The following is a 53,323-nucleotide window of genomic DNA, read 5'->3' as shown; positions in this document are numbered from 1 at the left end:
CTTAACAAGGAATACAACGGAGGAGATCTCATGAAACTAGCCCGGGAGCAAGCGATGAGGCTTAGCAAGAATGAGCTCGTTGAGATGGTTTTTGGCTTACTGGACGGCGGTATGTTTCGGGTTAAACGCAAAACAAGTGGAAAAAAATTCAAACAAAAGGTTAAAGCGATGAAAACATGGATCAAGGCTAATCGTCATATGGAACAGAAGATGTTTCTCAAAACGCTCCGGGCCAAACTGGCAGGGCACTACCGATATTATGGAATTACGGATAATTTCGAGAGGGTACACGCCTATTATGATATAACGACTATAAATGAGCAAAAACGGATACAAAAAATCCCAAAATAGGTCAAGCCAACTTGAACTGTTCACGAACTACGTGAAATGGAATGCCGTTCTTGCCGCAATCGTAGACAAACTGAAGTCGGTCCAGTTGGACTTGCTTCCGAACCGTACGCAATCCTTCGCCAAAAGGGCAGGGTTGCCCTAACCCTGTAGTACAGTACAAATGTGTCCAAGCCAGCAACGCCCATAGGCGGGTAAATGCCGTTGCTGAACGAACCTGGTAGGTATCGAAGCCAAGATTGTTTTTGGACTGGCGGAAAAAAATCTCAATGGGCCAACGCTTGCTGTAATACATGGAAATCGTTTCCGTATCCAAGGAAACATCCGTGCACAAAAAAGCGCGTAGCGCTTTAGGCACACCAAACGCTTGCTCCGGCCAGCACAGCAGAACGGCAGCATTTTCAATATCGTTCAAGGCGCCTTCATATCGGTATGTCCAGTATGAAGTTCCGTTCACGGTCACAAGGCGAACGTCTTCTTTGCGGATATGGGCGGAAAAATCCTTTAGGGAGATACGGATCCCTTGCGGGTAGATAATCCGATTGGTTTTAAGACCACCAATAAGATGGTAGCCAGCAGAGGCGTAGCTGTCGATTACGCGAGAGCAAGTGAACCAAGAATCCACAAGCACGTAACCGCCATGAGGCGGAAGAGGCAGCGTAGCGGCTATATCGCACACATGATCTATTTTTGTATACACCGTGCCGTCGGGATTCGTTTTCGTTTTGTCGTACAAGTCAATGGAATGGATCAAAGAAGTGTCGTTACTTTGGACCACCGTCGCTTGAACTTGATGGCCCCAAACCACTTTTCCTTCCAAGTGAGAATGATGAAACCCGGTCTGCTCCATCGGAGATTGCGCCTGTGACGAAGGCTTTGTCTTCTTGGAGATCGTATCATCATGAATAACAAACAGCGGCTCTGCTGTCTGCTTGGCTATTTGAACCACGTACCGAAGTGATTCGACCTTGACTTTGTTTTGCAACACCGCTTCATCCCACTTGCCTTCGGCCAGAAAATGCCCAAGTGTCGTACGGTGGCAGCTACTATACTCGGCTAGATCCACTACCTTGCCACGAAAATCTTTCGCTGCAGCCGCCGCCATGTAGGTCTCGATATGCGCCACGACCGGCTTAGAAAAATACAGCGGTAACCGGTGTTGTAACAAGTAATTGCGAAGCGCGGCATGATCGGGTAGGATGAAAGTATGAGACATAGCAATTTCTCCTTGGTGAAAATCAGTTGTGGTGACTACTTTTTACCACAAGGAGAACGCTTTGTCTCTCTTCTTTTTTGTTTTACAGTTTACTGGAAGTGAATTTGCTCATTTATAGATAACGATTAACCTGATGCTGAAATGGCTAAATTGCAGAAGCCAGAAAAAGAGTTTCACGAAGGAGAGATTTTTCGAAGTCTTAAAGAACTTCAAGCTGCCCAAACCGCGCGTCTACGTCAATATCTACGACATGCCAAAGCTGTAAGGATGATGTGAAGAGCCGTATGCGTAAAATGCGCCCGTACGGATCTGTGAGGAGTAGGGGTACAATCCGCGACGGAAAGTCCCCGCCTACTCGACCAATAAAAGATCCATTATCTATAATGCTACATAGAAACTAAACATCGAAAAAGGAGTATCTTAGTTGTATGAAATCTACAGGAAGGAAGTTCACTCCCGAGGAAAAAGCACATCTAGTGCTAGAAGTTTTGAAAGAAGAATAGTCATTTTCCCAGCTCGCAGATGACATGGCATTCATGCCAATGTCCTCACCCGATGGAAGGACGGAAGCGATTCAGAACCACTCTCAGTTGTTTGTAGACGATCGAAAAGGCATCACGCCGAAAATGCAACAGGATTACGAACAGCAGATCAGCCCTATATTTGCCGTGAACCTTAAGTTAATCGACAAAAACAACGGTAAATACAGTCCGATTCAGCTCCTAAAAGAGAAGACATCCGTCCAATCGTTGGACGGATGTCTTCATTGCAATTATATGTGCAACCGAAATGTAAAACTGGTGAGTTCTTCAGTGACTTCCAAGTAGCCGGTTTATTTTTTAACTTGTCTACTTAAAGGGGAGCAAATCAACTTTGGTTAGACAATGCCGAAAAATATTTCCATTTTTGAATAATTCAAGAAAAGCAGCAGTCTCTACACTACTAAACGGAGAACCATTTCCATGCCTTAGCTTAAGCACTCTCCGTCATGGGCGGGTTTATTAAAATTAGAATCCAGACTCATATACAGAACCGTAATTATGATCAAAATTGTATAACATGTTGTAATGAGTAGTTTTAGCATTGCTTAGTTGTGAAGCTGCATTCTTGCTTATTTGCAGCCTGGCATTGGTTGCATATGCTGAAGAGGTAAAGCCTGCAAACGTAAGGATCGCATTCGAGTAGAGCGCTACCACCGCTACCCATCCCACGGGTCCAGTTCCAAAGCCTTGTACCAAAAGAATGAATGAAGCAAGCGCCGATGCCCAACCAACAATCTCCCAAAATACTCCTGCCTCAAGATCATCTACGATATATCTCTCATAGGTATTAATTTGTTGTTTAAACGTGGAAAGTCTTGTAGCCTTAGCAGTGTCCGTGCCAATACTACCATGCAATCTCGAATACATGCTATCTTCTCCAGCATGCCCCAAGACTTGCACAGTAAAATCCCCATTTAATATATTATGCCGATAATAATTATCCCATGCCCCACAAGATTCAACACCATTGGTGTTAGATGGACACGTACTTACCATCATTGAACTGCTAGTGGAAAAATTCGACTGATCCGCAACTGACGGAAGAGTGGTATCAACGAACGAGTCACTTGTGGTATTCGACACTGTTCTCTTTGACGTCTGCTCAGCAATTTTTTGTTTTACCTTCTCTAGCTCGTCACGGGATATTCCCTTTACTTCTCGAGATTCGGCATCAGGAAGGAGTTTGACCCGCTCTTCAATCTTTTTGGAAAGTTTTAATTGTTGATCCGTATCTAAAGTGTTCTTCTCAAATGTATCTTTGTTCTTAATAAAAGAAGCAAGTTGAGAATTATCGTTCGCAGGCGAGGATGTAGTAACATTTTGATTTTTAACGAGAGCTTTACCCGTTGAATAATTGTTTGTTGCGTGATCATTTTTGATTACCGTTTTGATATAAGATCCATCATTGCTGTAAAAATCAGAAACGGAACTTGTCTCAGCTTCGATCGTATCATCAGTACCCTCAACGATCTTCGTTGTAGCACTGACAACTTCATATCCAATTTTCTCAAAATAACCTTCAGAATTTTGTGTATCAGAATAAGTTTCAATTATGTATGATTCCACAGTTGTGATCGGCGATTTTTTCTCGATATTACTCACAGATGAGTTTTCAGCCGAAATCGGTTGAAGCACTGTTAAACTTAGTAGTGAACCTAGACTCATTGCCACGACAAGTTTCTTAATTCTGTTCTTTGACATAATTCCTCCTTAAAAACAAGAATTTTCTAATATTTACAAAAATATTTTAACCTGAATTTGGTAAGGGAATATATAGTACTAAGGTCCCTTTTTTCCATTTTAGGTACTACGAGGTTATAATGTGTAGTATCATTTAATTGTTAGGAGGAGATAAAATGAATAAGTATGTGGCATACATGGTGGCGAGCGTTGTAACGATTCTGGTCCCTCTGATTGGATTATTATATGGTTATTGGGATATGAAACAACCCAGAACTGGAGCAGTTGGCGACGGGACAGTACCTGGACCTACTACAGTTCAACTTATTTTAATGATAGGGACGATTCTAGTCGGAATATTAAATCTGATTGTTTCAATATCAACTTACTCTCGACAAAACAAAATAAAATTAACCCAAAATAAGAAAAATGATGAGGAGAATCTGAAGAGCAAATAGACTCCCTCTTTCTGATTCCTTATTTTTATCACGCTTCATGCAATAGAAAAGAGAGCGGTGACCCGCTCTCCCCCATAACGCTTGATTAGAAATTGAATGCGTACAGACCTTCGGTGACGTTGTAGACCTTCTTCGTCTTGATCTCCATCGGCTTTCATTCGACCAAGAGTTCCATTCCCTCCCAACCATTGTCTGTCTGTATAATAGGATGCTCGGCAATAGGCTAACCATTTTGCCTTCAGTTCACAAAGAGACCGCACTTCAGTTCGGAGATATGCTTTTTAAGAATGAAGGATCGCAATCGTAGCATTAAGCTTACGAGAACTCTTAGCTTCGAAAATTAGTGTACACAAACCATCGCGCAATCAACTGTTTAGCTTTATAAAAGCAATGAAAATTCAACTCATGTGACCAGACGCGTGACCAAGAACGCATCTGTAGCCATTCTTGTTCTATATAAAAATCAAAAAGCACCGGGATTTCCCGGTGCTACAAGGTTTTAATTTGGTGGAGCCTAGGGGGATCGAACCCCTGACCTCATCGCTGCCAGCGATGCGCTCTCCCAGCTGAGCTAAGGCCCCGTATAAATGAATGTCGTATGTATTCAATCCATTTTCTTTTTGAAAATGATTACTGCGACAAGAAAGATCATATCATGCTGACCAAAACCATGTCAACATTTTTTTTAAATTAACAACCGCTAAATGAAAGCCAGTGAAAAGAGGAATGCTTCACTTCGTGGAAAATGTATGTTCTTTCTACTTGAAGTGGGAGGTAATATAGGTGAATAAGGTTACCGACGACTCATTAATCAGTGAGCAGTTAAAAAATGATGTAATAGCGGCTAACTACTTTGATTATGAAGAATTGTCAATTTCGCCAGATGACCAGCAAGCTCTGATCGTTTTCGGAAATCATGATATGCCTGAAGAAGAATATGAACAGGGGAGGCGTAATCGTTCAATCCGGCTCCTAAACCTTAATGACGGTGCTTACACTGAGCTTTTGTCCTCTGATGAAGATGCCCATGCTCCAAGCTGGTCTCCTGATGGAAGTAAGATCGCTTATCTATCTTGTATTTCTGGAAAAACGGAAATTTGGGTAATGAATCAAGACGGTTCTGGGAAAAGACAAGTTTCTAGTACTCATTCCTCCGTCCAAAATCCATTTCAATTTACAAAGCTTTGCTGGTCTCCAGACGGGAAATGGATTGCTTACAGGCTTATGCCAAATGGATCCAGAAATTCCCTGATTTATAATTACAAGAAGAAGAAGCCCTCAACAGATATTATGGTTTTTAGAACTAGGAAACAGAATAATAAGGACTACGTTGATTACATTTCTTCTTTATACCGATGCGAGCTGCATATGATCGACATGATTACTGGAGAAAATAGGCGGTTGACCCATTATTCGAATGGAGAAATGGATATAATCGGATGGGGTGACGGAGGTACGATAGTAGTCAAAGAAAATGATGAACTGAAGAAAGTTTTCGTTTCTGGATCCGGGCAAAAACTTTTGTATTCGGGAGATGCAGATCTAATCAAAATGAAAGGTCAGAGCTTATATATCGCTTCCGTGTTGCATTCCTCGGTTGAGATCAATTTTCAGGATAAGGGTAAGCTGCAGCAACTTTGCAGAGTAGAAATTCCAGGATATGAAGTTAAACTCCATGATTTTAGTTTTGATGCCTCACATGTATTTCTTACAGCGCAAAGAGGATTATCTAATTATATGTTCTCAATAGAAACTTCCACAGGAGAGCTGAAGCAGTTGACAGATGAAACAAGGGTTATCTATTCCTATCATCACACTGCTGGGGTGAAGTGTTTTCACAAAGAACATTCCGTGATTTTCCCATACAGCGGTCCAAGCGAACCTATGGAAATCTGGAAGAGATCTGAAACAGGAAATATGGAGAAGTTAAGTCACTTCAGTGATGGGGTAATTACTTACCCAATCCCTGAGGTGAAGGTTATTAAATATGAGAGGGACGGCTGGATTATCGAGTCACTTCTTGTTCTTCCCGTTGCTTATGAATCAGGAAGTCATGTCCCTACACTTGTGTTTTTACACGGCGGACCTGAAGGGACAATTATTGCAGATTTTAAAGAGTTGAACTGCGCGGGAGGACAAAGTGCAGCTTTTTTCCTCGCCAATCAAGGATACGCTGTGTTCATTCCGAATTTTAGGGGGAGCAGCGGTTACGGCTTAGAATTTCAAAAGGAACTTGGAAACCTGCAGATCATGAGAAATCCTTTTAAGGATGTAATGGCAGGTGTGGATTATTTGATAGAACAAGGAATTGCTGATCCTGATGCAGTCGGACTTTATGGGTTCAGTTACGGTGGTGGACTTTCGACATGGATCGTTTCACAGACGGATCGTTTTAAGGGAGCGATTGGGATTTGCGGGATTCACGACTTCCTGCACCAGGATCGTAATTATGGAGTTCCTTTTCATGCTTTTAGGCCCAGCCGATTAGGGGAAGCTAGTCCAAAGGATATGTGGCTCAGGCCTGAAATGTATAAGTAACTATCGTCACTAGAGAATATCGGATCGATTAAAACACCTGTCTTGTTCATTGAAACAGGGGGTGAGATGCAATGGGACGGCGCACATTGGACTAGTGAAGCAAGGACTCTATTCTTGGGTCTAGAGGGTCTCGGAATTGAAACTTATTTAGTATGTTATACTAAAGCCGCTCATGGGGGCGGATGGAATCAAGAGTATCAAAGAGACTATTTAAATAGGGTTGTAGTGTGGTTCGACCATTGTCTAAAAAGAATACTGTTACCAGAATGGTTTGCATCTAATTGAAGTAGAATCTATATTGCTAATGGTAACAATAGCTCTATAAGCATGAAGAACGATAGTCGGTGAATTGGCTGTCGTTCTTCATGCTTATAGAGCTGAATAGCGCTGTGTTTAGGGCTATAACTTTGTATGAAATCGATCTTCGCAACTAAAGATATTTAAAGTTTACGTGAGCACGTTTGCCAAGCCGGCATAGTCACTATTGAATCTCCATAGTCTCCAGCATCTGAATACTTTTTTTACAGGATGTACTAACTACAGCAGCCCCTACGATTGTAAAGAGAACTAAAAAGGGAATGCTGCCATAGTCCATATAAAACGTATAAATTTGATTAAAAACTTTATAGCCCAATTCAGTGTATTTTACTAATGCGATTACCCCTCCAACAACAACCGCAACAATCGCCCCAATCAGGGACATTGCGACTTGTGCTTTTTCGGGACCATTTTTAATTTGATATTGAGTTGTAACGATTAAAATTAATAAAATAGCGAGTCCAACACCATAAACACGAACAAAAATATCCGATAAATTAAGGTTCCAATCCGTTATTTCAGCGAAGATAACAGAGATTATCGTCATAAGGATCACAGAGCATATTATGGTAAACAATAGCAATAAATATTTTTGGATGACGTATTGTTTCTTTTTAAATGGCAGGGTCATTAAATACATGAATCCATGATTTTGCTGATCTAAAGTTAACGAGTTTAAGATGAGGAAGGAGACGGTTACCGAAAATATAGCCATTCCGATCATAATGCCGTTTTGACTAAAAAAAGCCAAACTGAGTATCGCTAAAATCAAGGTTAATATGGCGGCCAACATTTGCTTCCTTAAGAACAATAAATCTTTTACCCATAACCCCTTCATTATTTTTCCTCCTTTATGAGTAGTTCCAACACGTCATCAACAGAAGCTTTTTCTACTGCAAGTTTTGGATTATTCTCTTGGTAGTACCTTCTTTCATTCGTTAAACAAGCATAGCCGTATTTTCTTTTTTTAGTTGCCAGAATAAATTCTTTATCCAACGAGGGATACTCTTCTGCGGGTACCTTTAAAATACCGTAATTATTCAGAAGATGATCGGTTTCTTCCTGTAAAATAATTTTTCCATCATCAATTAAAATAATGAAATCACATATTTGCTCTAAATCACTGGAGATATGAGAGCTTATTAATACACTTCGATTGTGTTTCTGGCCAAGGTAAGCTTGCAGCATAGCTAGAAGCTCTTTTCTTACAATCACGTCTAATCCCGATGTTGGTTGATCTAACAGCAGAAAGTCGGCTTCATGCGACAGAGCCAACAATAATTTTAATTTAGCTTGTATGCCGGTTGAAAAGTGTTTCACTTTTTTATCGACGGGTAATTTTTGCTGCTCACATTTTTGCTCGAATTCAGAAATATTGAATGTAGCTGAATACGTTGCGGACAGAGTTTTTTTAACATCAGTAATTGTAAATCCCTCTGAGATAAAGCTATTCGGAAAGGTAACACCGATACGTCCCTTGTCGTTTGCGGAAAGCTGAGAAACAGGTTTTCCAAACAAATGGACTTCGCCTGAATCAGGACGGAGCAATCCTAAGATCGAACGAAAAATAGTCGTTTTTCCCACACCATTTCGACCAACTAATCCAATAACCTGGTCGTTATCAATATGAAAGGAACAATCCAACTCAAAGTTGCCATACCTCTTTTTTAAGTTTTTTATTTCTAACATTAAGATTCCTCCAGTAATAGTTTAAATAGCCCCAGTAAATCATCGTTGGAAATCCCGTAGTGTCTGGCCTTTTTTACAATGGACTCGATACCAGTTTGAATTTCCTTTTGCTGATGTTCTTTTTCTATTTCCGGATTTAATTTGGCTACAAAGCTGCCTTTTCCATGAACCGTCACGATTAATCCGGATGTTTCAAGAACGTCATAGGCCTTTTTGACAGTTAATGCGCTAACATTGAGTTCTTTGGCTAAACTTCTTACAGAAGGTAAGGGGTCGTTTTCAATTAACTTGTTTTTAATGATTTGTCCTCTAAACTGATCAATAATTTGTTCATAAATTGGAACCATAGATGAATGCTGAATGATTATGTTCACTTCAAATCGCTCCTCCTATCTAATAAACAGTATACAACAGTATATAACAGTGTCAACTGCTTTGCAGTATCAATTCAAATTCCTTGCCGAGCGTTTGTAGCTGTGTAAAAGACTATTCATGGGAGGGAGCACGGCATGTAGCATTCTCACGTTCCAAAAAATGAAGGACCAGCAGTAAGAATGACCTTGGGGGCTTAGCTCAGCTGGGAGAGCGCATCGCTGGCAGCGATGAGGTCAGGGGTTCGATCCCCCTAGGCTCCACCATAATAAACAAATCAACCACGTCCATTGGACGTGGTTTTCTGTTTAGTTAATGGTTAGGCTACAAATCAATTATGGTAGCGTATAATTTCCATCTCAAAAAGTGAATAATTATATTTACATCGTGAATATATTTAGGTAAACTAACTAAAAGTATATCTAACTAATTAGGTTGGCTAACTAGTTTGAAGGATGAATCCATGTAGAATGGAGGGGGAACATGAAACAGGAGCATAGTCAAGGTAAACGGCTGATTGAGGTCATGTCAAAAATAAGACGTGTATCATCAAAACATCAACTAGCAGACATTGTTAAACAGCGCGAATTCCATGTATTGGGGATCATTAGTAGCAGAATGCATTGCGAACATTCCCTCGAACAGGAGCAGCCTGCTACGCCAGGCATTAAAGTGTCCGAACTCAGTGAGCTCTTGCAGATTACGATGCCGTCAGTTTCACAGATGATCAATGGAATGGAAGAGAAAGGTTATGTTAAGCGAGTTACAACCAAAAATGACCGAAGAGTTGTATATATTATGCTCGATGTAGAGGGAGAAGCAGCTTTAAAGAGAGCCAAAAAAGCGTTCTTAACCTTTACAGATGAAATTGTATCAAGACTTGGGAATGAGGAAACAGAACAGCTCATTACCCTATGTGATCAGCTGTACGAGATCATTGATGACATCAAAAAACGCCAGTCCTAGAGAGGAAAGGAACATGTTATGGTAAAACTCGCTAAATATTTAAAACCCTTTACAGTGATGATCATTGGAGCTATAGCCTTATTGTTTGGGCAAGCGATGTCTGATTTAAATCTTCCTAAATATATGTCTAACATCGTTAATACAGGCATTCAGCAGAGCGGTATTGAAAGTGCTGTACCAGAAGCAATCAGTGAGGATGGCTTTGCGCTGATGACCTCCTTAATGAAGGAGCAGGACAAAGCGATCGTTGAGCGGCATTACTCACTTGTCAACGCAGGGGAAGAGAATTTCATCGATAAGTATCCCCTTCTGGAAAGTAACAATGTTTATATTTTGAAGGACATGGATAGCCATGCTATTGAGGAATTAAATCCAATCTTCGGCAGGGCTGCTTCAACCTTCATCCAAGTCTCGAAGCAGTTAGCTTCAACATCAAGTGACGAGGCTGCTCCTTCCAAAGAGATGGATATGTCCAATATTGATCTCAATGAGTTATATGCACTAATTCCAGTATTCCAAGAGCTTCCTGCCGATAAGCTGGATGAAGCAATCGCAGCTGCTAATGGGATGGATTCTGCTATACAGATTCAGACGGGAACAGCTTTTGTTAAGCTGTTGTACGGCGAGCTTGGAATGGATGTAGGCAAGATTCAGAGCACGTTTATTATCAAGACTGGATTAATTATGCTTCTGATTGCTTTAGGCGGAGCCGCTGCTGCGGTTGGTGTCGGTTATCTATCTGCACGAGTTGGATCTGGTGTTGCCAAAAAACTTCGTCGTGATGTGTTCAGTAAAATTGAAAGTTTCTCAAACGATGAGTTTGATAAGTTCTCAACTTCATCATTAATTACACGAACAACAAACGATATTACACAGATTCAGACCCTTATTATTATGGGTATCCGCATCTTGTTCTACGCTCCAATCTTAGGAGTGGGCGGCGTCATCATGGTTATGAGAGAAAATAACTCCATGACTTGGATAATTGGTCTGGCAGTTGCCCTGCTGATTGCGTTAATTGGAGTTGTATTCTATTTGGCGATGCCGAAGTTCAAGATCATCCAGAAGCTTATTGATAAATTAAATCTCGTTTCGAGAGAAAGCCTAAGTGGTCTTACAGTTGTTCGTGCATTCAGCACACAACAATTTGAGAAGAAACGTTTTGATAATGCAAACCAGGATTTGACGAAAACGAATTTATTCGTAAGCCGTGTTATGGTATTTATGTTTCCTGCGATGATGCTCATTATGAACCTCATTACTCTCCTTATTGTATGGGTGGGTGCCAAGCAGATTGCTGAATCGGCTATGCAGGTCGGTGATATGATGGCCTTCATGCAATATGCTATGCAGATTATTATGTCCTTCCTAATGATTTCAATGATGTTCATCATGGTGCCGCGTGCTGCGGTATCTGCTCAGCGTATCGCCGAAGTGCTTTTAACGAAGCTAACTATTGAAGATCCTGCTCAGGTGAAGCCATTTAATTCCGACAAGAGGGGTATAGTCGAATTCCGTAATGTTAGCTTTCATTACCAGGATGCACCGGAAGATGTGCTGACTAATATTTCGTTTACAGCCAAACCTGGTGAAACAACAGCATTTATAGGATCAACAGGTTCAGGGAAATCTACGCTCATTAACTTGATACCACGCTTCTATGATGTTAGTTCGGGTGAGATTATAGTCAACGGAGTTAATGTAAAAGATGTAACACAGTATGATCTTCATGAACAAATCGGTTTTGTGCCTCAGAAGGGTAAACTGATGTCAGGGTCGATTGCAAGCAATCTGCGTTATGGGAAAAAAGAAGCTTCTGATGAGGAAATACATTTAGCTGCCGATATCGCTCAAGCGACAGACTTTATTCTTAAGGATGAGGCCGGCTTTGAGAAAAATATATCAGAAGGCGGCGCCAATGTATCCGGTGGTCAGAAACAGCGTCTATCGATTGCACGCGCTCTTGTGAAGAAGTCACCTATCTATATTTTTGATGACAGTTTCTCCGCGCTGGACTATAAGACCGATATCGCTCTTAGACACGCGTTGAAGAAATATACAGGAGACAGCACCGTTCTTATCGTTGCACAGCGGGTAAATACGATTCGCCATGCAGAGCAAATCATTGTAATGGATGAAGGTAAGATTGTCGGAATCGGTACGCATGAAGAACTGCTTCAGAACAGCCCGACATATTTAGAAATTGCTTTGTCTCAGCTTTCGAAGGAGGAATTGCAATGAGCGATAAAGCCTCCAAGTTTAAAAAACCGAAGAATAAAGGGCCGATGGGCGGAGGACCTGGTGGACCAGGGATGATGATGCCAGGCGAGAAGGCGAAGGATTTTAAAGGGACTTTTAGAAAGCTAATTTCTTACTTGGGCCCATATAAGATTGCAGTAGCCTTTGTCATCCTGTTTGCTATTGGATCTACCATATTTAATATATTGGGTCCCAAAATACTCGGTGAAGCGACAACCAAAGTATTCGAAGGTGTCATGAATGTAATCTCGGGTACTGGTGATGGCATTGACTTTGGTTTTGTAGGCCAAATAATGATCATTCTAGTTTCACTCTATATCATTAGTGCATTGTTTGCTTATATTCAAGGTTATATCATGTCTAATGTTGCGATGAAGGTTACTTATAATTTGAGACGTGATATCTCTGAGAAAATTCATAAGCTGCCTTTGAAATATTTTGATAAAAAAAATTATGGTGAAGTGCTGTCTCATATAACGAATGACGTCGATGCGATCAGCAACAGCTTGAACCAAAGTATGACCCAGATTATTACCTCGGTAACGAGTATTATTGGGATCTTGATTATGATGCTCACGATTAGCTGGCAGATGACGTTAGTGGCGCTCTGCGTTTTGCCACTGTCTTTTATCTTAATTATGCTAGTTGTAAAAAAATCGCAGAAGCACTTCGTTGCACAACAAGAGTCTCTCGGACATGTTAATGGACATATCGAAGAGATGTATGGCAGCCATATGGTGATGAAGGCATTTAATGGTGAGGAACAGTCTCTTCAAAAGTTTGATGAGCATAATGAGGAGCTATACAAATCCGCATGGAAATCACAATTTCTGTCCGGGATGATGATGCCTATAATGAGCTTTATCGGTAATCTTGGGTATGTAGCGATTTGTATTCTCGGCGGATACTTGGCTGTAAATGGCCGAATTTCTGTCGGCGATATCCAAGCTTTTATCCAATATATGCGTCAGTTCACACAGCCAATTGCACAGGTTGCGAATATTTCGAACGTTTTGCAGCAGACAGCTGCAGCCGCTGAGCGCGTATTTGAATTTTTGGCTGAAGAAGAAGAGCCTGCAGATACGACAACACCAGCAAGTGCTTCTCATGTAAAAGGCTCTGTTACGTTTGAAAATGTACACTTTGGATATAATCCAGAGAAATCAGTTATTAACAACTTTACTGCGAGTGTAAAGCCAGGACAAAAAGTCGCTATCGTTGGACCAACAGGTGCTGGTAAGACAACGATCATTAAGTTGTTAATGCGTTTCTATGATATTCAAGATGGTGCAATCATGATCGATGGGACCGACATTCGTGACTTCGCTCGCAACGACTTGCGATCGCTGTTCGGTATGGTGCTGCAGGATACTTGGTTGTATAACAATACGGTTAAGGAAAATATTCGCTATGGCAAGCTCGATGCAACTGATGAAGAGATTTACGCAGCAGCTAAGGCTGCTCAAGTGGATCATTTCATTCGTACACTGCCAGACGGCTATGATATGGTCCTTAACGAGGAAGCAAGCAATATGTCACAAGGCCAGAAGCAGTTGCTTACAATCGCGCGTGCGATCTTATCGAATCCACAAATGCTTATTTTGGACGAAGCGACAAGCTCGGTTGATACGCGCACTGAGATTCTCATTCAGAAAGCGATGGCGAACCTAATGAAAGGACGTACCAGCTTCGTAATTGCTCACCGTCTGTCGACAATTCGCGATGCCGATCTCATTTTTGTTATGAAGGATGGTGATATTATCGAGCAAGGCACACATGATGAGCTGTTAGCTCAAGACGGCTTCTACGAAAGCTTGTACAACAGCCAGTTCTCTGAGGGCGAGGAAGAAGTAGGTTAATACGTGTTTGGTGGAGGTAAGACATCTACGCATTTAATGGGATTGATACTCGTTGATGTAGGTGAATTACACATTAATATAGTCATATATACATTAAAAAGGAGCAACCTGCGAAAGCTAGGGCTGCACATTGATGACAATCATGTAGATAAGTAGGGAGGGGCTTGCAGGCGATTACAGTCGTGCTTGCCCCTTTTTCGCTGACCTACAATCTGATTTATTGGGTGTATAGCTCAGCTGGGAGAGCGCATCGCTGGCAGCGATGAGGTCAGGGGTTCGATCCACCTAGGCTCCACCAAATTAAAACCTTACTGCACCGGGATTTCCCGGTGCTTTTTGATTTTTATATAGAACAAAAATGGCTATAAAAGTGTTCCTGGTCACCCACAATGATAAGACGAATCTGATCTCAGTCGAATCCTTAATTGGGAAAAAATGTCGTTTAACATTGTTTTCCAACGATCTTCTTAGTTCCGCTTAAATCCCAACTGAAGCCTCTTCAACTTTAAGAATAACAGAAGCCTTAAACAAATCCCCATCGGTCTCCAGAATCAAGCGGCCTTCATGAAGGTCAACGATAGTTTTGGCAATCGCTAGTCCGAGGCCTGATCCCTCGGTGTGACGAGACGTATCCCCGCGTTTGAAGCGCTCGAAGAGCTCCTCGGCATTATCGTTGATTTCATAATTGGATACATTCTTGAATGTAATCGTCACTTTTTGTTCCGACAGCTGCATGGAGATATAGGCGCGAGTATGATTAAGAGAATATTTCAACATGTTACCGATCAGATTATCGAAAACTCGCCATAACTTTTGTCCATCTGCAGGAGAATATATCGGGTATTCCGGCAATGAAATACGAAATTGAACGTCTGAATTGTCCATAGCTTCCTTGTGTTCTCCTACAGCTTGTTGCATAAGCTGGACGAGATCGGTTTTCTGCAAAAGTAAATTCGCATTGCCGCTGGTCATGGTCGACACTTCGAACAAATCATCAATCATCGTTTTTAAGCGTTTCGATTTTTGGTCGATAATCTCGACATATGCTGCGCGTTCTTCCATTGTTACTTCCTCTGACTTCAGCAGCTCTGTGTAAGTAATTATGGAGGTGAGGGGAGTTCGCAGATCATGACTGACATTCGTAATCAGTTCTGTCTTCAGCCTCTCGCTCTTGGCTTGTTCGTTCTGAAGCATGCTGACGCCTTGCCTTAATGCGTTAATATTGATCGCTAGAGAAGTAATTACGCCACTTCCTGACTGGGGAAGCGCGTCGGGCATTCGACCGGCGGCCAGTTCATCCGCAGCCTTGGCGATCCGGTTCAAGTACCCCAGTTGTCGGAACAATAGAAAGAATGCGGCAATCCCAATTGCCGTAGTCAGTGCAAGTAGTGCATATAAGGTATCATTGTTCGTAAACGCCGCCCATCCTCCAATAAAGCCCGATCCGATAAAAATAATAGTAAAAAGGGACAGCCGAATTCCAGTGCTTTTATAAATGAATGAGTCTTTAAATTGATTCATGGTTTGTACAAAGCTCGCTTTCACACGCGAACCGCTTCGATGTAATAAGGAATGAGACCATTCTTTTCCTACCTCATTCCAACTCCGAAGTCCGTTAACAAGGAGCTTCCCTTGAAGAAGGGTCAACGCCATGCTGATTGCCGCAATTGTCAGTGAAACAAGCAGTTTTCCGCCGTAAATCAAAGGTATATCGTATACGGAAGGGTAATAACTCGCGAAGTTGCTCAGCAAGCTGACCGTCAGTGCTGCCGTTCCGCTAATAAATAACATCTTTACATCTAAAGGAAGCTTGCGATAGCCAATCGCCCACCAGCTTGCCTCATCTCGTGTAGACATAATGCTTTTGAAGCGAGTTAAGCTTACGACAAGTAGAACACTGCTTGTGAGGACATAAGCGAACAGGATTAGCTGCTCCCACCTGTATCTCTTTGCAGCTTCCTGCAGTGGACTGTCCTTTGACACCGCGATCCAGCCCTGATAAGGGCTGAACGAAGCGGCTAGTAGTTCGTGCCCTTCAATCGAGCTATGCAGTGAATTAGTGGTGTCTATAGTATAGTCGGTAGCATAAACATAACCTCTGTCGGAAAGTTTGTTGCGAGCTGGCCGCTCTCCCTCAACATTCATGTTTGAATGGACTTTGCCCTTCGAAGTATTTCGTATGTAGTAATCGAACTCATCCAGCAAACGATTGTACTCAGGACGGTATTGCTCCCTTAATCTATAGTAGCGGTCTATTTTATGCTCCTTCTCCTTACGGATCTGAGCGATGGCGCTCTCATCATCCTGGAATAGCTTCATAAGATCTTCTACCTTGCTATCTCTCTGAGCTGCGTAAAAGTTGGCTACAGTGTTGTTGTTACCGGCACGCGCATCCTGAATGAGCGTCTCGTATTCGTCGTGGATAGAGTTAACCTGGTTCGTAAGAGAGCCAAATTGGTTGCGATAATTAACAATCTCATCCTTCTCCACCGTAATGGACGTTTTCGCTTCTTGCTGTGAGAGTGAGTTCAACTCAAACAGACTCAAATGGGAGGAAAATTGATTCAGCTCCTGACGGAATTCCTGTGTACTGAAGTAATCACGTTGAAGGTAATAGCTTCCTTGATTCAATAACGTTAGCGGCCCACTCAGACCAATGACCAACAAGAGCGCAAACAAAATAAAACGAGTTTTACTTCTCCATTTTGTATCCAATTCCCCACACCACTTTCAAATATCTTGGGTTTTTCGGGTTAATCTCAATTTTTTCACGGATTTTGCGGATGTGGACAGCAACCGTGTTTTCGGCGTTGTAACCCGGTTCCTTCCAAACACGTTCATAAATTTCCTGAATCGAGAAGACTCGTCCCGCGTGCGACATTAGCAGCTCCACAATTTTATACTCGATAGGCGTCAGCCTGACAGCTTCGCCACTGACGGATACTTCCTTAGCTTCCTGGTCTAGCATAAGATCTTGCAGATTAATAGTCTTTTTTGCACCTTCAAAAGAGCCCAGATTAACATATCTCCTTAAAAGGGACTTCACCCGGGCAACAAGCTCCATGGGATTAAATGGCTTGGTCACATAATCGTCTGCTCCTACATGTAATCCCAGTATTTTGTCACTGTCCTCGCTTTTGGCGCTTAAAATGAGAATGGGAAGATTGCGACGCTCTCGGATTTTAAAAGTTGCCGTTATCCCATCAAGTCTCGGCATCATAATATCGAGTATGATGAGATGTACCTCGCTTGACTCTAGCATCTCCATCGCTTCCAATCCGTCTTTGGCCTTCAAGACGGAAATACCTTCGTGCTTCAAGTAAATCTCAATGCCGTCTCGTATTTCCTTATCGTCGTCGACGATAAGCACCACACGCTGCTCCATCTATTGCTCTTTCCCCCTTGAATACTGGCTGATCTCATTATAATTGGAAAATCTTAATATCCAATTATTGAATTTATGAATAATTCTTCATAACTTAACGTGATGTTGACGGGGTATGGTCGACTTCATAGAATCAAATGTAAAGAGCTGGAGAAGCGGGAAGCGGGAGGTGAATCATGGAAAACAGTGAAAAGAGCTTTGTAATCAGTATGGAGCACTTTAAGCCTCACACCTTTCAGGCGGAGCAGGGCGAAGGCCTGTTTATGTCTCATTCCCATGAATATGATGAGTTGACTCTTATTTTGGATGGGGAAGGCTATTACAGCTCTTCTGACCAGAATATCAAAGTAGCTGCCGGCGATATTATTCTAATCCCTCCACGGCTGCATCATGGCTTCGTTTGTACGAAACCTTGGCAAGGGATTTCCGTTCATTTCTTTCACGATAAGCTTCCGGCGCATTGCCAGTACCTCTTTCATGAAACAGAGCGCGAGCCGCATCGGATTCGCAGCGCCCATCTCCAAGATGACGATATGCGCTGGGCGGAAATCAGTTTTTTTCAATTGGAGAAAGAATGGAAGTCAGAGAGGCGAGACATCGACTCCTATAACTTGATGCGGATTGCCTTTGAGACAACACTGCTGGTATTCCAGCGTAATAAGGGAACGCCGATGCGGCTAACAAATGCTGATCAGTTGGTCATAGAAGAGATATTAAAAGAAATTCATAGCAGCTACCATACTCAAATCACGGTTAACGAACTCGCAGCGCGTCATTTTCTTTCCGAAAGCAATCTTCGCAAGAAATTCTCGGAATCATACGGTGTATCGCCAAAGCAGTACATTATCAACCTTCGCTTGATGGAGGCAAAACGGCTCTTACAACAAACAAATAAGGTTATAGAATGGATCTCCGCCGAAGTGGGGTTCACTTCTTCCAGCCGGTTTTATGAGTTTTTTATCAAATTGACAGGTGTTACACCACTCGAATGGCGTAAGCAGAATCAATGAATGGAATTGTTTATGGAGCCCCTCGATCAGAGCGGCTCTCTTTTTCGACCGTCGAAAACGATTCAGTACTGCTTTTTTTTGCATGGTCGATAAAGCGTTTTCATAATTGTTTGCCACGAATATGTCCCGGATAATTAGAGATATAAAAAAAACTAAGCCAAAGGGAGTGTCGAAAAGATGAGTCTGTTGAAAAGTAGATTCAGCAAAAGGTCTGTAGTGCTCCTATCTTTCACCCTGCTCACGGGCAGTTTGCTGGGATGCGCTCAAGGAGAATCTGAACCTGCATCGTCAGGATCTGGTGGTAAATCGAATTCAGGAAGCAATGTCAAAATCCAGTTTGCAGGATGGGGAGACCCGTCGGAAAAAGAAGTGTTTACAAAGCTGATTAAAGTTTTTGAAGAGAGGAACCCGAGGATCAAAGTCGACTATTTGCATATTCCAGGTGATTACGTCGGTAAAATGAACACGACTCTTGCAGGGGGCAATGCTCCGGATGTGTTTTATGTGCCAGATGGAGACTTTGGAAGATGGGTCAGTCAGGATCTGCTGTTGCCCATTGAAGAATTTGTGAAGAGTAGCAACATCGATACCGCCGATATGTGGAGCTCGGGTCTTGAGCGGTATCGTTATGATGGCGCGACTAATGGGATAGGGCCGCTTTATGCATTGCCGAAGGATATTGGGCCAACTGTACTTTTTTACAATAAAGATCTGTTTAAGAAAATGAATGTCCCGTTCCCTGATTCGGAAACACCGATGAATTCGGAGCAACTGCTTGATACAGCAAAAAAACTGACTGTCAGCAACAATGGTAAAACAACGCAGTACGGCATGGGACCGATCTGGTGGGAGGGCTTCGTCTTGGCGAAGGGAGGCAAATTCCTCAGTGAAAACAAACAGGAGTTTATCGGCAATAGCCAAGAGACAACCGATGCGCTGCAATTTATATCTGATCTTACTAATAAACACGGAGTCGTCCCAAGTTCGGCAGCTTTGAAGGACTTAAATGACACTCAAATGTTCAAAAGCGGCAAGCTGGCCATGATGATTACCGGACGGTGGGCAGTACCGGATTTCCGTAAAGTGAGCTTTGATTGGGATGTTGCCCCGCTTCCAGCCGACAATTGGGGAGGAACGAGCGGCTCCGTAGGGCTAGGAATATACAGCAAGACCAAACAAGTGGAGGCGGCTTATAAACTGGTAGAGTTTTTAGGAGGGCCAGAAGGTCAGAAGGAACAGTCACTAATGGGCTTCTCCATCCCGAGCTTCAAATCCATGGCCAACACGGATGTATTCCTCCAGCCTGACCAGAAACCGGAGCATGCAGAGGTTTTTATCAAGGCAGCTGAGACGCAAGTTGCGGGACCATGGACTAATCTTCCCAACGCGAAGTGGTTTGATATGCTCAATCAAGGACTGGGACCAGTACGTGAAGGCAAAAAAACCGCTGCGGAAACATTAAACGAGCTTAAACCTAAAATCGATACCGCCATTAAAGAAGGCAATCCTAAATTGTTCAAATAGGGTGGACAACGATGAAACACAAAGAGTATATGTGGGCGTATTTATTCGTTGCTGCGCCAATTCTAGGATTTATGCTGTTTGCGTTTATTCCAATCAGTTATTCCGTTTATGTCAGCTTCACCGATTATAGCGGTTACAAAGCACCCGTATTAAATGGTGGGGATAACTATGTCAGACTTATTAACGACGAACTGTTCTGGAAAACGCTGCTGAATACATTTTACGCGGCGTTAGGCATTCCGATTGGCATGGCCTTGGCTTTGGGCTTTGCAACGGCACTTAATCAAAAAATTCGGGGTATCCGTTTTTTCAGAACGATTTTTTTTCTGCCGACGATCAGCTCCATCATAGCACTCACCTTGCTGTGGAAATGGATTTTTAATGATACCTACGGTCTGTTGAACTATCTTCTTCAATACATCGGGATTCAAGGTCCGGCTTGGCTGAGCAGCGAAACATGGGCGATGCCGGCGATGATTATTCAAGGGGTATGGGGCGGCTTGGGCATTAATATCGTGCTTTATTTAGCGGCGCTGCAAGGTGTGCCAAGCAGCTTTTACGAAGCTGCGGAAATCGACGGAGGTAATCGATGGGATAAATTTCGTCATATCACGATACCTTGCATATCTCCCACAACGCTTTTTGTGCTTATTACTTCGATTATTGGAGCGCTGCAAGATTACCCGCGGTTTCAGATTATGACGGAGGGCGGGCCGAATTATTCCACAACAACGATCGTTTATTACCTGTTCCAGAATGCATTTCGTTATATGGAAATGGGATTTGCCTCAGCTATGGCGTGGATTCTCGGGTTCATCATTTTGGCGATTACAGTGCTGAATTTTTATCTGTCTAAGCGCTGGGTCCACTATGAATAGGAGGAGTCCGGGGATGTTTAGCAAAAAACAGACGAGCGAATGGGTCCGCAAAAGCTTTGCGTACCTGTTCCTATCCATAGGTGCCCTTATGATGGCCATTCCGTTTTTATGGATGGTTTCCACATCGCTGAAGCCGGCGGGATCGGAATTTGAATTTCCTCCTCAATGGATTCCTACAAACTTCGATTGGAGCAATTACAGCTTTGTGTTGTTGGAATCGGACATTGTCCAAGGATTTTTCAATACGCTTTTAGTTATTTTATTACCCTGCCTGGTAGGTTTGTTTACGAGTGCGCTGGCGGCTTATGCGTTCGGTCGAATGCAGTTTCCTGCTAAAAACCTGCTCTTCACCTTATTGCTAGCCACGATGATGATTCCCGGCGTCGTTACGATGATTCCCACCTTCATCCTGTTCAAAAATATCGGCTGGATCGACAGTTGGCTGCCGCTGATCGTGCCAGGAATGTTCGGGGCTGCTGCTGCGGTATTCCTGTTACGGCAGTTTTTTATGACCATCCCCAAAGAATTGGAGGATGCCGCCAAGGTGGATGGAATGAATCCATTCCAGACTTTTATCCGCATCATACTGCCTTTATCCAAACCGGCTTTGATTACACAAGGGCTGCTCGGATTTCTAGCGGGTTACAACGATTATCTGGGTCCTCTGATTTATATCAACACACCGGAGAAGTTTACGCTACAGCTGGTCCTTGCTTCCTTCCAAGGATTTTATACCTCCCAATGGACCTATATTATGGCCGGCTCCGTTCTAGCTTTAATTCCTACCCTGTTATTATTTTTCTTCTCGCAAAAGTACTTTGTTGAAGGCATTACTTTGACTGGAATGAAAGGTTAAAAGGAGAGAGAACATGTCAAACAACGCTACTACGTATTGCAATCCAATCGTACCCAAAGCAGCTGATCCTTGGGTGTTGAAGCACACTGATGGTTACTATTACTTTATGTACACACAGCCGCGTTCTCTGGAGCTGACCCAATCCGTCAGCTTAACCGGACTTGCTGAGGGCCGAAAAAAAACAATCTGGACTCCCGAGCCGGAAGGTCCCTACAGCCACAATTTGTGGGCGCCAGAAATTCACTATTTGAATGACAAATGGTACATCTACTACACAGCTAACGATGGCGGCGGAGATGAATCTCGCACTTTATGTGTATTGGAGAACGAAAATAGTGATCCGCTGGAAGGTGATTGGATTTGGAAAGGGGCGTTGAAAACCCCTGTTCCTGGCTTGGATGGTACTGTAATGACGATACGGAATCAGCTTTATTTTATGTATGCCGGTTACGGACATTTTCCCGAATATGGATCTGCTATATATATTGCGCAAATGGCTGACCCTTGGACATTGTCAGGGGAACATGTCTTGTTAACGGCTCCAACACTTACATGGGAACAACAAGGCGGAATGGCTATTAATGAAGGCCCGGTCACGCTGCATAGAAACGGTCGCATTTTTCTCGTTTATTCAGCGAGTACTACTTGGTCTGAGGATTATGCTCTAGGTATGTTAACGATGGATGAAGAGGCCGATCCCATGGACCCGTCTTCATGGACAAAATCGAAACAGCCTGTATTCTGCAAAAGTATACAAAACGGAGTTTATGCGACCGGACATAACAGCTTCTCGAAGTCACCGGATGATAAAGAGGACTGGATCATCTTCCATGCGCTTCCGTCACCTGATTCCAATGACAGCGTCCGCTCGACGCGTATTCAGAAGTTCGGTTGGAATGCGGATGGTACGCCAGATTTCGGAATTCCTTGGAGCGATATGCATAATCTCCCCGTGCCATCGGGAGAGTGATTTAGCCATTTCATTTTAGGGAGGAATAGAGGTGGAATATAGGTTGAAACGCATTGGGTTACTTGCATTAATTGTCACAATGCTCATGTCACTAATGGTGGCACCGTCTGCACATGCGGCTACAACCGGATCGGTTGTATATAGCAATCCGGCTGAACCTGAGCCTTTTTATGTGAGGGCGGTGGAGCTTGGTAATGGAGATATTTTGACCACTTTTACACCTCGGTTTCCCGGAAACGCAGGCTGGGTGGGAATGCAGCCTTTTCCTTTTTACAAGAGTACGGACAACGGGGCAACCTGGTCTAAAATCAGTGAAATTGATCCTAACAATTATGGTTTGAACCGGGACCAGCAAGGAATGACAACCTTGTATGTACTGCCTCAGCAGGTTGGGAGTCTTCCAGCAGGAACATTACTGTTCGCATCCACAGATTGGGATAATTCTGCACCGTATACGATTCATATTTGGCGAAGCACGGACAATGGCGCCACCTGGCAGTTCCACAGCAACTTGGCCGCCAGAGGCTCAGCGGGAACGAAGCGCACATGGGAACCGGAGTTTGCGGTAACAAATGATGGCCGATTGATCTGTTATTACTCGGATGAACGCAAGCCAGGTTATAACCAAGCCCTCGCGCAGGAGATTTCCAGTGATGGTGGACTGACTTGGGGGAATTACAGCATCATTGTGGGTAATCAGGGAGATTGGAACTGGCGTCCCGGTATGCCAAGGGTGTTAAAAGCGAAAAACGGAACTTATTTTATGTTTTTTGAGATGCTGGGGGCTGCTCCTAACTTTGCAGTCCGCTTCAAAACCTCACCTGATGGCATCAACTGGGGAAGTCCAACCGATTTAGGGAAAGTAGTAGGGACGGGAATATATCGCGCATCTCAGACCCCGGAGGTTGCCTACATCGATGATGGAACAGTTAATGGCCGATTTTACGTTCGGGGCATGACGGATGTGGTATCTTCAGCTAACAAAATGTTTACGAGTGGAGATTACGGAGCAACTTGGACGCAAATGGATGCGCCGCTAACCGTAAAGGGGACAAATCAGAGCACTCCGGCAGCCTGGAGCGGGACGCTGTTGCCGCTTAATGGATCATTGCTCCTTGAGGTTAATACCGTAAAAATGGGGAGTCGGAATGAAATCCGTGCCAATGTAGCTCAGGTAGACAGGGAATCCTCTATTGTTTCTGGAGGAATCTATAAACTGAGCAATCAAAACAATGGACTCGTTCTGGATAATGGTGGCGGCGGCTCGCCGGCTGGGACCAAGGTAATTCAGTGGAATGATCTCGGACTGGATACCCAGCGTTGGCGTTTGGATTACCGAAACAGCGGTTTCTTTCGGGCGATGAATATAAATAATGGCCTGATCTTGGATAATCCCAATGGAGCTACTACACCTGGCACAAACGTGGTTTTGTGGACGAATAATGAGTTGAACACACAAAGGTGGAAATTCACGTACAAGGGCAATGGATACTATACGAGCATGAACGAACGCAGTGGATTGATGCTGGACAACGCTGGAGGCGGAGCGCCAGCAGGTACCAAGGTAATTCAATGGACGGCCAACAGTCTGGATACGCAGAACTGGAAGACGGTGCGTACGGATGTGGAAATCCCGGTTAATCAGTTGGAAAGTTTTAATATCGCAAATAGCTTTATTCGTTATCAAGATGGCCGAGGGAAGATCGACGGAGGGCAGTACAATGCCGAATCGCAATGGAGAATGGTTGGAGGACTGGCCGATCCATCCGCAGTTTCGATCGAATCCATATCCTCGCCAGGGCATTATCTCCGACATCGTGACGGCAAGATTTGGCTTGAGCCGAGCAATAATACGACTTTGTTTAAACAGGATGCAACATGGAAATTGCGTACTGGTTTATCGAGCCCATGGGCGGCCTCTTTTGAGTCCTTTAACATTACGGGAGCATTTATGAGGCACCGGAGCGGCGTGTTAGAAATATCCTCGATTTCGACTGCATTGGATAAACAAGACGCTACTTTTTACGTGAAGTAATTCATATGGGAAAGTACGGAAAAAGAGGAGCGCTACTAAAAAGGAGAGTACTTATTATAATGAATCAAATGCTGGATCCTATCAAAACTAGACGGATGGAATATCCAAGACCCCAATTTACCCGTCAACAATGGCTGTGCTTGAATGGAGAATGGGCGTTTAATTTTGACGATGCCAACGTGGGGGAAAGTCAGGGCTGGTATCGGGACAGTCTCAGTCTAGGCGGTAGCTCATTTGACCGGACTATCCAAGTGCCTTTTACTTTTCAAAGCAAGTTCAGCGGAATAGAGGACCCTGGATTCCATGACGTCGTTTGGTACCAACGCAGCTTCGAGATTCCCGCCAATTGGAAGGGGAAAGAAACCATTCTGCATTTTGGCGCAGTGGATTATTGTGCGAAGGTATGGGTGAACGGGCAGCTTGCGGCGGTGCATGAAGGCGGGCATACTCCTTTCTCCGCTGCGATCGGTTCTCTACTTCAGGAAGGAGTGAACACACTAGTCGTGCGTGCCGAGGATTTTAGCCGGGACTTGACGCTGCCTAGGGGCAAGCAGTATTGGCTGGAAAAATCGGCAAGTATCTTTTATACACGAACAACAGGAATTTGGCAAAGCGTATGGCTTGAGCCTGTCAGTGCTGTATATCTGAAGAAAGTAACCTTTACGCCAGACATTGATCGGAACGAAATCCGCTTACGGACGTTTGTGGAAGGACTTGAGGGGGGCAAAGAGTGCCAGCTACAGGTGAGTATTTCATTTCGGGGGACGGTTATTTCCGATGATGTATACACGGTCAAACATGGCGAGGAGAGCCGGGTTGTGGGCCTTAAGGATTTTGCCGAACACGGACTTGGGCGGCTGTGGAGTCCGGAGCATCCGAATCTGTATGATGTAACGTTCAAGGTGATTCAGAAAGCACAGACTCTAGATGAGGTGAGCAGTTATTTCGGTATGCGGAAAGTGTCCGTCGAGGACGGAAAGCTGTGTCTGAACAACCGTCCATACTATCAGCGGCTTGTACTTGACCAAGGTTACTTCCCTGATGGCGTTTTGACGGCGCCAAGCGATGAAGCAATGAAGCAAGATGTGGAGTTAACAAAGGCGATGGGTTTCAACGGTGTCCGAAAACATCAGAAAACGGAGGACCCGCGTTTCCTGTACTGGTGCGACCAACTTGGTCTCTTAGTTTGGGGAGAAGCGGCGAACGCTTATGAATATTCCGAAGAGTATGTCCGGCGGTTTACAAAAGAATGGATGGATATCATCGAGCGCGATTACAATCATCCGTGCATCGTGACATGGGTCCCTTTGAATGAAAGCTGGGGCATTCCGAATGTGCAAATTGACAAACGTCAGCAGCAGCATGGTCTGGCTATGTATCATCTGACGAAATCGTTGGATGAGACCAGATTGGTCGTGTACAACGATGGATGGGAACAGATGACCACAGATTTGCTAACGATTCATGACTATGAAAGCAGCCAGAAGGTGCTAGAAGCGAGGTATGCTACGATGGATACAGCGCTGAGCGCAATGCCAGCTAACAGGCGAATCTTCGTGGGCGGGGCATCCTACCAAGGACAGCCGATGCTTATCTCTGAATTTGGTGGAATTGCTTTTAAAAAGAGCGATTGGGATGGCTGGGGTTATTCCGGTGCCGATAACGAGGAGGACTTCCTTCGTAAACTAGCGGCCGTCGTGAATCCGATGTTCACTTCACCTGTTGTGCAGGGATTCTGTTATACGCAGCTGACAGACGTCGAGCAGGAGATCAACGGACTGTTGACGTATGACCGACAACCCAAAGCGCCGCTCGAAGAAATCCGGAAGATTATGACGGGTCAGGAAGCTGGTCGGTAATAGTGAGAATGAAAAAACGGCTACTACGGAGTTAGTTACGTAGATAGCCGTTTTTTTGTTGTAACTACTTAGGTGCCTATATAGGTAGATGAAAAACGTCCGAGTAATTCTGCGCTGTTCGGGATTATCGGAGCGTGCGTCTCCTCTCGATTTGAATGGAATAGGGTTTGAACTCGGCTTTCGTGGGCGGTGTAACTTTTTTTGTACGATTTATCGTATAAAATTCGGTTTATAGCCGCCTCTTTTCAACACTTTGTGTGATAAAACATACAAAGCCGAGCTTTCGTCGCCTATGCCCAGCCATTTTGAATGATTTATCGTACAATATCCAAAATATCAGCCCGGCCCGAATGCATGTTGAGTGAAAAATCATACAAATTGTGCATGCCCACATCAATACGAGACTGACTTGGTGTTACGACTTAAGCCTATGAAAGATCTATCAACTCATGATGAACTTCCTATCTACAATGTATGATGGGCGCAGGGACATGAACTCTGACAACTGTCCCAGTAGAATAATAGTTTTGAGAATTGGATAGCAAGCTCTTTGCGATACGGTTAAGGGGAATTAAGATAATTCTGTCGAAAATCCTTAGGCGACAGGCCTTTCGTTTTTTGAAATACTTTTGAGAAATAATTGGCTTCCACATATCCAACTAATCGGCAAATATCATAGAGCTTGAGCTCGGGATTTTTGAGAAGCTCGCAGGCTTTATTCATGCGAACCTTGGTCAAGTAAGCGAGGAAGGTTTCACCGGTTACAGCTTTGAACATTTGACCGAAGTAATGCGCTGTCAGACGGACCTCATCGGCCGCATCTACCAAGGAGATAGGTTGATCCATATGGTCTTTAATGAATGATTTGGCCCGCAGTACGATCGATTCCTGATAGGTCAGAGACATGGGCTCCATTGGATGCGATTTCGTCGCTGCAGCAGTAGTCACTGCATTTGCTATCATCTCATCGATGATGCTCAGCAATTCATCCGTATCAAGCGGTTTGAGGACATACCCTTTGGCTTTGTATTTCAAAGCCTTATGCGCATAGGAGAATTCAGTATGGCCGCTAATGACGACAACCTGCAGGCTAGGCATCTGTTCGTAAACATGCTGAAGCAACTGCAGCCCGTCCATATCCGGCATATGAATGTCTGTAATCATGAAATCCACATGCTGTTGCTCCAGCAATTGTATCGCTTCTTCTCCATTTGCAGCTGTGCCGATGACCTCGATGTTACGTTCTTTCCACTCTTCCATGGACCGTAGGCTATCCGATATCATCCATTCATCATCAACGATAAGCAGTTTATAGAGATCCATTTGACGTCCTCCTCGGTATCTTGACGGTTACTTTCATCCCCTCATTTAAGACGCTATCCAAGTAAAGACCATAATTTCTGCCAAAATGAAGCTGAATGCGCGACTGTACATTATACAGCCCGACCTTTCTTTCAACCTTGGTCAAATGATCCGCATGATGCTGCAAATCGTATCGCATCATTTGCAACTTCTCGTAGCTAACGCCAACTCCTTGATCGGTTATCTGGATATAGATATCGTCATCGTCGCTCCAACTGGTGATCTTAATGTTACCGCCATGCTGTTTACGGTCTAAACCATGGATAATTGCGTTCTCAATAATGGGCTGCAGAATCCACTTTACGGTATATAATTCTCGAATTTCGGCATCGATCTTGATTTCATAATCAATTGGTCTTTGCAGGCGGAATTTGTGAATTTCCAAATAATAACGTACATATTCCAGCTCAGTCTCAATGCGAACCAGATCGTCATAGGTACTAATGCTCATTCGTAGAAGCTTGCCGAGCATGACGATCATTTTGCTGATTTCGGGCTCTTTATTTTTTCTAGCCAGGGAGTTAATCGATTCCAATGTGTTATAGAGAAAATGCGGATTGATTTGCGATTGTAAAGCAGCTACTTCCGCCTTGCGCTTCTCATTCTGTTCTTCATAAACAAGCTGAACTAGTTCCTTAATTCGTTTGACCATCTGGTTAAAGCCAACGCCGAGCGCGCCAATCTCGTCCTTCCGCCGGATTTCAAAATAGGGATTAAAATCGCCGCTTCCGAACTGCTTCATTAACTTTTTGAGCTTTTGTATCGGACCAGCGATACTCCGTGAAATGAAATAAGAAGCGATCAGACAGATAAAAATCGTTTGGATAACCGTTAAGATTGTCGATTTGCGGAATTGATTTATAGATGCGTAGAGCTGATCTTCCGAAAAGTAGGCACCTATCGTCCAGCCGGTCGCTTGATCACGTTTATGAATGACTTTGTAAAATTTATCGTTTTTAACGATTCTTGAAGAATCATTAATCGTCTGCAAATCTGCCGCCGTGAAAAAAGGATCGCGGTAAGGATAGGCCATGACACCATTCTGATCGGTCACGAAGAAACCTGAATTTTCTGCTGTAGAGTTTTGGGCGTCGAATAATCCAGTCAGCACATCCGTAGGAAAATCGATAATAAGCAGCCCTTGATCTTTTAAATTAGTGCTTGATATTTGGCGGACAAAGGAAAATACCGACTGCTCTTCATTAACTGCGACATAAGAGCGAGTATGCACGGGTGTGAGATAAGTGTCATTAACATACGTGTTGAACGGAGGAATCCATTGGAACTGATTAAACTGCACATGACGGTTAAGGATGGTATAGCCAAAATTATAAATAAAACCATTATCGCTGACGATCGTAATGCCGATATTTTCTGGCCGAATGGCATGGATGCTTTCGATGAGCTCATCCAGTTTTCTGAAGTAAGAAGGATAGGTTTCCTCGTTCTTATTTTTCAAAAAATCGGAGACAGATGAACTTTGGGAAATGGAGCTGCCCATGCGGTCAAGGTCATTCACAAATAATGTTACCGCTTTCATATTTTGATTCAAAATTGTGTTTGTCTCGTTATCAAGTTTATTATTTAACGTCTTGGCCATATTAAGATTGGTTACATACCCCGTTGATATGAGTGAGAATGATGTTAATAATGAGAAAGTAAGGAATAACTTGGAAAATAAAGAAAGAGATATTTTCATAACTTCTCACCTCAATCTTAGGAGTAAATCACTAGCGTTGCATAAACCTTCACAATAAAATAAATTGAATATTCAAACACACTATCGATGTCAACAAAACCAAAAGGTCGAACTCCTCTCAAAGGTAGTCCTGTCCATTTGGTAGTTTATGTATATTCTGCTACGTGAATACCAACAGGCCTCAGGCCCTTTTGCTCAGGTTGAATTCAACCTTCGGCGTCCTGCCGACTTGCGGCTCGGTGGCCGATGAATCCGCCTTAACCATTGCTCTGCCGGCTTCCACAACAGTACCCGGAGCCAGCGGCTTAGCATCAGCAGCGAATGCGGCGTCTGCGTCTTTTTTTTCACCAGCACGAGCAGGCAGTAGGCAATGAGCGCCATCCAGACCTGGTTTTGCACGGCCCGTTCGCTGGTGCCGTAAAACCGTTTGATTCGAAGATGCTGCTTCATCCACTTGAAGAACGTTTCAATTGCCCAGCGGCTCCGGTACATATCCGAAATCTCGTCGCACGTCAGTTCGAAGCGGTTGGTCACTAGGATGAGCAGATTTCCTTCCGAATCCGCCGTTTCAATCATGCGGTACTCCCGCTTAGCCCGCTTGGACGCCGATCCGATCCGTACGCGTTCATCCATCGTCACCCTGCTTTCCATCGGGATGGGGAAGGATTCTAGGGGTTCAATGACAGCGTTGTTTTTCAGCCGGGTGACGAAGTGGATGCCGCGCTCCGTGTAATCATCGAACGCCTTGTAATCCACATAACCGCGATCGAATAGATACGTGGCGCCTTCCTCGTCGATAAGGGCGTCCATCTGTGTACGGTCGTTTTTCTTCGCCGTCGTAATTGTCGCACGCTCAGGCAGAACGCTCTCTTTCCCCATAAACGCCAGACGTAGATGAATCTTAATGCCCGCTTTGGTTTGACGGAATTCGGCCCATTTGTATCTCTGCAGGCACAGGGAAATGGTGGTCGAGTCGATCACCTGGACGGTTTTACGATCTGCAGCCGTGGCGCCTTCGCTACGTAGGACCTTCCTGGCTAGCTGCTCAAACAGATTTTCGAGCAAGGCAGGATTCACCTGGTTGTTCTTGCGGCATAGCTGGCTAAACGAGATGGACTCAAAACCCAGTTCTTGCTGAAAGTCTTTGCTCAGGACATCATCTGCAATGCTCCGGAGTCCTTCGCGCTGTTGAAGCTGGGCATGCAAGAATAGTTTCAAATAGGCCGGAACCGTAAGCTTCTTGACGTAGGCATCTGCGTGATTCTGAGCAAGTTGATCTAAAAACGTTGTTGAAAAAATGGGTGCAACCCATTTACCAAATGAAGAAAATAGGGTATCCTTATCCATGCGCTGATCCTTTCAGTGGATTATGGACAGGAACTACCTCCCATACCCATTGTAAAGGATCTTTTTTTGTGTCGAAATAGGGAAACTGAAGATTTTGAACATTCGGAAATTATTTATGCAACGCTAGTGGGAGTAAATTCAATGTAACAGTCTGATTTAGAAATAGCAATGCGGCAAGAACCACTTTTTTTACTCTTTTTTCGACTTAATGTACCATTGTTCTCACGGTTTATATTACTTATAGTTGGTTTAAGACGGGCCGTCAACCACATTCAAGGGAGGGTAAGTATGAGAAACCAAAAGGTTCGATTGTTAATGAGCAGCGTTTTTGTAATCGCTTTATTATCGGGATGTGCATCGCCATCTGGTGGTGGTTCAACTAACAAAGCGGCAGCTGAAACCGAAAAGCCGGTTGCTTCGGCAAAAACAGACGATAGAAAATTGGATTTGTTGGTTCCGAATTACTATAACGACACCGAGAAGAAGCTGTGGGAAAAAGTGGTGAACAAGTTCAAGGAACTAAATCCTGATATTCAAGTGGAGCTTGTTGCCGGCGAGGTCAGAGTTGAATCGGGGAAACTGACAACGATGCTGCAATCAGGCGTCACGCCGCCGGACGCCATCTTAATTAATGCCGGACCGGGACGAGTCAAAACTTTATCCGATGTGAATTTAATTAAACCGTTGAACGATCTATATACGAAAAATAAATGGGAGGAACAGCTGAGACCAACTGCATATGAGCTGATAGCAGGTGATGACACGATCTATGAGGTTCCTCACTCCCTGGATGCCATTATGGTATTTTACAACAAAGATATATTTGAAAAACATGGAGTGCAGGCTCCCGCAACGCAAGCTGAGTTTATGACAATGCTCGAGAAGCTTAAAGCTGCTGGTGAATCGCCGATCACCGTTGGCGCAAGAAATGGGTATGCGATTGGCTGGCTTTTCTCGAATATTATGGAGTCCGTCGCTGGCCGCGAGGAAGTCGAGAAGCTCATCTATGCGGATGGCAAATGGAATGATCCTGCGTTCATTAAAGCTGCAGAAACGCTGAAAGATTGGGTCGATCAAGGTTTTATTCCGAAAGAAGCCGTAACGCTTACACAAGCCGATTCGAAATTTTCTTTCCTGAGTAAAAAGGCTGCTATGGAAGTGGAAGGAACGTATCTGATTTCCGATCTGGCGGATCAAAAGCTGGAGGACAGCGTTGCCACATTCACGATGCCTTCCTTTATCGAGGGGAAAACGGCGAGTCCTACAGGCGGAGTTGGACTGACATGGGTTGTGCCAACGAAGGCTGAAGATGAAGAGCTGGCAGAAACCTGGCTGAACTTTGTCCTATCCAAGGATTTCAGCGCTATCACATTAGGCGATCCGACGTATAACTTGATTCCTGCATCCAGCAGCTCAGCAACAATCCAGCCTGCCGGTCCTGTACTGGCCCAGGCGATCAAAGATATCGAAAACGGATTTGGGTACAATCCGACCGTATTTATCGGACCCGAAGCCAAGGAAGCTTACTATCAGAATTTGCAAGGTCTGGTGGGCGGTCTGGTGACGCCGAAGCAAGCTATGGATAATATCGAGGCGGGAGCAGCGAAGGATCGGGCTGCCGGCTATCAAGTCAAGAAAAAGTAAATCTAGAATCTTAGAATAAATAGGTTTTAAAAATGAGAGTGTAAGCGCTTTAAAATAATGTGTACCTGTTGCTATATAAGTTGAAAGTAGTAACGATCCCGCTAATTTCAACTTATATAGTCTACATTTGGAGGGATAACAATGAGTACATCAAACATGGTGGTGAATCCTTCTCCTGTCAGCGGTGCAAATAAGGTTGCTTATAAAGGAAAAAGCAAGCGCAGTTTCAAGCGAATGCTGGTCGTGTTTTCCTTTCTCGCTCCGGCTCTGATCCTTTATATCTTGTTCATGCTTTATCCGATGGCTGATGCCGTTCGTCTCAGTTTCTTCGACTGGGATGGAGCGGCGCCAGCGATGAACTTTGTCGGTGGGGATAATTATACCCAATTGGCTCAAGATCCTATCTTCATCAAATCCCTCGTTAACAACTTCTACTGGGTGCTTCTCTCCCTCCTATTAATGATTTTACCCACATTGGCCCTATCCGTTCTAATCGGAAAGCTGAAACGGGGAAAAATGTTTTTCCGTGCCGGATTCTATCTGCCATCCGTTCTTTCGCTGGCGGTAATCGGCGTGCTGTGGTCCAAAATTTACGATCCAAACTATGGAGCGATCAACGTATTTTTAAGGCAAGTGGGGCTCGGAGCTTTGGCGCAGAACTGGCTAGGAGAGCCTTCCGTAGTTATTCCCGCGCTGGTCGTCACAAGCACATGGGCCTTTTACGGCACGTACATGGTTCTTTTTCTAGCAGGATTGCAAAATATCGATCAATCGATGTATGAAGCCGCCGACATCGACGGCGCCGGACCAATTCGCAAGTTCTGGAATATTACGGTGCCGAGCTTGAGAAACACGATGAATGTCGTTGTTAGTATGGTCGTTATCCATGCCTTAAAAGGGTTTGGTCTCGTCTGGATCATGACGCAGGGAGGTCCCTTTTACAAGAGTGAGGTCGTAGCGACCTATGTGTACAAAGCGGCTTTCAGTATGAATAAGGTAAGCTACGCTTCAGCCGGAAGTGTGGTCCTCGGAATTATCGTCATCGGACTAACGATTGCCTTCAACTACTGGCGAGATAAGGGGGAATAGAACATGCGGACAGGTGTAGCTCCATGGCGTAACCCGCAGATCCTGTTATGGGCTGTCCTGCTGGTGCTGCTTGCCATAGTTACGGTTCCGATCTTCTGGGCGATATTAGCCAGCTTCAAAACAAATATGGAGATCGTCAACCAGCCCTTCTCGCTGCCAAAAACGTGGAACTTCGATAATTATGTGAAAGCATGGAATCTAGGGAACTTCAATTCCTACTTCTGGAATACAACGCTCATTACAATTGGCGGTATGGTGCTCGTTCTCGTTGTCGCTTGCCCAGCAGGTTACGCTTTTGCCCAGATGAAGTTCAAAGGAAACAATCTGCTCTTTTACCTCTTCCTTCTCGGAATGGCGCTTCCCGTCCAAGCAATCATCATCCCTGTATTCTACCAGTTAAAAACGTTCGGACTTGTCGATTCACTTAGCGGCGTGGTACTCGTTTCGGCGGGACTAGCCCTCCCATTCTCCGTCTTCTTGATGCGTAATTCGATGAAAGACATTCAGAAGGAATTGAGAGAATCGGCTTATGTAGACGGTGCGTCGGAATGGAGAGCCTTCTTCTCGATCATGCTGCCGCTTGCCAAGCCAGCCGTCGTTGCCCTGCTTGTGTTTACGTTTATGAGCATCTGGAATGACTTCTTGCTTCCTCTCGTGTTGTTGATTTCTAATGATAAATTCACGCTTTCTCTGGGGCTGCTGTCTTTCCAGGGAGAGAACTCGACCAACTTTGGCCTGATCTTTGCCGGCACAGTAATTAGTATGATTCCGAGTATTATCGTCTACCTGATTTTCCAACGGCAGTTCGTGGAAGGCATGTCCGAAGGGGCAGTGAAATAAAATCTACGTGTACAGTAAAAGGAGCGAGTTAACTATGGCAACGGTTACGAATTTAAATGATGAAAAATATATGTTTCCTGTGGAGTGGGGCGGAATCCAGTGGTTAATGGGACAAGAAATTGACCCGGAATGCGAAATGACCTTCGGCATGGTATTTATCCACCCAGGTATAGAGAATCCGCGCCATATTCATCCGAACTGTGAAGAAGTTATTTTTGTTCTCTCCGGTGAATGCGACCATACTCTCGGAGACGAAGTAGTCCATCTGAAGCCTGGCATGCTGCTGCGCATCCCGCGCAATGTTCCTCACAACGCAACGGTGACAAGCTGGGAGCCTTGCCGCATGATCATCGCTTACTCTGCACCTGACCGGAAAACAATCGGCGAATAATTATAAAACTCAGCGGAGAGGAAAGTGGATATGTACAACATTAAATTTAACTATGAATATGATCGCAAAATAAGAGTAGGTTTTATCGGCTGTGGCGCTCATGCATTCCGTAATGTGTACCCAACGTTTGACTATGCACCGATCGATCTGGTAGCGGTATGCGACTTGAATGCGGAGCGTGCAGAAATTTACCGTAAACGGTTTGGAGCGGAAAAAGCCTACACCAGCCATATGGAAATGCTCAAAAAAGAACAGCTGGATGCCGTGTTTGTTGTGCTCAACTTTGATCAAAACGGGCATCCGCTTTATCCCAAAATCGTGCCAGACATTCTTGCCGCCGGCTTGCCTGTCTGGATCGAAAAGCCGGTTGCTTATACGGCGGAAGAAGCCGAGCGTCTGCTGGAGCTTGAAGATAAATCAGGCCAATTTGTACTCGTTGCGAACAAACGTTACTTCTATCCAACGTTCGAAAAGGCAAGGCAGATCATCGATCGTCCTGAGTTTGGGGAAGCGGTGTCGATCAACGGACGTTATCCGCTGACGCTTTCGCCATTCCAACCCGAAATCAATACCCGCACAGGTTTGCACTGGTTTTTAGATATTTGCCATCCGATGTCCGGCATACACTATCTCATGGGCGATGTAAAAGAAATGTGCTTCATCGAGCATCAGCCTAGCGGAAACGTGCAGACGCTGCTTAAGTTTAAGTCCGGCGCGATCGGCTCGCTGCAGCTGTCTTCCACCCAGGCGGAGACAAGCCCATTGGAGCGGTTCGAAGTTATTGGTGACAAGCAAAATGTGGTGATCGACAATGCCGCCCGGCTAATTTACTACAAAGGGAAAAAGGGCAGCGGTGAGTATGGAAAAGCACCTATTTATATCGGTGATGATCCTGCTGATGGTCCAGTCATTTGGGAGCCGGAATATTCCCTTGGACAAATCTACAACAAAAACTTGCTGCTGCAAGGGATGGTGCAAAGCGTTAACTATTTTGCGACCCATGTGCTGGAAGGAAAGAAAATCACTCGTTCAACGCTCAAAGATTCCGTGCATTTAACTCGTATATTTGATGCCTACAAAAAACGTTCGGATCAGTGGATAACGATTGAATAGGGAGGGATTACGATGAACTTTAGTGTGTGCTCGGATATGCTCGGCTGTGAATCTTTTGATGAGGCACTGCAACAGGCGAAGGCTCTAGGATTCTCTTATGTAGATTTGAGAGCGAAGCTGGATGGTTACACACTGGATAATATCCCGATGGAAGCGGCTCATGATATCAAGCGTAAACTAGACGAAGCTGGTCTCAAAGTAAGCTGTTTAAGCTCATGGGCTGTCAACTCCTGTTCTTTCTCGGGACCCCCAAAATACGATAATTATGATGAAAATCATCATGAAGATATGAGCAAAGTGCTCGATCGACTGTTTGATTTGGCAGATTTGTTCGAAACGGCTTATGTTCGGATATACTCGCTTCACCGTGTGGAAGGGTTCGAGCATCTCTCGATACCCGAAAGGGATATCGCCTATCGCTATAACGCAGTGATTCTGACTCGGCATGCCGAGCATGCTCGGAGCAGAAACAAAACCATCCTTGTTGAAAATGAACCTCCGACGTTGACGAGAGACGCCAAGGAACTCGGAATTCTTATGAGATATGCGAATCACCCGAATTTAAAAATCAATTGGGATATTATCAATGGTTGGAGAGCCGGAGAGTTTCCCACATTGGAAGCCTATGAACATGTCAAAGGTTATGTATGGCAAACGCATCTTAAAGGGGCCAATCGAGCTTACAATTCGCGGGATGAACAAAATCCGCATGGTTTGTTTGGCAATTTCTCGATTGCTGGGCAGGACGATTTCGACCATGCACCGATATTAGAGGCTATAGCCAAAAATGATCCGCAGGCCATGATGACGATCGATACTCACTATCCTTCCTTTTATCAGCAGGATCAGATCGGTGAAGCAGAAGTGGTAAAACGTACAAAAGTGCATATGGAATCCTTGGTGAATGGAGGAGGGGCATAGTGGCTAAAAAAGCGATTCTGGTTGGTGCACTGGATACGAAAGGAACGGAGTTTCATTTTGTTAAAGGGGTCATTGAATCGCTTGGCGTAGAAACCTTTGTTATCGATACAGGGGTTTTAGGCACTCCCCTCTTTACACCTGATGTCAGCAGCGCCGAAGTGGCTGAGCTTGGTGGCATGAGCTTGCTACAGCTGCAAAAACAAAATGATCGCGGTAAAGCCGTTGCGGTAATGATGGAAGGCGTATCAAAGATGATCAATCAGCTTCTGGAAAAGGATAGGATTGGAGCTGTATACGGTATGGGCGGCACAGCCGGGACAACGGTTGGTGCAGCAGCGATGCGAGGGGTGCCAATCGGCATTCCTAAGCTGCTCGTATCAACGGTTGCATCCGGTAATACCCGGCCCTACGTCGGGGAAAAAGACATCATGATGATGTACTCTGTCGTTGATATTGCGGGCATCAACAAGCTCTCCCGGCGGATTCTTCGCAATGCGGCCTACGCTTTGGCGGGAATGATGCGGGAAATAAGCCAGGAGCAAGATGTCGAAGAGGAAAAACCGATGATTGGCGCGACCATGTTTGGAGTTACTACACCATGTGTGACAAGTGTCCGCGAGCAGTTGGAGGAGCAGGGATATGATGTTCTTGTGTTCCATGCTACGGGTGCTGGCGGTATGGCGATGGAAGAACTGATTCGAGCCGGGTTTATAAAAGGAGTTGCGGACATTACGACGACTGAGCTCGCCGATGAGCTCGTTGGCGGAATCTTCAGCGCCGGGCCAGACCGTTTAGAAGCTGCCACGTCGATGGGTATTCCTCAGGTCGTGTCCGTAGGCGCTCTGGATATGGTCAATTTCGGTCCGCCCGAAACCGTACCGCAATCGTTTAAGGATCGGAAATTCTACATTCATAATCCAACAACAACTTTGATGAGAACGACGGTTGTGGAAAATGCGGAGCTGGGACGGCGAATTGCACTGAAGCTGAATGAAAGCCAGGCCGGGACGATCGTTATTTTCCCGCATGGGGGAGTTTCCTTGCTGGATCGAACCGGGCAAGCGTTCGATGGTGTTGAGGAGCGTCAGGCTCTTTATAAAGGAATCAGGGATCATCTTCGTGCAGACATTCCTTTTATCGAGACGGAAGCGGATATTAACGATCCGGCTGTGGCTACGTTAATCGCAGAGCAATTGCTTGTTATGATGAAATAACTACAAGGATTAGAACAGGAGGACGAGGGAATGGCGATTTCAAGAAGTGAAATTATGTCGCGGCTACACGCTCAAATCAATGAGGGCAAAGCTCTCATCGGAACAGGAGCAGGGACAGGGCTGTCGGCAAAATGTGCAGAGGCCGGCGAGGCCGATATGATTATTATTTATAACTCAGGCAGATACCGCATGGCGGGTCGTGGTTCTTTGGCGGGATTGATGCCTTATGGCGATGCCAATGCAATTGTCGTGGAGATGGGCGGAGAAGTGCTGACCATCGTGAAGGATACACCGGTGCTTGCCGGCGTCTGCGGGACCGATCCGTTCCGGTTGATGGACGTTTATTTGAAACAGCTCAAGGACATGGGCTTCTCCGGCGTGCAGAACTTCCCGACCGTTGGCTTGATCGACGGCATGTTCCGCCAGAACCTGGAGGAGACTGGCATGGGCTATGATCTTGAGGTGGAGATGATTCGCAAAGCGCATGAGCTTGATCTGTTCACTACGCCTTATGTGTTCAATGAGGAGGATGCGATCAAGATGGCAGAAGCTGGAGCCGATGTTCTTGTGGCTCATGTGGGATTGACGACGAAAGGCGCAATTGGAGCCAAAACAGCGCTGACTCTCGATGAATCCGTGGATTTGGTGCAGCGCATCCATGATGCAGGCAAATCGGTCAATCCCGACATCCTGGTTATCTGTCACGGCGGCCCAATATCCGAGCCAGAAGATGCAGCTTATGTGCTGGAGCGTACAACCGGAGTTGTAGGATTTTTTGGAGCCTCCAGCATCGAGCGCCTGCCTACTGAAATTGCCATTACTGGGCAGGTGGAGAAATTTAAGCAGCTGAATACGAAATAGTTGGAGCGAGTTATAGATACGGGGGCGACTTCCTTGGCTTCGGTCTTGGCATGATGGGATTGACCGAAGCGATAGGAGGTCGTCACCCCGAGCTCAAAATGAATCATTTTGGGTTTGGCGTCGTCACGGGTTCAGCTTTTGATTTAAAATCATCGTCAATTTCAATTGAATTTTTAATTTCACCCATCATGTAATTCGCAAAGTCTGTTAATTTTTCAATTTTTAATTCAGTGTTATTTGCAATTCCAATATACTCATTAAGACAGAATTGGACATTCCGATGATAGTCAGAGTAGTGAAACTCAAATGGAGTCGGGTAAACAAAGTTTTTTAGGTAACATTCGAGAATAATGCTTAACTCAATCCCACGTTCGTTGGGCATGCTTTCATGGAATTTCAGAAGTTTCTTAATAATGCGCTTCGTAGTTTCAGCAGATAGCTTTTCTTGGGCGACAACCAATAGATCTATATCACTTTTATTGGGGTTAAAACATCCCATTGCCAAAGAACCATGTAAATGAACACCGACCAAATTGCGGCCCATTTCCTCTTTGAATAAATTCACAGCTCTATCTAAATAATACTGCGTCTCCAACTTATCCCTACCCCTAACTGAATCCATTTACTGCTTTATTTCAAAAATATATTTTGCTGGCGGTAGGGGATCCAGTGTTAGTTTATCGCCAAATTAAGCTAATAACTGTACCTTCTCCCGGTGTTGTCTCAACAGAGATTTGTCCCCCCATAGCTTCGATTAATCCCTTGGATATAGCCATGCCAAGACCGGAGCCATTGGAAGTAGACACCGTATCCGTGCCCCGATAGTAACGCTCAAATAGTCGGTTTAATGTTAGTTCATCCATACCACCGCCATCGTCGGCGAACTGGATCGTGATTCCGCTGCTCCCTTCGCGGGCCAACACCGAGACGGTCAAAACAGTTTCGGGCGGGTTATGAAGCAGCGAATTGGCTGTTAAATTGTTAACTATGCGCTCCAGCCACGGAGTGTATAACTTCGTTATAACATCGATGGGGGCAGCATGAAATACGATTCGATTGTTGCCGTAAACGGGATCAGCAGCAGCCTGCTGAAGGGCTTCATGCAACCAAGCATTCAGCTCAATCTCCATCGTCTCAGGAGGGAGAATCCCTGTCTTCAGCCGATAAGTCATCGCAAGATCACTGATCAGCATGTCCATATGGGCTGATTTATCCAGCATTTTCGTTGAGAACTTATGAACTTCTTCCTGCGACCAAGCATAAGCAGGTTCCGCCAGCAAATGGGCATAACCCGTTATTGAGGAAAGCGGTGTTTTTAGGTCATGGGTGACGCCTGCAATCCATTCCTCTCGCAAGCTTTCTGTCTGCTCTCGCATCGTTTGATCTCTCTGCAAGGCAGCAGACAGCTTTTCAATCGATACCATCACGTCGGAGAAAACACGGTACCTTCGCCTCCATTTGCCGGTTGGAGTTCGGCTTCGATGCAGCCCATTGCGGTCTACAGGCTCTTTATAAACGGCCTTCCCAATGGAATCGAGCCACACGAGCATATGGAGCATTGGTGCTCCAAAGCGATGAGCTTGCCATAGTGAAAGCAGCATGAACAACACCAGTACCACGGCAATCATAACCGCGGAGCCAACAATGACCACCTGAGTCTCCTCTGGAATGAGCGTTGCTTTGCTCGAATTTCCTCCTCCGGGGATTGGCTCTCCAATTAGCCAGGTACGCCCGGTCTGTTCATCATACGAAGAGACAATATGATAACCATACTGTTGAGCGTACATCGTGCGCAGCGCAAGCTCTTGAACGGTATACTTCGATGGGACCGCATTGGGTTTGTTATAGGAGGCAAGCTCGACTCCTTCTGAATTTATCAGTTGAACAAAGGCTTTGGCCACTTTGGTTTTCCCTGCTATCGAATCAGGAAGTTTTAACTTGCCTTCTGCAGTGGGGATGGTGGCTTTGCTAATTTCATTTAACAGAGGTTCTAACTGGTTTGGAACCCCATACACCAGTGTGAACAGCCGACCATCCTTCTCTTGAATCCATAGAGCGAGATGGTAGGGAAACGGTTTTGTTCCTGTCCAGTAGGCGACCAGTTCACCAGTTCCATATCGCATCGGAACATCTGCAGGTGTATGATAGGCGCTCTCGACTACTCCATTTTCATCTAGGCTTTGCAGCCAGCCTTTATTCTTTTTCACTTGTTCCAGCAAGCTGGGAGCAAAGCGGATGCCATCCTTGCCAAGCTGGGAAGATTGTACAAGCTGTGGGAGTCCTGCACTCGTAAAATCACGCGCGATGTTAATCTCATTGAACCTTTTGAACATCCAACTGACAGTAACTGCCGCAATTATCAGTACGACTAAACCTGCTACTGCTAGCTGCAAGATGAATTTTAGTGTTAACCGTTGTTTGAAATTCATGGAACGAGCTGCTCCGCTCGAATAAGCTTGTAGCCGAGACCTCTGACGTTAACGATAAACTTTGGGTTGGATGGATCTACTTCAATGCGCTCTCTTATGCGGTGAATATGTACCATGACCGTATTATCATCGCTGAAAGCTTCTTCGCCCCAAACCTTCGCATATAGCTCGTTTTTACTGAATAGCCGATTTGGGTTTTGGCAAAAAAAATGCAACAGCTGGAACACAAGCGCCGGACAGGACACAGCTTGCTCTTCTACTAGCAATTCTCCAGCAGTTTCATCCAGTTTGAAGCGGCCGTAATCAAAAACTTTCCCTGGTTTATGGAGGGGTGCTATCGGGAACATGCCACTGCTAAGCTGACCGCTCGAACTCAAGTAGCGCCGCAGCTGCGCTCTAATACGAGCAACCACCTCCATCGGATTAAAAGGTTTGGTCATATAATCATCCCCGCCAATAGCAAAGCCGATCAGCTTGTCAAAGTCCGACGTTCGTGCGCTTAAAAACAGAACTGGCGCGTCCGTCGTTTGCCGAATAAAAGGACATATCTCGATTCCGCTGCGCCTAGGCAGCATCACATCCAGTACGATCAAATCATATTTTTTGAGTGCGCAGGCATCAAGAGCCGCTTCACCCGTTTGAGCTGTATCAATCGATGTAAAACCTTCCTTATGTAGAACCGTCTGCAAGAGCTCCAGCAGGGAATACTCATCATCAACAAGTAAGATTGAGGCTTGATTCATTTGGTGCTGACTCTCCTTTCAATAATTGCTTTTTTTATCATAACATGATTTATTTTTACTAGGGTTCAAAGCAACCTTAACAGAGGCTTAATTCGCTTCCCTATACTCGCTTGAATCGTTAAGACAGCGTTATTGCTGCGTTTAAGTAGAAAAAAGCATCACCTGTTACAGTTGTACGACAGGGGGATGATGAAGTTGAAAAATCGTATTTATGGATTGGCTGCACCTGCAAAAACAGTCTTAGTTGCGGGATCGCTGGCCTTGCTGCTGGCAGCATGTGGCGGGGGAGACAAGGGTGATAATTTAAATACGGGGGCGAAGCAAACGATGAGTCCGTCTAAGGAAACGAGCCAGCCACTTAAACCGGATGAGCTGCCAAAGGCCTTGCTGGATGGCAAGTATAAGGGAATGTATGCTCGTTTTAGCCAACCTTTGAAGAATGAAGTTAGCGAAGCCGATTTAAAAGAAATTGGAGATGAGTTTACGAAGGGGATTCAAACTTTGGAGAAATCCTCTTCTATGCAGCTTAATGGATTCGACCGGCGTTTGTGGCTAAGTGAAGACGGGAAAAAGGGGCTTCTCGGGGTATTTGATCCTGAAGGCGTGATTATGTCAATTCAGGTTCAGCCGCTGACCATTTGGCCTGAAACCGATAAAAAGCTGAGCAAGCAACAATATGCGTGGCCACTCCCGGGGGAATGGTTTGTATTTTGGGGTGGTGAGAATGTACTCGTAAATTATCATTACGAACATGAGGCGCAGCGATACTCTTATGATTTGATCCAGGTTAAGGAGGGGTTCTCCTACAGGGGTGATCCGCTCAAAAATGAAAGCTACTATGCCTTCGGCAAAAATATAATTGCCCCAGGGGACGGTACGATTGTATCGGTTGTGAACGATATTAAGGATAACGAGCCTGTGGGAGTTATGAACCCAAATCAGCCTGCAGGGAATAATGTCGTTATTGACCATGGAGGCGGAGAGTTCAGCCATTTGGCACATTTCAAAAAAGGCTCAGCAACCGTCAAGCCGGGGGATAAGGTCAAAAAAGGCGATGTCATCGGTTTGGTCGGTAATTCAGGCAACTCCAGCGAGGCTCATCTGCATGTTCAGCTATCTGACGGAGCCGATTTATTTAACTCCCGTTCCATTAATATCAAGTGGAAGGATGGGCTGAAGCCGCTTCAGGGCGATACGATTACTATCGCAGAGTAGAAGGTTGGAACGAAAGAACGATCTAAACCGGAAGAGGGGATTCCGGTAGACCGTTCTTTTTTTTGGTTTATAGGGGTTTATTTTGTTCTGAGAAAATTGTGGAGCTCAACAAATTATGTTGATTGCTATGGTAATAACCCGGCTTTAACATAGGAGATGCGGAACGGGCCTGGCATTGCCGCACCAATGGATGATTTGATGAGAGGAGCCGATCATGAGAGTAAGCTCGCGCCTGAATAAGCATGCACATTATCGCAATCTAGAGAACCTGCAGCTATACTTGATCATGCTTCCTGTTTTACTGCATATTCTAATATTCTCTTATATTCCCATGTACGGAATCATCATTGCTTTCCAGGATTATTTTCCGGGGGCCTCCTTTTTTTCCTTTAATGAAAGCGTTCGCTGGGTTGGGCTAAAGCATTTTATCGATTTTTTTAACGGACCCTATTTCGTTAGGCTGATGAGGAATACATTCATGCTGAGCTTCTATTTTTTTGCCTTTGGATTTTGGGTACCCATTCTATTCGCTCTTCTGCTGAACGAGCTGAAGAGTGGATTGTTCAAAAAGTATGTCCAAACAGCAAGTTATCTGCCGCATTTTATTTCCAGTGTTGTTGTCGCCGGCATGGTGCTGTCATTCATTAATATGGACGGCCTCGTGAACGAAGCGGTGAAGCTATTCGGCGGGAAACCAATCGCGCTGAATACGGAAGCGGCTTATTTTCCGGCGATCTATACCATTACAAGCATTTGGAAATCATTCGGTTGGAGCAGCATTTTATATTTGGCTGCGATGTCCTCGATCGATCCTCATCTGTATGAAGCGGCCAAAATGGACGGAGCCAATCGGTTCAAACAAATGCTTCATATTACGCTGCCTTCTATCCGTCCCACGATCTTCATCTTGCTCATATTCGCGATTGGCAGCTTGTTATCGGCGAACAGTGAATTCATTCTTTTGATTTACAATCCGATGGTACTTGAAACAGCGGATGTCGTGGGTACCTATCTGTACCGCGATGGCCTGCTTGGCGGTAATTTTAGTGCGGGTACGGCAGTTGGGTTGTTTATAGCTGTCATCAATTTCGCTCTGCTTTACATCGCCAATACTCTGAGCCGAAAATATTCCGATTACGCGTTGTGGTAAGGGGGGATCAGAATGACCGCCATGTTCAGGAGAAATCCGAATAAGATCAAGTCAGGTTCTGTTGCAGTTGATGTGCTTCTTTATGTCATCGCGCTCTTTATTTGCTTAATCACACTTTATCCATTCTATTATGTCGTAATTATGTCCGTCAGCTCGCCATTAGAAGTGGCGGCAATGAACGTTTATTGGTTTCCGAAAGGTTTTATTCTGGATTCTTATGAATTGATCATCAGGGACTCTAGAATGTGGTGGGCGTATTCCAATACGATCATCTACGTCGCCGCCGGGACGTTATTGAACTGTATTACCGCTGTATTGGGCGCCTACCCGCTAACCGTACGGACTCTCAAGGGACGCAAATGGATCATTGCATTTCTGCTGATCCCTATGTATTTCGGAGGAGGGCTGATCCCGTCCTTTCTGCTTGTGAACAAGCTTGGGCTTTACAACACGATGTTCGCCATTATCATTCCTGGGATGGTCGGCATCTGGAATATCATCCTTGTCCGAACTTATTTTACAACGATCCCGGAGGCACTGAAGGAATCTGCCTTTATCGATGGGGCATCCCACTTACAGTTGCTGTTCAAAATCATCCTGCCTATTTCGAAGCCGATCATTGCTGTCATCGCCATTTACACCATTGTCGGCATTTGGAACAGCTGGTTTGAGGCACTTGTTTATTTGCCGAATGAAAAGCTTCATCCGTTGCAGATGTATTTATATCGTGTTGTCGTCCAGCAAACGGTTGATTTAAAGCTATTGTCCCTTGAGGAAACCCGCAATGCGGTAGCTACGATGCTGTCTAACATCCAATTGAAATATTCGATTATCGTGTTCACGACGCTGCCCGTTATTTTCACCTATCCTTTCTTTCAAAAATATTTCATGAAGGGAGCACTGCTTGGTTCATTAAAAGAATAGATCCGAAAAAATAGAACATAAACAAGGGAGGAATTACCAGTGGTAAAGTGGAAAAATTCAATCACCTGCACTGTTGTCTTGACGTTGGCGATTGCCGCCGTAAGTGGATGCAGCAACGGAGATACGCCGAAAAATAGCGAGGAACCAACCGCAACAGGAGGGAGCAAAGAGGGGAGTAAGCTTCGGTTGCTCGGTCCAACTAAAGGGAATAAGATTATCAAATTTGAGGACAGGGAGCAGTATCCGGTTTGGAAGGAACTTGATAAGCTGTTCGACACTGCCGGCTTGGAATTGGAATATGAGAGGGTGCCCACTGAGCAGTATGACGTTGTGATCAAAACAAGAATGGCATCCGGGAGCAGTCTTCCCGACATCGTGAACTTATCCGCTCTGGACGATACGACGGTCCTTAACTTGGCGAAGCAGGGTGTTCTGCTCGACTTGAAACCGCTAATCGAGAAATACAGCAATGGAAACATCAAAAAGATGTATGATCAAGATTTTCCTTTTGCCGAAAAAACGACGACTTCACCTGATGGAAAATTGTATTGGTTCAGTGATCTGCACAAAAAAACATACCAACAGAATAAACCGGCACCTGTCGGCCTAACGATGCTCATCCGCAAAGATTGGCTTGAAAAGCTGAAAATCCCGGTTCCTGCAACTGCGGATGAATACCGGAAAGCCTTGAAAGCGTTCCAAGATCAAGACGCCAACGGCAACGGGCAGAAGGACGAGGTTCTAGTTTACAACCCCGGCAATTTTGCCGGCTCGATCGCACAATGGTTCGGGCTTGGCTCGGGAGTAACCGCTGTTGATGTGGAGAACAAAAAGGTCGTTTCACCGTGGTACCAGGACGGTATTAAGGACTACTTCCGCTATATGCAGCAGCTAGTGAAAGAAGGGATCATCGATACAAGTTTAATTAGCGGGAGAAATGAGCTCGTTCAGCAAAAAATAGCCGACAACAAGGTCGCATCTTTAAGTGATTATAATTTGGAAATGTGGCTGGAACCGACAATTATAGGCGGGGGCGAATATCTTCCGCTCATGCCGCTTAAAGCGGTTGACGGCATTACTCCGGCAGCTCAGTTGGAAGATCCCTACCTAGTCTGGTCGAAGTATGGGATTACGAAGGATGCGAAGGATGTAGAGGCAGCGATCAAATTTTTCGATGTCATTTATTCCGAAAAATACGCGGATCTTCTCTATTGGGGTATCGAAGGTCAAACCTATACGTTTGATGGTGGGGCAAAAGTTTTTATTGATAATGGAACCGATGAGGATAAAGAAAAATCCAAGCTGGTTTCGGGGGGCGCGATATACGGCGATGGCATCTTCCCACGTGTGCAATTTGCCAACTTAGAGTCTGAGCTGACCAATGTGCCAAAACATAAAGCGGATCATCAGTTAGCGATTATGGAGTATAAGCCATACTACGTCAATATGAATCATAAATATTTGGCAATCCCGAATGATGAACAGCTGGAAGCAAAAACGAAAATCATGAATAATTTGAGTACCTATTCGCTGGAGCTTGCAACGAAGCTGGCGCTCGGCCAGAAATCATTGGATGATTGGGATCAGTATATCGCTGAGCTGAAGAAGCTTGGGCTGGATCAGCTGATCGAAATTGAGCAGCAATTGCATGACCGATATAATCAGATCCAATAACTGGATATCTTATCTCCAGGCAGCATTAGATAGAGCGAAGGAGGGGCGGCCATTGGGCAGTAAACACTTCGCCAGCAGTACGTTTCGTAAAACATTTATGTCTTATACGGCCATATTAATCATTCCCATTATCGTGTTCAGTGTTTTGAATATGCATAGAAATATTTTGGAGGAGCAGCGGAAAACAAATGAAAAACATGTTTCCGACTCTAAGAGAATCGCGGATGTTGTAGACAGCAAATTAACTCAATTGAAAAGCTTAAGCAACATGCTGAGTGAGCAATCATGGGTTCAAAAGCTGATGCAGAATACGGATGTATACGATCAGGAATTTGACTTGGTTAAGCTGATCGAGATTCGCAAGGATTTAACGAATGCAGTTAATAGTTTAGGTATTCTTCCCTTTGGAGCGGTCGTTTTTCCGCAAAAAAAGCTCGTTATTTCCTCATGGGGCAAGTTTGCAGAGGACGAATTTTTTACATCCGTAGCCTCATTTGATGAAGCTACACGAGAGCAACTTAATGATTCCTTTCCGAATTATGAATATTTCAATATTTTACAGCCGACTGCAATTACGCTTGGAGCAGAAAAAAGGCGGGTTATTCCGGTTTTGCAAAGTTTGGAAGTCGTAAATAACCCGCGTGCCTCGTTGCTTCTATTTGTTGATATCGTTTATTTGACCGATTACATGGAACGTTTTGGCGGCGTTGAGCCGAATAAAATTTCAATCAGGGCTAATGATGCTCTCGTTTATCAGCATGATTATATTAAAGTAGGCAGCAATCAAGGATCGACGTATGAAGTACGGGTGCCATCCCAAGTAAGCGATTGGCAGTATACGTTAACCTACCCTGACAAAAATGTAATTGGTATTCAAAATTTATTCAGTTCACTTCTGGCTATTTTAATTTCTGTTGTTATTGGCACTGCCTCAGCTTTCCTGTTATCCATAATTAGTTATCGGCCCCTGCAGGTATTGTTAAATAAACTTTCTGGTGTTGTCCGTAAAGACGATCTCGGCTCTGAATATAAGTTGATTGAGAAGTCCTTCGATCGTCTAATTGACGAAAACCATTCGCTGCAGCAGGCAATAAAGGATTATGAAAGCGCCGCCAAGTCGAATTTGTTGCTTCGCCTTTTGAAAGGTTATTTTACAGAGGACCAGCATAGGAACGGGTTGCAGAAGTTTGGACTTACTTATACGGAAGAGAAGTATTACTGTACGATGTTGGTTAGCTTTCATGCGATGGATGATCCCTCCGATTTGGAGCTGATGCGAAGAGCAGAGATTGTCACGATTATGGTTGCTGAAACTATTATGGATCGACATCAGCTTCATTACGAGCTGTTCGAGGTGACGAATGCGGATAAGGCGATTATCGTATCGTCTTCCGAGCCCCTCGGTGATGAGAGAGTGAAGCAGATCTCGTCCGAAATGGCCGAAAGCATCCAGCGAGCCTGTAATATGCTGCCGGAGGTGCTGACTGGAACGGTTGAAAAAGGGCTGCTCGGCATCAGCAAGTCGTATTATGCCGCTAATGAAAGTTTGCAGGTTAAGCTATTTTCGCGTAGAGGCTTCCGGACTGATGCAGTGGAAGAAACGTATATAAATAACCATTATTATTATCCAACCGACTGGGAGATCCAACTGATTAACAATTTGAAAATCGGGAATCTCGAAACGCTGACACGTATTTTGGACGAAATCCACACAGAGAACCAAAAACGCCAGTTGCCTGAGGCTGGCAGGGTTCAATTGGTTTCGCGGCTGATGGAGACGATGCTGCGCGTTCTGTACGAGCTGAATATTGATGCGGGTATATACGCGAGGCAATTTGAGATCAAAGCAAACTTGGAAAACATCGACTCGATGTGGAGCTATGTATTTGAAGTGGGTACGCTGATCTGCGAAAGGATTCGCTACTCCAACTCATCGTCGGAGATGGAAGCTGGAAGCAAGCTGTTGCTCTATGTGAATCAGCATTATACAAGTGCGGATATGTCGCTCAAAAAACTCGCGGAAATGCTGGAGATGTCTGTACCTAGCGTCTCCAGAATGTTTAAAGAAGTAACGGTATCAACTTCTATGATTATGTATGTCGTCTCCGAATGGAAATGGCTAAAGAGCTGCTTCGAGAGAAAACAGGTATTGAAATCGTTGCACACCGAATAGGTTACGAAAACGTGTACTCCTTTAAACGTGCCTTTGTTCGATACGAAGGTATAAAGCCTGATGAATACGTTCAGGTGCTTGCATAAATTCGCTTTTGGATGTAACACAAAGAGGAGGAACGAAATGGGAGCATTAACGGTAGCTTTTCATGGCGATATTCAAGGATTAGAGCAAGGAATCGGTATTTTGGCGGGGGAAATGGGGTTCCAGTGGGCAGAGGACGGCTTGCCGATAAAGGTTGAAAAAACATCCGGACAGTTGGAAGCTTCTTTGACCGAAGGAAACGGCCTTATCCGATTCCAGGAAAACATCCACTTTTTCCGCGCATTAGGGCTGTTCATAGAAGCGCTAGCGGAAGGGGACTCGTTCCAGCTCATGGAAGAGCCGCAGTTTACGATGAACGGCATTATGATTGATTCGTCCCGGAACGGCGTCATTAAGGTGGAAGAGATCAAACGGATGCTGCGCATCATGGCTGTGATGGGTCTGAACGTGATGATGCTGTATACCGAGGACACGTTTGAGGTGAAATCAAGGCCCTATTTTGGTTACATGAGAGGTCGCTACACACATGATGAGCTAAAGGAATGTGATGATTATGCGGTATTGCTCGGAATTGAGATGATTCCGTGTATGCAGACACTCGCTCATCTTTCGGAAGCGCTTAAGTGGAGCTTTGCCGAGCCGATGAAGGATTCCGCCGATATTCTGCTCGTTGGCAACGAGGAAACATACACATTTATTGAAGAAATGGTTGACGCCATTTCAGCGCCTTTCCGCAGCAAGCGGATCCACATCGGCATGGATGAAGCGATGAGCCTGGGGCTGGGCAACTATTTGTCGATCAACGGTTACCGCAAAAGACATGATATTATGAACGAACATCTTGTTCGGGTTAAGGAGATCGTCTCGAACAAGGGGCTTAAACCGATGCTGTGGAGTGATATGTATTTCCGGCTCGCTTCTCAATTTGGCGGTTACTATGATACGGAGGCCGTCATAACGGAAGATATGATTAAGGATATGCCGAAGGATGCGCAGCTTGTATATTGGGACTACTATCATCAGCATACGGAAGAGTACGAGACGTTTATAAGCAAACATAAGGAATTTGGCTGTGATGTTATTTTTGCAGGGGGCATCTGGACTTGGAGCGGCACGATGGTCAACTATAAAATCAGCTTTAATACGACGAATTCAGGGTTGACCGCTTGCAAACGCCAAGGCATCAAGGAAGTTTTCGCTACGTTATGGGGTGATAACGGGACGGAAACAAATGTATTCTCGGCACTACTCGGCTTGCAATTGTATGCTGAACACGGTTATTCCCGAGAGCTGGATACGGAAAAGCTTTATAAGCGGTTTGCTTTTTGCACAAAGGCCGACGCCGATGCATTTATGGATTTGACCGCCATGGACGTTACACCGGTCAATCCAGAGGAATATAAACACTTGCCGCCAAACCCATCGAAGTTTCTACTGTGGCAGGATATTTTGATCGGTTTGTTCGATCGCCAAGTGGATGGAATGAATCTTGGGCCCCACTATGAGACGCTTGCCAGTAAGTATGCAGGGTATCGGGATCAAAATGAGTCGTGGGCGTTTATTTTCGATATGCCTCATAAGCTAGCGGAAGTGCTGGCGATCAAGGCGGATATCGGCAATCGGATCAAAAAAAGCTATGACAAGGATGATCGTATTAGCTTGCAGCAAATTGTACAGGATGTGCTTCCTGTTCTAGAGGTTAAGGTGAGGGAGCTGAGAAATGCTCATCGCAAACAATGGTTCAGCACTTACAAAGCCTTCGGCTGGGAAGTGATCGATCTAAGATATGGGGGTCTGCTGGCGAGGATCGACTCGGCGATGCAGCGTCTACGGGAGTATCTCGATGGAGAGACTGATACCATTGAGGAATTGGAAGCGGAACGATTGTATTTTGACGGCCCCAAAAGACCCCATGGCTCTGTCCTGGGATGGTCCAACCAGTATCGCCGTATCATATCCGCTAGTCCACAATGAGGATGACATGATACGATGGGGGAAGAATATCGCTCCCAGCATTAGTTTGGGCCTGTCGGTGGAAGAGGTGGACTAAAGTGTATGAGCCAAAAACAAAAGAAAATGACGCCAGCGTCATTGAATTTATTGAACAGGTTGATAGCCTGAAAAAGCGTGAGGATGCATACAAGCTGTTGGAGCTTTTCGAGGAAACGACCGGATATCCCGCTAAAATGTGGGGACCAACTATTATTGGATTCGGCGCCTATCACTATAAATATGCTACAGGGCATGAGGGAGACGCGCCGCTCGTTGGATTCTCGCCGCGAAAAGCGAAAATCAGCCTGTACTTTGCGACAGGCGACACGGAACGTGAAGGGCTGTTGAAGGACTTCGGCAAACATACGTCAGGAAAATCCTGTGTTTATATTAACAAGCTGGACGACATTAATATGGATGTACTGAGTGCGATCATCCGCCAATCGGTAAAGTTCCTCAGGGAAACTTATCCAGAAGGTTGAAAATCGCCGGAAAGACAAAGAGGATCGTTGAGAGACGATCCTCTTTGCTATTTCAGTGAGCGTTTTAAGTGCCAAACCGTTTGCGATACCCGCATTTACGGCATAATTCTTCAACCGCTTCTCTGCGTGAAAAGCCGTCATACAGCTTATTCGCACGTTCACCTTCAATAATCTCGGCAAAAGGTTTCTGATTAATATTGCCCAGATTAATGATGCCTTCACCGTCCAGGCAGCAAGGCACAACAGTGCCATTGGCCAGAATCGCCGCTTGATTGCGCAGCCCATGGCAGAAGCCCTTACCGTCATCCTCCTCGGCGTTCAGATCCGGCCATTCGAATTCATGATCCTGATTTAAATAGACACGATCGGCAATTTTCAGGCCGCTTCCACGTTCAAATTTCTCTTCAATCTGGTAATCGAGATTGAATTCACGCTCCAAAATTTCAAGCACCTGGCGATTTCGATTTTTTTCCTGGTTTGTGGCATTATCGGTATGCAGATTCCATAATCTCAGCGAAAATAAGATATTCGTCGTTTCCAAAGCTTCCTTGATGAATGAAATAATCGTGGTCACATAAGCTTCTTTATTGGTGGAGCCGATATGGCCGTCAAAGCTATGCAACGAGAAATTCATCTGACGCAGCGCAGGTTTATTCAGCAGTTTGGCTTTATTTTTTGTAATTAGCGTGCCGTTAGTCGTGATATTAACTTTAAACCCGCGCTCATGGCTTAGATCCAGCAACTGATCGATTTTGGGATGCAACAGCGGTTCACCTTTGACATGTAAGTAAATATAATCCGTATGTGGTCTCACTTCATCCAGTCTTTTCTTAAAATCATCTACTTTAATAAAGCTAGCTTCCCGCTTGGTTGGCGGACAAAATGTGCAAGCCAAGTTGCATACACTCGTAACTTCTATATAGAATTTTTTGAATTTTTTCATGTATTCAGGCCTCGATTCTGTAAGTGCAGGTACAATAGAGCTCAAGTCAACTACACACCACCTTCGTTACGCTTAGAGGTGGGTGCTTGTAAGTAGTCCTTAGATAGCGACTCCTACGTTCGGCACGCTGACGAGTGCCCTGCTCCGAATATTCAGAGCAGCAACATTGTCGGCTGGAGCAGCGTACTCGCAAGCCTGACAACGGAACCAATCTCTCGTTTTGCGGTTCTCTTTGGCAATGTGCCCGCACTGTGGACATTCTCGGCTTGTGCTGCATGGATCAACGAGAACGACTGGCACGCCTGCAAGC

Annotated in this window: 43 protein-coding genes and 2 tRNA genes; 29 read left to right on the top strand and 16 right to left on the bottom strand. The window is 44.8% G+C overall.

Going from position 1 to position 53,323, the window contains the following annotated elements:
- Window positions 1-352: 352 nt before the first annotated feature.
- Window positions 353-1,564 (bottom strand): IS701 family transposase, encoded by a 1,212-nt coding sequence (locus CGZ75_RS10450; protein ID WP_089524103.1) that lies wholly within the window; start codon window positions 1,562-1,564, stop codon window positions 353-355.
- Window positions 1,565-2,571: 1,007 nt separating this feature from the next.
- The gene (locus CGZ75_RS10440) at window positions 2,572-3,807 is read right to left on the bottom strand and encodes a hypothetical protein (protein WP_089524101.1); all 1,236 of its coding nucleotides are present in this window, start codon (window positions 3,805-3,807) and stop codon (window positions 2,572-2,574) included.
- 155 nt (window positions 3,808-3,962) lie between these two features.
- Between CGZ75_RS10440 and CGZ75_RS10435 the strand changes: the two genes are divergently transcribed.
- On the top strand, window positions 3,963-4,244 hold the full coding sequence (locus CGZ75_RS10435) for a hypothetical protein (protein WP_176444759.1): 282 nt from the start codon (window positions 3,963-3,965) through the stop codon (window positions 4,242-4,244).
- Between the two features lie 505 nt (window positions 4,245-4,749).
- On the opposite strand, the gene CGZ75_RS10430 is transcribed toward CGZ75_RS10435, so the two are convergent.
- Window positions 4,750-4,825 (bottom strand) — tRNA-Ala (locus tag CGZ75_RS10430).
- Between the two features lie 202 nt (window positions 4,826-5,027).
- Between CGZ75_RS10430 and CGZ75_RS10425 the strand changes: the two genes are divergently transcribed.
- Window positions 5,028-6,782 carry a S9 family peptidase gene (locus CGZ75_RS10425; protein ID WP_089524100.1) on the top strand — a complete coding sequence of 585 codons (1,755 nt, stop codon included), beginning with the start codon at window positions 5,028-5,030 and terminating at the stop codon, window positions 6,780-6,782.
- Between the two features lie 481 nt (window positions 6,783-7,263).
- Here CGZ75_RS10425 and CGZ75_RS10420 read toward each other — a convergent pair whose 3' ends face one another.
- From CGZ75_RS10420 to CGZ75_RS10410, 3 genes are read right to left on the bottom strand one after another with little or no spacing between them, the layout of a single operon-like run.
- A complete protein-coding gene (locus CGZ75_RS10420) occupies window positions 7,264-7,938 on the bottom strand; it encodes an ABC-2 transporter permease (RefSeq protein WP_089524099.1) in 675 nt (224 codons plus the stop codon).
- Entirely contained in the window at window positions 7,938-8,789 is an 852-nt protein-coding gene (locus CGZ75_RS10415; protein ID WP_089524098.1) for an ATP-binding cassette domain-containing protein, read from the bottom strand. The genes CGZ75_RS10420 and CGZ75_RS10415 overlap by 1 nt, the downstream gene beginning before the upstream one ends.
- On the bottom strand, window positions 8,789-9,163 hold the full coding sequence (locus CGZ75_RS10410; RefSeq protein ID WP_089524097.1) for a GntR family transcriptional regulator: 375 nt from the start codon (window positions 9,161-9,163) through the stop codon (window positions 8,789-8,791). The genes CGZ75_RS10415 and CGZ75_RS10410 overlap by 1 nt, the downstream gene beginning before the upstream one ends.
- Window positions 9,164-9,352: 189 nt before the next feature.
- On the opposite strand from CGZ75_RS10410, the gene CGZ75_RS10405 reads away from it, so the two are divergent.
- The 4 genes from CGZ75_RS10405 (at window position 9,353) to CGZ75_RS10390 (ending at window position 14,245) form a co-directional block, all read left to right on the top strand.
- Window positions 9,353-9,427 (top strand) — tRNA-Ala (locus CGZ75_RS10405).
- Between the two features lie 217 nt (window positions 9,428-9,644).
- Window positions 9,645-10,127, top strand: coding sequence for a MarR family winged helix-turn-helix transcriptional regulator (locus CGZ75_RS10400; RefSeq protein ID WP_089524096.1), 483 nt, complete (start codon window positions 9,645-9,647; stop codon window positions 10,125-10,127).
- An 18-nt stretch (window positions 10,128-10,145) separates the two neighbouring features.
- Window positions 10,146-12,368 (top strand): ABC transporter ATP-binding protein, encoded by a 2,223-nt coding sequence (locus CGZ75_RS10395; protein WP_089524095.1) that lies wholly within the window; start codon window positions 10,146-10,148, stop codon window positions 12,366-12,368.
- Complete coding sequence (locus tag CGZ75_RS10390; protein ID WP_089524094.1) at window positions 12,365-14,245, top strand: ABC transporter ATP-binding protein; 1,881 nt, start codon at window positions 12,365-12,367, stop codon at window positions 14,243-14,245. The genes CGZ75_RS10395 and CGZ75_RS10390 overlap by 4 nt, the downstream gene beginning before the upstream one ends.
- A gap of 477 nt (window positions 14,246-14,722) precedes the next feature.
- Here the strand turns inward: CGZ75_RS10390 and CGZ75_RS10380 are convergent, their stop codons facing one another.
- Together CGZ75_RS10380 and CGZ75_RS10375 are read right to left on the bottom strand one after the other, a co-directional pair.
- Window positions 14,723-16,960 carry a sensor histidine kinase gene (locus tag CGZ75_RS10380; protein WP_141136713.1) on the bottom strand — a complete coding sequence of 746 codons (2,238 nt, stop codon included), beginning with the start codon at window positions 16,958-16,960 and terminating at the stop codon, window positions 14,723-14,725.
- Window positions 16,938-17,630, bottom strand: a complete 693-nt coding sequence (locus tag CGZ75_RS10375) for a response regulator transcription factor (protein ID WP_089524092.1) — start codon at window positions 17,628-17,630, stop codon at window positions 16,938-16,940. Before CGZ75_RS10375 ends, CGZ75_RS10380 begins: the two co-directional genes overlap by 23 nt.
- 176 nt (window positions 17,631-17,806) lie before the next feature.
- Between CGZ75_RS10375 and CGZ75_RS10370 the strand changes: the two genes are divergently transcribed.
- The 7 genes from CGZ75_RS10370 to CGZ75_RS10340 all read left to right on the top strand — a co-directional run bounded on the left by CGZ75_RS10370 (window position 17,807) and on the right by CGZ75_RS10340 (window position 26,762).
- Window positions 17,807-18,640, top strand: a complete 834-nt coding sequence (locus CGZ75_RS10370; RefSeq protein WP_089524091.1) for a helix-turn-helix domain-containing protein — start codon at window positions 17,807-17,809, stop codon at window positions 18,638-18,640.
- 177 nt (window positions 18,641-18,817) lie between these two features.
- Window positions 18,818-20,164: an ABC transporter substrate-binding protein gene (locus tag CGZ75_RS10365; protein WP_089524090.1), complete on the top strand. Its 1,347-nt coding sequence runs from the start codon at window positions 18,818-18,820 to the stop codon at window positions 20,162-20,164.
- Between the two features lie 11 nt (window positions 20,165-20,175).
- Window positions 20,176-21,042: a carbohydrate ABC transporter permease gene (locus CGZ75_RS10360; RefSeq protein WP_089524089.1), complete on the top strand. Its 867-nt coding sequence runs from the start codon at window positions 20,176-20,178 to the stop codon at window positions 21,040-21,042.
- Window positions 21,043-21,055: 13 nt separating this feature from the next.
- The gene (locus CGZ75_RS10355; RefSeq protein WP_089524088.1) at window positions 21,056-21,898 is read left to right on the top strand and encodes a carbohydrate ABC transporter permease; all 843 of its coding nucleotides are present in this window, start codon (window positions 21,056-21,058) and stop codon (window positions 21,896-21,898) included.
- A 13-nt stretch (window positions 21,899-21,911) separates the two neighbouring features.
- Window positions 21,912-22,868 carry a glycoside hydrolase family 43 protein gene (locus CGZ75_RS10350; RefSeq protein ID WP_089524087.1) on the top strand — a complete coding sequence of 319 codons (957 nt, stop codon included), beginning with the start codon at window positions 21,912-21,914 and terminating at the stop codon, window positions 22,866-22,868.
- A gap of 43 nt (window positions 22,869-22,911) precedes the next feature.
- A complete protein-coding gene (locus CGZ75_RS10345) occupies window positions 22,912-24,903 on the top strand; it encodes an AbfB domain-containing protein (protein WP_245850771.1) in 1,992 nt (663 codons plus the stop codon).
- Window positions 24,904-24,962: 59 nt separating this feature from the next.
- Window positions 24,963-26,762: a glycoside hydrolase family 2 protein gene (locus tag CGZ75_RS10340; RefSeq protein ID WP_425436465.1), complete on the top strand. Its 1,800-nt coding sequence runs from the start codon at window positions 24,963-24,965 to the stop codon at window positions 26,760-26,762.
- A 561-nt stretch (window positions 26,763-27,323) separates the two neighbouring features.
- Here the strand turns inward: CGZ75_RS10340 and CGZ75_RS10335 are convergent.
- The 3 genes from CGZ75_RS10335 to CGZ75_RS10325 all read right to left on the bottom strand — a co-directional run bounded on the left by CGZ75_RS10335 (window position 27,324) and on the right by CGZ75_RS10325 (window position 31,170).
- Window positions 27,324-28,085: a response regulator transcription factor gene (locus CGZ75_RS10335; RefSeq protein ID WP_089524085.1), complete on the bottom strand. Its 762-nt coding sequence runs from the start codon at window positions 28,083-28,085 to the stop codon at window positions 27,324-27,326.
- Entirely contained in the window at window positions 28,072-29,676 is a 1,605-nt protein-coding gene (locus CGZ75_RS10330) for a sensor histidine kinase (protein WP_176444758.1), read from the bottom strand. The genes CGZ75_RS10335 and CGZ75_RS10330 overlap by 14 nt, the downstream gene beginning before the upstream one ends.
- 342 nt (window positions 29,677-30,018) lie before the next feature.
- Complete coding sequence (locus CGZ75_RS10325) at window positions 30,019-31,170, bottom strand: IS4 family transposase (protein ID WP_089523815.1); 1,152 nt, start codon at window positions 31,168-31,170, stop codon at window positions 30,019-30,021.
- A 288-nt stretch (window positions 31,171-31,458) separates the two neighbouring features.
- Between CGZ75_RS10325 and CGZ75_RS10320 the strand changes: the two genes are divergently transcribed.
- The 8 genes from CGZ75_RS10320 (at window position 31,459) to CGZ75_RS10285 (ending at window position 39,243) form a co-directional block, all read left to right on the top strand.
- Entirely contained in the window at window positions 31,459-32,814 is a 1,356-nt protein-coding gene (locus tag CGZ75_RS10320; protein WP_176444757.1) for an ABC transporter substrate-binding protein, read from the top strand.
- 141 nt (window positions 32,815-32,955) lie between these two features.
- Window positions 32,956-33,903: a carbohydrate ABC transporter permease gene (locus tag CGZ75_RS10315; protein ID WP_089524082.1), complete on the top strand. Its 948-nt coding sequence runs from the start codon at window positions 32,956-32,958 to the stop codon at window positions 33,901-33,903.
- A gap of 3 nt (window positions 33,904-33,906) precedes the next feature.
- Window positions 33,907-34,743, top strand: coding sequence for a carbohydrate ABC transporter permease (locus CGZ75_RS10310; RefSeq protein ID WP_089524081.1), 837 nt, complete (start codon window positions 33,907-33,909; stop codon window positions 34,741-34,743).
- Between the two features lie 34 nt (window positions 34,744-34,777).
- A complete protein-coding gene (locus tag CGZ75_RS10305) occupies window positions 34,778-35,134 on the top strand; it encodes a cupin domain-containing protein (protein ID WP_089524080.1) in 357 nt (118 codons plus the stop codon).
- Between the two features lie 30 nt (window positions 35,135-35,164).
- Window positions 35,165-36,247 (top strand): Gfo/Idh/MocA family protein, encoded by a 1,083-nt coding sequence (locus CGZ75_RS10300; protein WP_089524079.1) that lies wholly within the window; start codon window positions 35,165-35,167, stop codon window positions 36,245-36,247.
- 12 nt (window positions 36,248-36,259) lie between these two features.
- The gene (locus CGZ75_RS10295; RefSeq protein WP_089524078.1) at window positions 36,260-37,168 is read left to right on the top strand and encodes a sugar phosphate isomerase/epimerase family protein; all 909 of its coding nucleotides are present in this window, start codon (window positions 36,260-36,262) and stop codon (window positions 37,166-37,168) included.
- Complete coding sequence (locus tag CGZ75_RS10290) at window positions 37,168-38,382, top strand: Tm-1-like ATP-binding domain-containing protein (protein WP_089524077.1); 1,215 nt, start codon at window positions 37,168-37,170, stop codon at window positions 38,380-38,382. Before CGZ75_RS10295 ends, CGZ75_RS10290 begins: the two co-directional genes overlap by 1 nt.
- Before the next feature lie 30 nt (window positions 38,383-38,412).
- A complete protein-coding gene (locus tag CGZ75_RS10285) occupies window positions 38,413-39,243 on the top strand; it encodes a phosphoenolpyruvate hydrolase family protein (protein ID WP_089524076.1) in 831 nt (276 codons plus the stop codon).
- 103 nt (window positions 39,244-39,346) lie between these two features.
- On the opposite strand, the gene CGZ75_RS10280 is transcribed toward CGZ75_RS10285, so the two are convergent.
- The 3 genes from CGZ75_RS10280 to CGZ75_RS10270 form a co-directional block, all read right to left on the bottom strand.
- A complete protein-coding gene (locus tag CGZ75_RS10280; RefSeq protein WP_245850770.1) occupies window positions 39,347-39,838 on the bottom strand; it encodes a nucleotidyltransferase domain-containing protein in 492 nt (163 codons plus the stop codon).
- Between the two features lie 82 nt (window positions 39,839-39,920).
- Window positions 39,921-41,672 carry a sensor histidine kinase gene (locus CGZ75_RS10275; RefSeq protein ID WP_089524074.1) on the bottom strand — a complete coding sequence of 584 codons (1,752 nt, stop codon included), beginning with the start codon at window positions 41,670-41,672 and terminating at the stop codon, window positions 39,921-39,923.
- On the bottom strand, window positions 41,669-42,415 hold the full coding sequence (locus CGZ75_RS10270) for a response regulator transcription factor (RefSeq protein ID WP_089524073.1): 747 nt from the start codon (window positions 42,413-42,415) through the stop codon (window positions 41,669-41,671). Before CGZ75_RS10270 ends, CGZ75_RS10275 begins: the two co-directional genes overlap by 4 nt.
- A gap of 195 nt (window positions 42,416-42,610) precedes the next feature.
- Here CGZ75_RS10270 and CGZ75_RS10265 point away from each other — a divergent pair, with 195 nt between their 5' ends.
- The 8 genes from CGZ75_RS10265 (at window position 42,611) to CGZ75_RS10235 (ending at window position 52,070) form a co-directional block, all read left to right on the top strand.
- Complete coding sequence (locus CGZ75_RS10265; protein ID WP_245850769.1) at window positions 42,611-43,630, top strand: M23 family metallopeptidase; 1,020 nt, start codon at window positions 42,611-42,613, stop codon at window positions 43,628-43,630.
- 214 nt (window positions 43,631-43,844) lie between these two features.
- A complete protein-coding gene (locus CGZ75_RS10260; protein WP_089524071.1) occupies window positions 43,845-44,780 on the top strand; it encodes an ABC transporter permease in 936 nt (311 codons plus the stop codon).
- Window positions 44,781-44,792: 12 nt separating this feature from the next.
- Window positions 44,793-45,704, top strand: a complete 912-nt coding sequence (locus CGZ75_RS10255; protein ID WP_089524070.1) for a carbohydrate ABC transporter permease — start codon at window positions 44,793-44,795, stop codon at window positions 45,702-45,704.
- 39 nt (window positions 45,705-45,743) lie between these two features.
- The gene (locus tag CGZ75_RS10250; protein ID WP_089524069.1) at window positions 45,744-47,378 is read left to right on the top strand and encodes an extracellular solute-binding protein; all 1,635 of its coding nucleotides are present in this window, start codon (window positions 45,744-45,746) and stop codon (window positions 47,376-47,378) included.
- Between the two features lie 52 nt (window positions 47,379-47,430).
- Window positions 47,431-49,551 (top strand): AraC family transcriptional regulator, encoded by a 2,121-nt coding sequence (locus CGZ75_RS10245; protein ID WP_245850768.1) that lies wholly within the window; start codon window positions 47,431-47,433, stop codon window positions 49,549-49,551.
- The gene (locus CGZ75_RS25780; protein WP_342745659.1) at window positions 49,488-49,637 is read left to right on the top strand and encodes a helix-turn-helix domain-containing protein; all 150 of its coding nucleotides are present in this window, start codon (window positions 49,488-49,490) and stop codon (window positions 49,635-49,637) included. Before CGZ75_RS10245 ends, CGZ75_RS25780 begins: the two co-directional genes overlap by 64 nt.
- A gap of 37 nt (window positions 49,638-49,674) precedes the next feature.
- Window positions 49,675-51,570 carry a beta-N-acetylhexosaminidase gene (locus CGZ75_RS10240; RefSeq protein WP_089524068.1) on the top strand — a complete coding sequence of 632 codons (1,896 nt, stop codon included), beginning with the start codon at window positions 49,675-49,677 and terminating at the stop codon, window positions 51,568-51,570.
- A gap of 77 nt (window positions 51,571-51,647) precedes the next feature.
- Window positions 51,648-52,070, top strand: coding sequence for a DUF1801 domain-containing protein (locus tag CGZ75_RS10235; protein ID WP_089524067.1), 423 nt, complete (start codon window positions 51,648-51,650; stop codon window positions 52,068-52,070).
- Window positions 52,071-52,134: 64 nt separating this feature from the next.
- On the opposite strand, the gene CGZ75_RS10230 is transcribed toward CGZ75_RS10235, so the two are convergent.
- Together CGZ75_RS10230 and CGZ75_RS10225 are read right to left on the bottom strand one after the other, a co-directional pair.
- A complete protein-coding gene (locus CGZ75_RS10230; protein WP_089524066.1) occupies window positions 52,135-53,013 on the bottom strand; it encodes a radical SAM/SPASM domain-containing protein in 879 nt (292 codons plus the stop codon).
- A 99-nt stretch (window positions 53,014-53,112) separates the two neighbouring features.
- A partial coding sequence (locus tag CGZ75_RS10225) for a zinc ribbon domain-containing protein (RefSeq protein ID WP_141136747.1) occupies window positions 53,113-53,323 on the bottom strand: 211 nt, incomplete at its 5' end.

The organism is Paenibacillus herberti (assembly GCF_002233675.1).
Lineage (GTDB): Bacteria > Bacillota > Bacilli > Paenibacillales > Paenibacillaceae > Paenibacillus_O > Paenibacillus_O herberti.
Note: the sequence above shows the minus strand (reverse complement) of the source record. Positions and strands in the feature narration are given on the sequence as shown.

Coding starts and splice junctions, on each gene's coding strand:
- CGZ75_RS10270 (WP_089524073.1), bottom strand. CDS start 42,415: ATGAATCAAGCCTCAATCTTACTTGTTGATGATGAGTATTCCCTGCTG.
- CGZ75_RS10440 (WP_089524101.1), bottom strand. CDS start 3,807: ATGTCAAAGAACAGAATTAAGAAACTTGTCGTGGCAATGAGTCTAGGT.
- CGZ75_RS10275 (WP_089524074.1), bottom strand. CDS start 41,672: ATGAATTTCAAACAACGGTTAACACTAAAATTCATCTTGCAGCTAGCA.
- CGZ75_RS10285 (WP_089524076.1), top strand. CDS start 38,413: ATGGCGATTTCAAGAAGTGAAATTATGTCGCGGCTACACGCTCAAATC.
- CGZ75_RS10350 (WP_089524087.1), top strand. CDS start 21,912: ATGTCAAACAACGCTACTACGTATTGCAATCCAATCGTACCCAAAGCA.
- CGZ75_RS10230 (WP_089524066.1), bottom strand. CDS start 53,013: ATGAAAAAATTCAAAAAATTCTATATAGAAGTTACGAGTGTATGCAAC.
- CGZ75_RS25780 (WP_342745659.1), top strand. CDS start 49,488: ATGGAAATGGCTAAAGAGCTGCTTCGAGAGAAAACAGGTATTGAAATC.
- CGZ75_RS10260 (WP_089524071.1), top strand. CDS start 43,845: ATGAGAGTAAGCTCGCGCCTGAATAAGCATGCACATTATCGCAATCTA.
- CGZ75_RS10300 (WP_089524079.1), top strand. CDS start 35,165: ATGTACAACATTAAATTTAACTATGAATATGATCGCAAAATAAGAGTA.
- CGZ75_RS10375 (WP_089524092.1), bottom strand. CDS start 17,630: ATGGAGCAGCGTGTGGTGCTTATCGTCGACGACGATAAGGAAATACGA.
- CGZ75_RS10355 (WP_089524088.1), top strand. CDS start 21,056: ATGTTTAGCAAAAAACAGACGAGCGAATGGGTCCGCAAAAGCTTTGCG.
- CGZ75_RS10360 (WP_089524089.1), top strand. CDS start 20,176: ATGAAACACAAAGAGTATATGTGGGCGTATTTATTCGTTGCTGCGCCA.
- CGZ75_RS10365 (WP_089524090.1), top strand. CDS start 18,818: ATGAGTCTGTTGAAAAGTAGATTCAGCAAAAGGTCTGTAGTGCTCCTA.
- CGZ75_RS10295 (WP_089524078.1), top strand. CDS start 36,260: ATGAACTTTAGTGTGTGCTCGGATATGCTCGGCTGTGAATCTTTTGAT.
- CGZ75_RS10310 (WP_089524081.1), top strand. CDS start 33,907: ATGCGGACAGGTGTAGCTCCATGGCGTAACCCGCAGATCCTGTTATGG.
- CGZ75_RS10315 (WP_089524082.1), top strand. CDS start 32,956: ATGAGTACATCAAACATGGTGGTGAATCCTTCTCCTGTCAGCGGTGCA.
- CGZ75_RS10370 (WP_089524091.1), top strand. CDS start 17,807: ATGGAAAACAGTGAAAAGAGCTTTGTAATCAGTATGGAGCACTTTAAG.
- CGZ75_RS10435 (WP_176444759.1), top strand. CDS start 3,963: ATGAATAAGTATGTGGCATACATGGTGGCGAGCGTTGTAACGATTCTG.
- CGZ75_RS10395 (WP_089524095.1), top strand. CDS start 10,146: ATGGTAAAACTCGCTAAATATTTAAAACCCTTTACAGTGATGATCATT.
- CGZ75_RS10390 (WP_089524094.1), top strand. CDS start 12,365: ATGAGCGATAAAGCCTCCAAGTTTAAAAAACCGAAGAATAAAGGGCCG.
- CGZ75_RS10325 (WP_089523815.1), bottom strand. CDS start 31,170: ATGGATAAGGATACCCTATTTTCTTCATTTGGTAAATGGGTTGCACCC.
- CGZ75_RS10450 (WP_089524103.1), bottom strand. CDS start 1,564: ATGTCTCATACTTTCATCCTACCCGATCATGCCGCGCTTCGCAATTAC.
- CGZ75_RS10420 (WP_089524099.1), bottom strand. CDS start 7,938: ATGAAGGGGTTATGGGTAAAAGATTTATTGTTCTTAAGGAAGCAAATG.
- CGZ75_RS10340 (WP_425436465.1), top strand. CDS start 24,963: ATGAATCAAATGCTGGATCCTATCAAAACTAGACGGATGGAATATCCA.
- CGZ75_RS10255 (WP_089524070.1), top strand. CDS start 44,793: ATGACCGCCATGTTCAGGAGAAATCCGAATAAGATCAAGTCAGGTTCT.
- CGZ75_RS10400 (WP_089524096.1), top strand. CDS start 9,645: ATGAAACAGGAGCATAGTCAAGGTAAACGGCTGATTGAGGTCATGTCA.
- CGZ75_RS10305 (WP_089524080.1), top strand. CDS start 34,778: ATGGCAACGGTTACGAATTTAAATGATGAAAAATATATGTTTCCTGTG.
- CGZ75_RS10335 (WP_089524085.1), bottom strand. CDS start 28,085: ATGGATCTCTATAAACTGCTTATCGTTGATGATGAATGGATGATATCG.
- CGZ75_RS10415 (WP_089524098.1), bottom strand. CDS start 8,789: ATGTTAGAAATAAAAAACTTAAAAAAGAGGTATGGCAACTTTGAGTTG.
- CGZ75_RS10240 (WP_089524068.1), top strand. CDS start 49,675: ATGGGAGCATTAACGGTAGCTTTTCATGGCGATATTCAAGGATTAGAG.
- CGZ75_RS10320 (WP_176444757.1), top strand. CDS start 31,459: ATGAGAAACCAAAAGGTTCGATTGTTAATGAGCAGCGTTTTTGTAATC.